The sequence below is a fragment of the Microbacterium sp. NPDC019599 genome, assembly GCF_040632175.1.
Lineage (GTDB): Bacteria > Actinomycetota > Actinomycetes > Actinomycetales > Microbacteriaceae > Microbacterium.
The window spans coordinates 184155-241825 of sequence record NZ_JBEYBL010000006.1 but is presented as its reverse complement, the minus strand read 5'-3'; the positions used below and the strand labels follow the sequence as shown (position 1 = coordinate 241825).

Here is a 57671-nt window from a genome sequence, read left to right as displayed (position 1 = left end):
ACGGGCGCGAATCGGCCCCCGGACTGGGATTCGTTGACCACACCAGCAACATCGGCCACACTGGTCCCATGGCGACGGCGCAAGCCCGACGCCCTCGCGCTCGCGCGGCGTCTCCGCTGGCTCTTCTGACGGCGATCCTGGTGGTGCTGGGATTCCTGGTCTCCGCGCCCGCCGCCGGTGCCGCTCCGGCCGCCGCCGAGACGGCTCAGGCGAACATCGTGGCGGCCGCGGACCTGTCGAAGTTCCAGGCGGGCAACATCGTCAGCGACGCCGTGTTCTTCGATCGGACGACGATGTCGGCCGCCGCCATCCAGACGTTCCTCGAATCCAAGGTGCCCGCCTGCCAGTCGGGCTACACGTGCCTGAAGGACTGGTACGACTCCTCCCGCACGACGACGGCCGACGCCATGTGCGGTGCCTACTCCGGCGGCAGCCGCGAGCGCGCCTCGACGATCATCTACAAGGTCGCGCAGGCGTGCGGCATCAATCCCCAGGTCATCATCGTGACGCTCCAGAAGGAGCAGGGGCTCGTGACCCACACATGGCCGTCGGAGTGGCGGTTCCGGATCGCGATGGGGCAGGGCTGTCCCGACACGGCGGCATGCGACACCCGCTACTACGGGTTCTTCAACCAGGTCTACGGGGCTGCGTGGCAGTTCAAGCGCTATGCCAACCCGCCGGGCACGTCGCAGTTCTTCACGTGGTACGCGCCCGGCAACACATGGAACATCCTCTACAACCCGAACCGGGACTGCGGGTCCTCGCCCGTCTTCGTGCAGAACCAGGCGACCGCCAACCTGTACTACTACACGCCGTACCAGCCGAACGCCGCCGCGCTGCGCGCCGGCTACGGCGAGGGCGACGGATGCTCGGCCTACGGCAACCGGAACTTCTACAACTACTTCACGGACTGGTTCGGATCGACCCTCGTGCCGGCGAATCCGTGCGCGGCGCCCAGCGCCATCCTGCCCGCCGTGAAGACCTACGTCGTCACGGCCGACATCCTCAACGCCAGGCTCGCGCCGTCCACGTCCTGCACGAAGAACGTCATGAAGCTGGCGCGGGGAACCGTGCTGCAGGCGACCGCCGGCTCGGGAGACTGGCTGCGGGTGAACACCGAGAGCGGATCCCGCTGGGTGGCCCGTGCGTACCTGCGCTACGCGACCGCCGAGGAGAGTCCGTGTGCGCTTCCCCCCAAGGCGGGGACCGCCCAGTACGCCTACGTGCTGACGGGGAATGCCACAGGGCGAATCGTGCCGGCCGGTGGGTGCGGCGTCGACAGCCGGCCCGTCGCCGCGGGCGCGATCGTGCAGGCCTTCCTCGTGAGTGCGGACAAGGCCTGGCTCAAGGTGCACCTGGGAGATGTGGACCGGTGGGTCGAGAGGGCTGAGCTCCGACGGGCCACCGACACCGAGACGCCGTGCGCTCAGCCGGGCGGCGTGATCGCGGCGAAGATGCTCTACACGATCCGCGGCGAGGGAACGAGCGGAAGGTCGGCGCCGAACACCTCGTGCGCGATCGGAAGAGTCAGCCTGTCCGGGGGCACGGTCGTGCAGGCCATCCTCGGCAATGCGACGCGCGACTGGCTGAAGGTGTCGACCGGGCGCGGCGAGGTCTGGGTGGACAGGAGCCACCTGACGCGCCTGGACCGCGACACGGACCCGTGCACGGTGCTCCCGACGACTCGGACGCCCGTCAGGAGCTACGTCGTGCAGGGCGGCCCCGCGACGGCGGCGATCGCCCCCACCACGTCGTGCGGGCAGTCCGCGGCGACCATCCCGAACGGCACGGTGGTGAAGCCGACGCAGGGCACGCAGGCGGGGGACTGGCTCCTGATCCCGACCGCCTCGGGTCCGCGCTGGATCGCCCGGATGGCGGTGCGCACGCTCGCCCTCGACGACGTGTGCGCGCACCAGCCCGTCGACGTCCTGCCGGCGAGGCTCACCTACGTCGTGCTCGCGGCATCCCTCGGCCGCATCGCGCCGAACGCCGGCTGCGAGACGGCAGCCGTCGAGATCGCAGCGGGAACGGTCGCGCCGGCTGTGTCCGGGACGGCCGCCGGCGACTGGCTGAAGCTGAAGCTTCCCGAGGGCGAGTACTGGGTCCGCCGCGCCGACGTCGCCCGAGCGCCCGGCACCTGACGGGGGGACGAGCCTCCCGAGCGGCCGTTCGAGCCTGGGAACCCGTCGAGAAGAGCCGTCGAGGCCGTCGAGTAGGATCTTCTGTGGCCCGCTGAGGGCACCATCTGGAGAGAGTGATGAGCTTTGTCGGCAGGAACCCGTCTCGACGTCTCTGACTTCGATGTACCCGGCCGCGGGCGCGGATTGCTGGATGTCTTCCAGTGGCGCTACCTTCTCCGCCTCCTGGTGAGGAAGGGCACGGCGACCCGGTATCGCAACTCGGTCCTCGGGTGGGTCTGGTCCTACGTCAAGCCGGCGTCGCAGTTCCTCATCTACTACTTCGTGATGGGGATCATCCTCCAGTTCCATCGCGACGTGCAGAACTTCGCGATCTACCTGTTCGCCGGCGTCGTCATCGTGAACCTCTTCAATGAGGCCTTCGGCAACGCGACGAACGCGATCGTCGACAACCGGGCGCTCGTCAAGAAGATCTACCTTCCGCGCGAGCTGTTCCCCATCGCGGCGATCATCGTCGCGTTCGTGCACTTCCTCCCGCAGCTCGTGATCCTGCTCCTCGTGTGCCTCCTGGTGGGCTGGGTGCCCACGCTCGCGGGCGTGGGCGGCGCGATCCTCGCCATCCTCCTCGTGGTCGCCTTCTCCCTCGGGCTGGGCCTCTTCTTCAGCGGACTGAACGTCCGCTTCCGCGACGCGCAGAACTTCGTCGATCTCATCAAGATGTTCTCGACGTGGACCTCGCCCGTCCTGTACACCTGGACGCTCGTGGCCGAGGCGCTGCACAACTACGAGTGGGCCTTCTTCCTCTACATGTCGAACCCGATCACGGTCGCCGTGGAGCTGTTCCACGTCGCCTTCTGGGAGGCCACGACCGACTCACCCTACGCGCTCCCCGACTGGTTCGGCCTCGCGTCGCTCGTGGCCGTCGGCGTCACGATCGTGACGCTGGTCGTCGGACAGTGGACCTTCCGTCACTTCGAACGCACCTTCGCCCAGGACCTCTGATGTCGCAGATCATCGTCGAGACCGCCACGTCCCCGTGCATCGTCGTCGACCACGTCTCCAAGCTCTTCCTCCGCCGCAACACGCACTCCTTCAAGGAGGCCTTCGTCGGCTGGATCAAGAAGAAGAAGGTCCGCGCCGACACCTTCACAGCCCTCGACGACATCTCCTTCCAGATCGGTCAGGGCGAATCGGTCGGCATCCTCGGCCTCAACGGCTCGGGCAAGTCGACGACCCTCAAGCTCATCTCCGGCGTCCTGGAGCCGGACTCGGGCGTCGTCCTCACGCGGGGCCGCGTCGCCGGCCTGATCGAGGTCGGCGCCGGCTTCCACCCGGACCTCTCCGGTCGCGAGAACGTGTACCTCAATGCGGCGATCCTCGGGATGGACCGCAAGCAGATCGACGCGCGCTTCGACGACATCGTCGCGTTCTCCGAGATCGGCGAGTTCATCGACCAGGAGGTCAAGCACTACTCCTCGGGCATGTTCATGCGGCTGGCCTTCTCCGTGGCCATCCACGTGGATGTCGACATCCTTCTCGTGGACGAGGTCCTCTCGGTCGGCGATGCCCCGTTCCGCGAGAAGTGCTATGCCAAGATCCGTGAGCTCACCGCCCGCGGCGTCACGATGGTCGTCGTCAGCCACGACGTGAAGATGATCAAGGAGCTCTGCGACCGCGGCATCGTCATCCGCAAGGGCAAGAAGGTCTTCGACGGGTCGATCGACGAGGCGGTCGATCAGATTGCCGGATGACCCTTCGGCTCTCATGACCTCGCTCTCGGTCGTGATCCCCACGCACAACGTGGGGCCCTGGATCGGCGAGACGCTCACGTCCGTGCTCGATCAGGACCTCCCGTCGATGGAGGTCATCGTCGTGGACGACGCCTCGACCGACGACACGACGGCGGTCGTCGAGCGGTTCGCCGAGGCAGACGCTCGCGTGCGGCTGTTCCGTGCGTCCGAGCGGGGCGGGGGATCGGCGCGCAATCGAGGTGTCGCCGAGGCGTCCGGCCGGTACCTCGTCTTCTGCGACGGCGACGACCTCATCCCGCCCGGAGCCTACGCGGCCTTCGTCCGCTCCCTCGACGAGTCGGGGTCGGACATCGTCTTCGGCGACTTCCTCAAGTTCTCGCCGACGGACACGTGGCGGCCCACCGCCAGCATGTCGGCGTACGGGCGGCCCGCGAGCGGCGTCTCGCTCGTCGACGAGCCGACGCTGATCCTGGCCCGTCCATGCTGGAACAAGGCGTTCCGGCGAGACTTCTGGCAGGCGAACGGGATCGAATACCCCGACGTCCCCCGCTCGAACGACATCGTCCCGATGGTGAAGGCGTACGCGAATGCGCGGTCCATCGACATCATCCCGGACGTCGTGTACCTGTATCGCGAGCGCCCCGGCGGGACGTCGATGACGGCGAAGGCCGACTCCGTCGACTCGATGGTCAGCTACCTCACGCAGGAGCTCGAGTGCGCGCGCATCGTCGCGGCGCTGGACGATCAGGCCGTCACGACCGCGTACCGGCGCCTGATCTGGGATCGCGACGGGTTCATCCACGTCGCCAAGTTCGCCAAGTTCGCGGCCGCGCGGGAGGGTGGGCACTCACGGGACGCGGAAGTCGCCGCCGCCGTCGAGGAGCTGCTCGAATTCGTCGGCCCGCCCCCGGCCGGCATCCCGGAGTTCAAAATGCTCACGCTGACCCTCGCCTCCCACGCGCAGTGGGTGGCGGCTCGGGTCGCGTCGAGCTGGGAGCTCGAGTACGACACGCCGGACTTCGAAGACCTCGCGGGTCTGCTGACGACGCTCTCCGAGATCGAGTACCCCGTGGCGGCAGGCGACCGCATCCCGTGGCTCGCGCTGCGGGCGCTGCAGTCGCATCTGCCCGACAGGACGGATGCCGGCGCCTGGGCGGACGCCGCGCGCGCGCTCGCCGCCTTCGCGGGGCCGGACGCGCTCTCGGCCATCTCCGAGATCGGCAGCGCCGGGACGCGCCCGGATGACGTCACCGCCCTGCGCACGAGCGCGGCGGCCATGATCCGCGAGCTGCGCGGGGGGACCACGTTCGTCGTCTCGGGCCAGTCCGTTCTCGGCGCCGACCGCTGTGCTCCGGTGTTGTGGCCCGTCGACGGGACCCGCGAGGCGATCGAGCCCGAGTCGGTCCGCTGGGAGCGCGAGGTCGTGGAGGGGCGCGAATCGGGCCGCTGGCTGTGGTTCGCCTCGTACCCCCGCAAGAGCCTGCCGACCCACGACCTGTTCCAGCCCGCCATGAGGCTCCGCGAGCCGCGCGTCGTGGTGACGGCGGATTCGCGCCCGCCGCTGCCGGAGTACTCGGTGCTCGACTCGTTCATCTACGAGCGGCACCGGGACGTCGTGGTGGTCTACCGCAGACGGGGCCGGTTCTTCCGCGCGGTGCGTCGCGCGTTCATCATCGCGGGATCTACCGCGAAGCGGGTGCTTCCGCGCGCGCGTCCGTGAGCTCGTCCAGGAGCTGGGCGTAGCCGCGCGAGACGCGCCACGGCGAGACGCTCTCGATGTACTCGGCGAAGGCCTCGCGACCGACGCCGGCGAAGAGCGACGAGTCGCTGAGCAGGCGCGTGAGCGAACCCTCCGGGTCGGCCGGGTCGAAGAAGGCCGTCCACGACTGGCCCTGGTACTGCTCGCGCAGATGAGGCTCGTCGGGGATGATGGCGGGCACCCCGAACGTCGCGGCGAGGTGGACGCTTCCGGAGTTGAGGATCTGCCGGTAGGGGAAGACCGCGAGGTCGGCGGCCGCGAACCATCTGGCGATGTCGCCGTCGGGCACGAAGTCGAGGAACATCACCGTGCGCACCGAGGTGGGCACGGCCGGCTCCAGCTCGGCCAGCGACGCCGGGGGTGTGTGGCCGGCGAGCAGCAGGGCGAGCGGACGGCCGTCGTCCCGTGAGGCGTGATCGACGGCCTGCATGAGGGTCGTGACCCCCTTGTACGGCCTGATCTGGCCGAGGAACAGGACGGCGACCTCATCCGGCTCGAGCCCGAAGGAGGCGCGGGCCTCGTCGCGCGTGATCCCCACGTCGTAGATGCCCTGGTAGCTGGGGTGGGGGATGCATCGCACCTTGTCCGCCGGGACGGTGCACACGTCCGCGATCACGCCAGGTGTGTCCTCCGTCATCACGTGCACGGCGTCGGCCGACTCGGCGAGCGCCCGGTAGACGCGCACCTCCTGCTCGCGATAGGTCAGCTCGTGCGGCAGCCGGTTGTGGACCGTCCAGATCACCCGGACGCCCTTCGCCCGAAGGCGCCGGAGCAGCCGCTCGAACCGCGCGACCCGGGAATCGGCGTCGCGCGCCGTGAGCGCCGACTGGGCGATGGGAGCCGTCCAGTGGACGTGCGCGACATCCCCCCTGCCGAGCCGCCCCGCCGAGCGCAGGAAGCCGTAGAAGTCGGTCTCCTGGACGAACTGGTAGCCCTGAGCGCGCGGCGCGAGGCTCAGGATGTTCAGGTAGGGATTCGATCGCCAGGCCGGGAACACGAGGACAGTCGATCCGGCTTTCACCAGAAGATCATAACGGGGCCGGTCGTGGCCCCCTTCCCGGTGATGGGCTCAGCCGCGGGACCGCCCGCGGGATCGTCTTTCCGGTGCGGCCTCGGGTTCGGAGTCCAGCCGGCGGATCACCTTGGCGGGCACCCCGCCCACGACCGCGTTCGGCGGGACATCGGCGACCACGACCGCGCCTGCGGCGACGACGGCACCGGGGCCGACCGTCACTCCGGCCAGGATCGTCGCCGCGGCCCCGATCCACACGCCGTCCCCGATCGTGATGGGGTCATGGCGCACTGTTCCCGCGCGACGTCGGGCGGGGCCGATCTCGTGGGTGTCGGTGATCAGCTTGACGAACGGGCCGATGTTGACCCGGTCGCCGATCGTCGTGTGCGGACGGATGTAGCAGTCGCGATTGATGAAGACGTCGTCTCCGATCGTGACGGGACCCATGATCTCGCCGCCGCGGAAGATCTTGGCGACCTCGCCGATGACGATGGGTCCGGCGTCGTTGTGCCAGAGCTTGACCGAGGGATCGACTTTCGCGCCGTGTCCGACCGTGAGCATGAGGGGAACCCTTCCTGTCCGTCCGGGTCCGGATCGTCGTGAGCGGCTCAGCCGCGCGGCGGGCGCAGCGAACGCAGCCGCCGCCACGCGCGTCGCGCGCCGGCGAAGAACGGATTGGTGGTCTCATCTCGCAGCCGCCCGACCTCGGAGCGGATGACGTCCTCGATCTGCTTCGCGCGCTTGTCGACGAAGTACGTGAGGTACAGCGCGAGGCCGTCGCCGTCGCGGGTGAGCGTGCTCCGGAAGGCCTCGTCGCGCACGAGCGCGTCGTGCAGGGCATGGTCCGAGCTCGCCTCTATGACGCTGTTGCCGTCCACGCCCGTCGACGAGGGGCGCTGATGCCAGAAGGCGAGCGGAGTGGGGCCGAGGTACTCGAGCGGTCCCTGCATGAGGATGCGCGTGTTGAAGAGCCAGTCCCCGACGACGGGGACGCGCTCGTCGTACGGGCCGACGACGTCGTGCGCGCGGCGGCGGTAGAGGAAGGCGATGGGCACGAACCTGTTGAACTGCAGCTGGTCCATGAGCAGCGGCGCGAGGGAGTCCGGGAGGAACCGCTCGTCGCTGAGCCGCTCGATGACGTTTCCCGTGCGGCGCTCCCAGATGATCTGGATCCGCGAGACGACGCCGAGTCGGTCGGGGTTGCGATCGAGGTAGTCGACTGCGGTGGCCAGGAACGCGGGGGCCCATGAGTCGTCGTCGTCGTGCAGGACGAGGTACTCGCCGCTCGCGGCCCGGACGCCCGCGTTGGCCGCCGGCCATCGGCCGGTGGGGGTGGCGTTGTCGATCACCGTCACGTGGGACGCGTCGATGCCGGATGCCGAGATCGCCTCGTCGACCGCGCTCCGGGCACCGCCGTCGTTGACGATGACGACCTCCCAGTCGCGGAAGGTCTGGGAGGCGATGCTCCGAAGCGCGCGCGTGAGGAAGAGGGGTCGATCCTTCGTTCGGGTGACGATCGAGACGCGAGGGGGCATGAGGGTGGCGACTCCGGGGCTGGTGGGGCTCCTGACGAGGGTACACGTCGTCCTCTGGGCGCGATCTGCTTGCTTACCATGGTGGGATGAGTGTCGACGTGCAGGGTGACGAGGTCGTGGCGCGTCGGTCCGACAAGCCGCGGCTGTTCCGCGGGCTTCCGGTCATCGTGTGGGCGCTGTGCGGTCTCATGCTCCTCTCGATGCTGAACTGGTCGTTCACGAGGGCTGTGTTCAGTGCGCAGGACGAGCGCGCCCACGTCGGTGCGGTCCTGTACCTCGAGGAGTTCCGCGAATGGCCGGGCTTCAAGGAGATGCCGCTCATGCTGAGCGTCATGCGAGCGGCCGAGCTGATGGGCATCGCCCCGTTCCTGGCCGATGACGCCGTCCCCCGCTCGGATCGGCCGTCGTTCGCGGAATTGACCGACCCGTCGAATCTCGTCAGCGGCAAGTCGCTGAACCAGATGTCGCAGCATCCTCCGCTCTATTACGCCGGGCTGGCCGCCGTGCACCGGCTCGTCGCTGACGCAGGCCTGGGCTTCGACCTCGAGATCTGGCTCTGGCGCGCGCTTTCGGCCCTCATCCTCTGCCCGCTTCCCCTTCTCGCCGCTGCGCTTGCGCGTCGCCTCGGCGCGGGGCGCCGCATGACCGTTCTCGCGGCGGCCACGATCGCCCTGCTGCCGTCCGTGCAGATCCTCGGCGGAGCGGTCAACAACGACAATCTGCTGATCGCAGCCTCGGGGTGGGTGCTGCTCGGAATGGGATGCGTGCTCACGGGCGACCTGCGCGTGCGGACCGCCGTCTGGATCGGCCTGGCGCTCGCCGTCGCCCTGCTCACGAAGGCGTTCGCGATCCCCATCGCGGTCGGAGTCGCAGCCGCGTACCTCGTCGTCGCGGTGCGCACGCGCGAGGTCCGGCGCTCGCTGCTCGCCGCCGCCGTTGTGGTCGCCGTCGCCGCGCTCGGCGGCTGGTGGTGGGTGCGCAATCTGCTCATCTACGGTGCGATCCAGCCCAACGGGCACTCCGCGCCCCTCGAGAGCGGACCTCTTCCGTTCGACGAGGCGTGGCCGATCTACTGGCAGACATTCGTGGAGAGGTTCTTCACCCGCTACTGGCTCGGCGCGAACGCCCCGCTGGTCGGTCCGATCGAGATCGCGGCGACCATCGTCCTGACGATCCTCGTCGTCGCAGGCTTGGTGACGATGGTCGTGCGTGCTCGCCTCACGCGGAGTCGGCTCGTGGACTTCGCGGTGCTCCTCGTGCCGATCGTGCTCGCCTCGGCGATCGTGGTCTATCAGAGTTACCGGTACACGGTCGTCACCGGGGTCGCGGCCGGCGTCCAGGGCCGCTACCTCTTCCCCGCGGCCCTTGCGGCCGGCGTGGTGTTCGCGGTCGCCGCGGATGCGGCGCTGAAGGACCGCGGGCAGCGGATCCTCCTGGCGATCGGCCTGGGTCTCGGACTCTTCGCGACGGTGTGGCGGGTCGGAGTCGCGACGCAGTCCTGGGAGCCCGACGCGTCGTCGCTGTGGGAGCACCTGAGCGCGCTGTACGCGTGGTCGCCGCTGCCGTATCCCATCTCGATCGCGATCCAGCTGGCGTGGCTGGCGACCTTCGTCCTCGTCGCGGTCCTCGGCATCCGCGAGGTGCGGCGTCCCGCCGAGTCGGCTCAGTCGTCCGGCAGCGCCGCGCTGATCTCGTCGGCGAGGTAGGGCGCAAGCGACTTGCTGAACGTCCCTGTGATGTGGTGCAGGTCGCGGTAGACCACGACGCCGCCCATGACCATGGGGCACACGTCGTCGGCGCAGTACGCGTCCCACAGGTCCGCGACCGGTGAGCCGGTCGCTTCGCCGGCCTGACGGATCGGGTCGTTCGCCGCGTGCGCCTCGTCCGCGTCGAACGCGCACGTCTCGAGGGTGAACGAGGCGGATGCCGCGAGGCAGTCGGCGGATGCCTGGGGCACCGGCGGATTGTCGGCCACGCCGATCACGGTGATGCCCTGCGCCTTCGCGGTCTCCCATGCCCGGGTCATCCGCGCGGCGACCTCGTCCTGCGCCGCGGCGTCGAAGTCCTCCCGGTTCCACGCCGTCACGACCACGGCGTCGTAGTCGCCGGAGAGCAGGATCTCCTCGACGGCGGCCCAGCGGTCGGCGCACTCCGATTCGGGTGATTCGACGGCCTGCCACACGCAGCCGCGTCCCACGATCGTGTCGATGGCCCACCCGCGGGATTCGGCCTCCTCGCGCAGCCCAGGGATCAGCATCGCGGCGTGCGAGTCGCCGGTGAGGGCGATGCGCACGGCGTCGGGATCCTCCGACCCGATCCGGCAGACCGAGGGGTCGCCCGTCAGCTCCTGGTCGTAGCAGGCGAATGCGCCCCCCGTGTCCTCGTAGAGGTTCGCGAGGGTGGGCACGACGTCCGCCGCGTCGACGGTGGCCTCCCTCGCGGCAGCGCAGCCCTCCTCGAGCAGGACGGCCGCGCCGCGGCACGCGGCGGGGTCGGTGAGCTGGCCCTCGACCTGGTCCTGCCGGGCCTCGCCCTTCTGCGCCGCGAGCGCGATGGGAGCGGCGGCCGCGGCGACGACGAGAGCCATGGCTGCGGCGGTGACCAGGCCGATGACGCGGGGGCGCACGTTGCGCGTGCGCGCGGAGAACCGGATCGGGTCCTCGATGAACCGCTTGGCCAGCGCAGCGGCCGCGATGGTGATCACGAGCAGCGCGACCCGCTCGGGGAAGCTCGCGACATGCCCGAGCATGAACGGGGCGATCACGATGAGGGGCCAGTGCCAGAGGTAGATCCCGTAGGACTGGTCGCCGAGCCACTGCACGGGCCGCCAGGCGACGAGCGCCCCGATCCACTTGACCGGGATGTCGGGCCCGCTCGCGATGACGGCGGCCGCGCCGAGCACGGGGAGCAGCGCGGCGACGCCCGGGAACGGGGTCGCGGGACCGTAGATCATGGCCGTCGCGGCCATGGCCGCCCATCCGGCGAGCCAGATCGCCATGCGCAGCCCCGGTCCGCGCTTCGCGGTGAACGGGACGAGGGCGACGAGCGCGCCGAGGCCGAACTCCCACACGCGGCTCTGCGTCGCGAAGTAGCCGAACGGCGCGTTGGTCGCCGTGAGGAACACGCTGGCACCGAAGCCCAGGACCGTGACGGCCGCGACGGCCCATACGAGCCTCCGGCGGCGTACGGCCGCGGCGGCCGTTCCGATCGTCGCGAGGATGATCAGGAGCGGCCAGAAGATGTAGAACTGCTCCTCGACCGACAGCGACCAGTAGTGCTGCGCGATGGGCGGAGCGTTCTCGGCGGCGAGGTAGTCGACCGCGTCGACGGCGAGAACCCAGTTCTCGACGTAGAGCGCGCTGCCGATGATGGAGCGCAGGTACTGGCTCTGCAGGGTCGCGGGCGCCCAGACGAGGGTCAGGACGATGCTCACGGCCAGCACGAGCAGGCTCGCGGGAAGCAGCCGTCGCGCTCGCGCCGCCCAGAACTCGCCGAGCTTCACACCGCCGGATTCGCGCCGGCGCACGAGCTGGGCGCTGATCAGGAAGCCCGAGATGACGAAGAAGACGTCGACGCCGATGTAGCCGCCCGGCACGGCGCCGGGCCAGAAGTGGAACAGCACGACCGCCATGACGGCGAAGGCGCGCAGCGCCTGGATGTCGGCGCGCACCAGGACGGCGTGGCCGGGCTTCCGGGTCGCTCGCGCGCCCGACGTCGCCGTCGAGACCACGCCGTCACGCGTGGCGGTCATGCCTCCGGAGCCTTCGCGGCCGTCAGGTACGCCTCGAGCGCCGCATCGCCGTCGGTCGGGACGAACCCGGTGGCGGCGAGCTTGGCGAGGTCCAGGATGCTGTTGCGGGGACGCGGCGCGACCGGGTTCTGGGCCGACGCGAAGTACTCGTCGGTGCTCACGGGCTTGACGCGCGCCGGATCGTTCCCCGTGAGCTCGAAGACCCGCCGGGCGACCTGCGCCCACGTGCCCGGGGCGCCTTCGCCCGTCACGTTGTACACGCCGTACTCGGCATCCGTCGTCAGCAGGTGGCGGACGGCGCGCGCGATGTCTGTCGTGAAGGTGAGGCGTCCCACCTGGTCGTCGACGACCGACGGATCGATCCCGCGTTCGGCGAGCGAGGCCATCGTGCGCACGAAGTTGCCGCCCTCGCCCACGACCCACGACGTGCGCAGGATGTAGTGCCGCGGGACGGTCGCGACGACAGCATCCGCCGCCGCCTTCGTCTGCCCGTACACGCCGAGGGGTGCGATGGGCGAGTCCTCCGTGTACGGGACGTCGGACGTGCCGTCGAAGACGTAGTCGCTCGAGACGTGCACGAGCGTGATGCCGTGCGCCTCGGCGATGCGCGCGAGCGCCGAGACGGCTGTGACGTTGGCCGCCCATGCGTCGCGGCGGCCTTCGGGGGTCTCGGCGCGGTCGACGGCCGTGTACGCGGCGGCGTTGACGATCGTGCCGTAGTCGCGCCAGCGGCGGGCGGTGGACAGGCCGGGAGCCGTCAGGTCGAGCTCGGTCCGCGTCGCGTACTCGACGTCGCCGGCTTCGCCGAACTCGCCGCGCAGCGCGCGGCCCAGCTGGCCCGCGGCGCCGACCACGAGGGTCTTGCGCGGCGCCATCGGCGTGACGTCGGCGAGGCGCGGATGCGCGAGGTCCTTCTCCGAGATCTCGACGTCGTCGAGAGCGATGGGCCATTCGATCGCCGCCGTCTCGTCGGCGAGGTTGAGGAAGGTGTACGAGGCGTTGGGCGACCAGTGGTCGTTGACGAGGTACACGTACGCCGTGTCGGGCTCGAGCGTCTGGTACGCGTTGCCGACGCCCCGAGGCACGAAGATCGCGCGCGACGGGTCGATCTCGGTCGTGAAGACCGCGCCGAACGTCGGGCCCTCGCGCAGGTCGACCCAGGCGCCGAAGATGCGGCCCGTCGCGACGGAGACCCACTTGTCCCACGGCTCGGCGTGGATGCCGCGCGTCGTGCCGACGGCGTCGTTGAAGGAGATGTTGTTCTGCACGGGCCCGAAGTCGGGGAGCCCTGCAGCGGTCATCTTCTCGCGCTGCCAGTTCTCCTTGAACCACCCGCGGCTGTCACCGTGGACGGGCAGTTCCCACACGACCAGACCGGGGATCGGCGTCGCCGTCGATGCGAGCGCCTTGCCGAATTCCGTCACTCACTGGCCCTTCGACGCGTAGAACGCCTCGGTGGCGTCCTTGGCCGGCGCCCACCACTGCTCGTGGGCGCGGTACCAGTCGATCGTGGCGGCGAGGCCCGCCTCGAAGTCCTCGTAGGTCGGCGTCCAGCCGAGCTCGGTGCGCAGCTTCGTCGAGTCGATCGCGTAGCGCAGGTCGTGGCCGGCCCGGTCGGTCACGTGGTCGTACGCGTCGGCGGGCTCGCCCATGAGCTCGAGGATGAGCTCGACGACGTCCTTGTTGTTCTTCTCGCCGTCGGCGCCGATGAGATAGGTCTCGCCGATCACGCCCCTGTCGAGGATCGTGAGGACCGCGGACGAGTGATCGTCCGCGTGGATCCAGTCGCGCACGTTCTCGCCCGCGCCGTAGAGCTTGGGACGGATGCCGCGGATGACGTTGGTGATCTGGCGCGGGATGAACTTCTCGACATGCTGGTACGGGCCGTAGTTGTTGGAGCAGTTCGAGATCGTCGCCTGGACGCCGAACGAGCGCACCCACGCCCGCACGAGCAGGTCGCTGCCCGCCTTCGTGGAGGAGTAGGGACTCGACGGGTTGTAGGGAGTCGACTCCGTGAAGCGCGCCGGGTCGTCGAGCTCGAGGTCGCCGTAGACCTCGTCGGTCGAGATGTGGTGGAAGCGCGTCCCGTGGCGACGCGCGGCCTCGAGCAGCGTGTAGGTGCCGATGATGTTGGTGTCGAGGAACGGGCGGGGGTCGTGCAGCGAGTTGTCGTTGTGCGACTCGGCCGCGTAGTGGACGACGGCATCCGCACCCTGGAAGAGCTGGTCGACGAGGGCGGCGTCCGCGATGTCGCCCTGGACGAACGAGAGTCGCTCCTCGGGCAGCCCGTCCAGCGACGCGCGGTTGCCCGCATATGTCAGCTTGTCGAGGACCGTGACGTGATGATCGGTGTTCCCGATCACGTGGTGGACGAAGTTGGAGCCGATGAAGCCGGCGCCGCCCGTGACGAGCAGGTGAGCCATCAGCGGCCCCTTTCCAGGATCTCGAGGAGGTATGTGCCGTACCCGGACTTGACGAGCTTCTCGGCGCGGGTGCGCAGCTCGTCATCGCTGAGGAACCCCTGGCGCCAGCCGACCTCCTCCGGCACGCCGATCCGCATGCCGGTGCGGCGCTCCATCGTCCGGACGTAGTCGGCCGCGTCGGTCATCTGGTCGAAGGTCCCCGTGTCGAGCCACGCCGTCCCGCGGGGCAGCACCTCGACCCGCAGCTTGCCCCGCTCGAGGTACGCGCGGTTGATGTCGGTGATCTCGTACTCGCCGCGGGGCGAGGGCTTGAGCGCCCGCGCGATCTCGACGACGTCGTTGTCGTAGAAGTACAGGCCCGGCACGGCGTAGTTGCTCTTGGGGGAGGCGGGCTTCTCCTCGAGCGAGACGGCACGCCCGGCCGGGTCGAACTCCACGACGCCGTAGGCCGACGGCTCGGCGACCCAGTATGCGAAGACGGCGCCGCCGTCGACGTCCGAGAAGCGCTTGAGCTGCGTGCCGAGCCCGGGGCCGTAGAGGAGGTTGTCGCCGAGGACGAGGGCGACCTTGTCGTCGCCGATGAAGTCGGCGCCGATCGTGAAGGCCTGCGCGAGCCCGTCCGGCGACGGCTGCTGCGCGAAGGTGAGGGTGATCCCGAACTGCGACCCGTCACCCAGGAGACGCTCGAAGAACGGTGCGTCGTGCGGCGTCGTGATGACGAGGATGTCGCGGATCCCGGCGAGCATCAGCGTCGACAGCGGATAGTAGACCATCGGCTTGTCGTAGACGGGGATGAGCTGCTTCGACACGCCGAGGGTGATCGGGTGCAGTCGAGTGCCCGAACCCCCGGCAAGGATGACGCCTTTCACACTGGATATGGTGTCACAGCCCACTGAGGGCCTTGTCAGGGATGGCCGGGGCCGGGCGACTACCCTGGTCGGGCGGCCCGGAGGAACGGAAACAGTGGGAATCATCGAACTCGGCGCGGCGGTGGTCACCCTGCTGGCCATCGCGGCTGTCATCGGCGTCCCCGCCGGATGGCTGATCGGCTTGCGCGGGCTGTGGCTCGCCGCCGCCGCACCGGCGTTCGCGGCGACGATCGTCGGAGTCGCGGCCGTCGTCGCGCCGTGGGTGGGCGTGAGCTGGTCCCTGCTTCCCGTCCTGGTCGTCGCGGCCGTCATCGCGGGCCTCATCGCCCTCGTCCGTCGGCTGCTCCCCGGCCGCCCGCCGCTCAGCGCGCCCGCGCGCGGTCACTCCGGCTGGTGGACCGCCGGAGTCCTCGTCGCCGTCGGCCTCGTCCTGACGTGGCAGGTCGCAGCGATGATCGGAAGCCCGGACGCGATCTCGCAGACGTTCGACAACGTGTTCCACCTCAACGCGGTCCGCTACATCCTCGACACCGGCACGGCCTCGCCGCTGCAGATCGGTCTCATGACCTCGCCCATCGCCGGGTTCTACCCCGCGGTGTGGCACGCCTTCGCGGCGCTGGCCGCACAGGTGACGGGGGCGAGCATCCCGGTCGCGGTCAACGCCCTCACGATCGTCGTCTCGGCCGTCTTCTGGCCTCTCGGCGCACTCCTGCTGGCGCGCGTCCTGGCCGGACGCGCGCTCGCCGTCACCGTCGTGGCGGGCGTCGTCGCGGCATCCGTCCCCGCCTTCCCGCTCCTGCCCGCCGACTACGGCGTGCTCTACCCCCTGCAGCTGGCCCTCGCGCTCGTGCCGGTGCCGCTCGCCGCGACGGCCGCGGCGCTGCGCATCGGCGACGAGAGCCGCAGGCGCCCGTTCGGCTGGTGGGTCCTGGTCCTGCTCGGCTCGATCGCCGGCGTGGCCCTCGCGCACCCGGGCGGCTTCGTCGCCTGGATCGCGCTCACCGTCCCGATGGTCGGCGTGGTCGTCGTGAGGTTGTGGCGTCGCTTCCCGCGGCCGCTGGCCCGGGTGGGCCTCGTCGGCGCGGTCGGCGTGTACCTCGTCGTCGGCATCCTGCTGCTGAAGGTCCTGCGCCCACCCCTCGAGGCGCGGCTCTGGCCGACCGTCATGGACCCCCTCGAGGCCGTGTGGCACGTCCTGACGGTGACGATCGGCTACCCCGTGCCCTCGCTCGTCGTCGCGGCGGCCATCGTGCTCGGACTCGTGTGGGCGGTGCGCGAGCGGACCGCCCAGGCCTTCGTCGCGGTCGGCATGTGGGCCGTCGGCGCCGTCCTCTTCATCGTCGTCACGGCCTCTCCGTGGATCGACCTCCGCGACGCCTTCACGGGCAGCTGGTACAACAACTGGCAGCGCCTCGCGTCGGTGTTCGCCGTGGCGCTGGTTCCCCTCGCGGCCCTCGGCGGCTCGCGCACGGCATCCTGGATCTCCGGTCGGATGCCGCGCACGCGGCTCGCCCGGACGCTCGGGGTCGTCGCGGCGATCGCCGTGGCAGTGCTCGCGATCGTGCCGGTCGTCCCGTCCGCCGTCGCGACGGCGCACCGCCAGTACATCGCCGACGACGAAGCGGTCCTGCTCAGCGCCGACGAGTTCGCGCTCCTCACGCGGCTGCCCGACCACGTGCCCGCCGACGCCGTCATCGCGGGCAACCCCTACACGGGCACGCCGCTCGCCTACGCGCTGAGCGGTCGCCACGTGCTCATGCCGCACATCCTGGCGTACGAGTCGGACGAGATGCGCGAGGTGAGTGCGGGCCTGCGCGACGCGGAGGAGGACCCTTCCGTGTGCGAGGCGCTCGACGCGCTCGGTGTGCGGTTCGTGCTGGATTTCGGCCCGCGCGAGGTGCACGGCCAGCACCACGACTATCCCGGCTACTCCGACCTGGCAGCCTCGGACGCCGTCCGGCTCGTCGACGAACAGGGCGACGCGAGGCTCTACGAGATCGTGGCGTGTCAATGACCGCCCGGGAAACGGCGCTCGCGCCGGTTGCTAGCATGAGGCACGCTATGGTGACGGCGGATCGGGTTCTCGTGATCGTCCCGGCGTGGAACGAGGAAGACGGCGTCGGCCACACCGTCGCCGAGATCCGCGGCGTCGACGATCGGTTCGACGTCGTCGTCGTCGACGACGGATCGCAGGATGCCACGGCCGCCCGCGCCCGCGAGGCCGGTGCCACCGTCATCCCGCTCCCGTTCAACATCGGCGTCGGCGGAGCGATGCGCACGGGGTTCACGTATGCGCAGCGGCACGGGTACCTGCAGGCGATCCAGGTCGACGCGGACGGCCAGCACAACCCCGAGGACATCGGGCGGGTCCTGGGCGGACTCGCGCATGCCGACATCTCGATCGGCGCCCGCTTCGGCGACGTCGGCGACTACGCCGTCCGCGGCCCCCGGCGCTGGGCGATGGTCGTGCTGGCGGGCGTCCTGTCGCGCGTCGCACGGACGCGGCTCACGGACGTCACGAGCGGGTTCCGCGCGGCGAACCGGCGCGCGATCGACCAGTACGTCCGCTACTACCCCGCCGAGTACCTCGGCGACACGATCGACTCGCTCGTGGCCGCCGTGCATTCGGGACTGACCGTCACGCAGGTCGACGTCGCCATGCGCCCTCGCGCGGCGGGCCGGCCCAGCCACAGCCCCGTCAAGGCGACGGTGTACCTGCTGCGCTCCCTGTTCGCCCTGGCGCTCGCGCTCCTGCGCCGCCCGAATCGCCTCCCGAGGATGGACACGTGACAGTCGCCGCCGGCATCGTCCTGGCCGTCGTCATCATCGTGGGCGTCGGCTGGATGCTCGTCATCCGCGCGCTCCGCGAGAAGTACGCGATCCTGTGGCTGCTCATCGGCCTGCTGATCCTGCTGCTGGGGCTGTTCCCCGGCGTGCTCGTCTCGGTGTCGCAGCTGCTGGGCGTGGCACTGCCCAGCAACCTCTTCTTCGCGCTCGCGATCATCCTGCTGCTGGGGGTCGCGCTGCACCTGTCCTGGGAGCTCTCGCAGGCCGAGGACGAGATCCGCCGCCTCGCCGAGGAGAGCGCGCTGCTGCGCGACGGGCACCGCACGCTCGAGGCGCGGCTGTCCGCGCTCGAGGAGGCGCTCCGCGCGGGGGGCGCGCAGGCGGGCACCGACGAGCCGTCCGCCGGCATGGCGACGGAGCCGGAAGAGTCGCCGGTCATCGCGGAGACCGGAGCCGACGAGCCGTCGGCACCGGCCGCTCCACGCGCCTCGGACGACTGAGCACGCGCCGCGCGGGGCGCTGAGGCGGCTGCGCGGCACTCCGAGGCCGCTCAGCCGCGCGCTGCGGGGTGCCCCGATACCCCGCGGCGGCCGTCGCGCCAGCCGCGCCACGCCGCGCCGAGCTCGGGCCTGCGCCGGCGCAGCACCCGGACGAGAGACTCCTCGGCGACGCGGCGGGCGGTCGCGAGCGCCGAGGCCGGTGCCGCGATGCCGGCGCGCGAGGAGAACAGCGCCATGTTCCGGATGCCGAGATACATGGGGTGTGCGCCGGGCTGCTGATACGCGATGACGTCCGGCGACACGGTGGTCGCGAACCCTGCACGACGCAGCCGCCACGACGTGTCGACATCCTCGAAGTACAGGAAGTAGCTCTCGTCCATCCCGCCGATCGCCTGCAGCGCGGCGACGTCGAACAGGACGATCGCGCCGTCCGCCCAGTCCACCGTGTACGGCTCCGTCGCCGACGCGGGCTCGACGGTGTTCCACGCGCGGCCCCACCGGGTGAGCCGACCGCCGGCGGAGAACACCTTGTCCGGCTGCTCGGCCCACCGCAGGAGCGGAGCCGACGCGCCGACCGTCGTGGCGCCGCCGAACGCGGAGAGGAGCCCTTCCGCGAGCTGCGGACCGAACTGGGCATCGTGCGTGAGCACGAGGAGGCGGGCAAGGCCGTGATCGGCGGCCGCCGCCAGGCCGATGTTCGCGGCGGCGGAGTATCCGGGGTTGTCGGGGCGGCGCACGACGCTCACGCGGTCGGCGAGGCCGCCCAGCGTCAGGGCGTCGACATCCAGGTCGCCGGCGTTGTCGACGATGACGACGAGCGCGGGCGGGACGGTCTGCTGCTGCAGTCGCTCGAGGACGCCGTCGAGCAGATCCGGCCGACGGTAGCTGATGATGACCGTGGCGTACTGTTCCATAGTGGCCGCTTCCGGGCGGTGCGCGGTGAGAGGAGATCGTGGATGAGTCGGAACCCCGATGGGGTCCCAGGCGGCCCGGGGATCGCGAGCATCACGAAGTATATCCCGCACGATTCCATCCCCCACGCGGGCGGCCAGTACCTCTGGCGGCACTGCCAGGCGCTGGCCCCCGAGTACCGGCTGACCCTCATCGCACCGGACACTCCGGACAACCGCGCCTCGCGTGATCGCCTCGATCTGCCCGCCGACGTCGAGCTCGTGGCCGGCTCGGGCGCCTTCCGCGGCGGCCGGCTCAAGCCTCTCGCCGACCTCGAGTCCGCCTGGGCGGGAAGCAGCGCGACGCGCAACGTGAGGCGCGCCTTCAGCCACGGCGACGCTCCGTGGAACGCCCTCGCCCGCGCCGACGTCATCGAGTTCCAGTGGTCCGAGATGATGTCGCTCGCACCCGTGGTCCGACGCCGCCTGCCCGGCATCCCGCTCGTCGGCATCGCGCACGACGTCATCACCCAGCGGTGGGAGCGCGCGGGGGAGGCCGCACGCTGGCCCCTGTCCGCCGCGTACGCGTGGGGCGCCCGGCGGAGCCGCCCGCGCGAGGCCGAGTCGTTCGCGCAGCTGGATCTCCTCCTGGCCTTCAGCGAGAAGGATGCCGCGCTCGCGCGCTCCCTCGCCCCCTCCACCCGTGTGGAGGTCGTGCACCCGGGCCTGGGCCCGGAACCCGGCACCCTGCCGCCCCGCGCGCCCGAGCCGGAGGCGCCGATCGTGCTCTTCACGGGCGCCCTCGGCCGCGGCGACAACCACGACGCCGCGATGTGGTTCCTCACGCGCGTGTGGCCGGCCGTCCTCGCCGAAGTGCCCGACGCGCGGTTCGTCGCGGCCGGGGCGGGCCCGCGGCCCGAGCTCGAGCGCCTCGTGGCGCAGACGCCGCGCGCGGAGCTCACGGGGTTCGTGGACTCCCTCGAGCCCTGGTACGCCCGGGCCTCGGTGTTCGTGGCGCCGCTGGCGACGGGAGCCGGCGTCAAGTTCAAGACGATCGACGCGATGCTGCGCGGCGTGCCCGTCGTCGCGACACCCGTCGGGGCGGAGGGCATCGACGCGCCCGAGCACTTCGCCGGCATCGAGACGGAGCCGGATGCCTTCGCCATTGCCGTCGTGCGGACGCTCCGCGACGACGCCGGGGTGGGCGAGCGGGCCGCGCGCTGGGCCGACGGGGTCTACGGAGCGGAGGCCTTCCGCACGCGTCTGCGCACGCTGTACGCCGGGCTGCGCGCGGATTCCCGCGGCGGAGCGTGAAGTAGGATCGAGGGTCGGGCTGCCGGAGCGCGCCCGGGAAGGTGTCGGATGAGCACGGTCGTCGCGGTGATCCCCGTCTTCCGGGCCCCCGCGGATCTGCTCCCGCGCGTCGTCGCCCTCGCCGAGCAGGTCAGCGCCGTCATCCTGGTCGACGACGGCACGGACTCCCTCGACGCCGGGGTGCAGCATCCCGGCGTCACCTACATCCCGCTCCCGGAGAACCGCGGCATCGCGTCCGCGCTCAACGTCGGGATCGAGCGCGCTCGCGCGCTGGGCGCGACCCACATCCTCACGCTGGACCAGGACTCCACGGCGCCCGCCGGATTCGTCCGGCGCATGCTCGACGCCATCGCGCGCGCCGAGGCGGAGGGCGTCGTCGTGGCTGCCGCGGTGCCGGGCATGGTCGGCGACCAGCCGGCGCTGCGCCTCCAGGATCCCCGGTTCGCATTCGATCCCATCCAGGCCGGTCAGCTCGTCCCCGTCGCGGCGTTCGACGACGTCGGCGCCTTCGCAGAGGACCTCTTCATCGATGCCGTCGACTCGGACTTCACCGTGCGCGCGGAGGAGCAGGGCCGCCGCTTCGTCGTGGCGGACGGCGAGCGGATCGACCACGGGCTCGGTGAGCTCGTCCCCGTCACGCTCTTCGGACGGCACCTCGCGATCGGCGGCAAGCCCCGTCACGTGCTGTACCACGCGCCGTTCCGCACCTACTACATGGTGCGCAACAGCGTCGTGCTCTCGAGGACCCACGGGCGCGCGCGTCGCGCGTGGATGCGCCGCCGCAACCGGATGATGATCGAGATGGTGGTGGGGTGCATCGCCCTGTCGCCCGATCGCGGCGCGCAGCTGCGCGCGACGTGGCTCGGTCTGCGTGACGGCCGGCGCGGGCGTCTGGGCAAGATCGCGGACGACACCCTGGCGCGCGTGCGGGGTCGCGGAGCCCGGGCGTGAAGAGGCTCGTCGGCCACGAGGTCGTGCGCCGCAGCGTGCTCTTCGCGATCTCGATCGTCGCCTCGACGATCGTCGGGTTCTTCTCGATCCCCGTGCTGGTCTCGTCGATCGGCGCGAGCGGCTGGGGACACCTGGCCGTCATGCAGTCGGTATGCCAGCTCTTCGCTGTGGTCGTCGCGTTCGGATGGGGCGCGATCGGCCCGAGCATGGTGTCGGCGGCGCCCGTCCAGACGCGCAAGCGCATGTACGTCGAGTCGCTGTACTTCCGCGGCGCTCTCGCGCTCGTCGCCCTGCCGCTGGCGTATCTCGTGTGCGGGCTGCTGACGGGCGAGACGCCCGCGGCGGTCGCGCTGGCCGTCGTCTCGTACGTCGTGCCCGGCCTCAGCGCCGCCTGGTACTTCGTCGGCACGAATCGGCCCGTCGCGATGTTCCTCTGCGACGCGATGCCCGTCATCCTCGGTCAGGTGGCGGGTCTCGTCGCGATCCTGTTCGTCCCCGACGTCACCGTCTACCTGGCGTGCACGGCGCTGTTCGGGGTGGGAGGCGCGGCGGCGTCGGCGATCTTCGTGCTGACCCGGCCGGAGGGACCCGCCGGGTCTCGCACGCGCATGCCCTGGCTCGAGATCGCCCGCGTGCAGGCGGCGGGCGTGTCGACCACGATCTCGGCGAGCATCTGGTCCGCGGCCCCGATCGTGCTCGTCCAGGCGCTCGCACCGGCCGCGCTCCCCGTCTACGCCATGGTCGACCGGCTCATGAAGTACGGCATCCTGGCGCTCGCACCCGTCCTCCAGGCGGTGCAGGGGTGGGTGCCGGAGCAGGGCCCGGAGCACGTGCCGCATCGCGCTCGAGTCGCCGTCCGCATCGGCTGGGGCATCGGCGCGCTGGGCGGCCTCGGGCTCGCCGGGCTCTCGACGCCGCTGTCCGCCGTGCTCACGCTCGGCGAGGCGACCGTCCCGTGGGGCGTCGCGGCGATCGCCGGTGCGGCGTTCCTCTTCGAGGCCGTCGCGCAGCTGACCGGTCTCGCGGTTCTCGTGCCGCTCGGCGGAGGCCGGCAGCTGGCGGTGTCGTCGGTCGCGACCGCAGTCGTGGGGGTGCCGCTCATCGCGCTGCTCGTCTGGTGGGCGGGTCTCGTCGGAGCCGTCGTCGGGATGCTTCTGGTCGCGCTCGGCGTCGCGCTGTACCGCGTCGCGCACGCGCGACGGCTCGCCGCCGCACTGTCCGCAGACGCGCAGGCCCCGGACGCGCCGGCCCAGGCCTGATCCTCCGGTCGAGGTCCGAGACCCACCGGTCGAGGCGGAGACGCCGCCCCGATCGGGCTCAGCCGAGGATGTGGGCGAAGGCCGCGCGACGTCCCGCGGCCGAGCCGTGGCGCAGGACGCGCGGCAGCTCGGTGGCCGCGTGCAGGCGTGAGAAGGGCCGCCAGCGCGCCGCGCGCGCCGTCGAGCGCCAGCCCGCGGCGGCAGACCGCGCGGCGATCTCGCCGTAGTACCGGCGCTCGTCGGAGAACCGGCGGCCGTCCAGCAGCGACGTCTGCGACGCGCTCGCGGAGTGCCTGCGGTACGAGAAGGCGAGCTCGGGGGTGAAGACGAGGGTGCCGCCGTCGAAGGCGATGTCCAGCAGGATCGCGAGATCCAGGATGATCGGCAGGTCGTCGCGGAAGTCGTGACGCTGGATCGTCGCGGTGCGGAACGCGAGCGACGGCCAGTAGAGCCAGTTGCCTCGCGTGAGGCTGGTCGCGAGCGCCTCGCCCCGCAGCACCGCGTCACCCGCGCGCGTCGAGGGTGCCAGCATCCGCTTCACCCGATCGGCGAGGGGCGCCGAGGGGCGCCCGTCGCTGTCGATCACCTGCACGCCGGGCTGGATGATGTCCGCCCCCGGATGAGCCGCGGCCGTGCGGTGCACGAGCTCGACGTATCGGGGATGCAGGAGGTCGTCGCACCCCAGGACGACGAGCCATTCGGAGCGGCCACGCGCGACGCACTCGCGGAAGCCCGCGACGATGCCCTCGTTGTGCTCGTGCCGCACGTAGGTCACGCGCGGATCGTCCATCGCCGCGAATCGGGCCGGGACGGTCTCGTCCGGGTACGCGTCGTCGATCACGGTGAGCGTCCAGTCGTCGTCCGTCTGGGCGAAGACCGAGTCGACCGTGTCGAACAGCAGACCGGGGTCTCCCCAGAACGGGATGAGGATGTCGACGGTCACGGGGTACGAGTCTAGTTTCGCGCCGGGCACCTGACCGCGGCGTTCAGGCGCGGGTGTTACGGTCGACAGGCGCCCTGGCGACCGGGGACGCCTTCCCCCCACCACACCCGAAAGGTGCCCATGGATCTCCTCGTCGTCGGCTCCGGCTTCTTCGGACTCACCATCGCGGAGCGGGCCGCGGCATCCGGTCGCAAGGTCACGGTCATCGACCGCCGTCAGCACATCGGCGGCAACGCGTACAGCGAGGACGAGCCGACGACCGGCATCGAGGTGCACAAGTACGGCGCGCACCTGTTCCACACGTCGAACCCGAGCGTGTGGGAGTACGTCAACCGCTTCACGACGTTCACGAGCTACGTGCACCGCGTCTACACGAACCACAAGGGCGTCGTGTACCCGCTGCCGATCAACCTCGGCACGATCAACCAGTTCTTCCAGGCCGCGTACTCCCCGGACGAGGCGCGCGCGCTCGTGCAGGAGCTCGCGGGCGAGTTCGACGCGAAGGATGCCGCGAACCTCGAGGAGAAGGGCATCGCGCTGATCGGCCGCCCGCTGTACGAGGCGTTCATCCGCGACTACACCGGCAAGCAGTGGCAGACCGATCCGAAGGACCTGCCCGCCGAGGTCATCAGCCGCCTTCCCGTCCGGTACAACTACGACAACCGGTACTTCAACGACACGTGGGAGGGTCTGCCGACCGACGGCTACACCGCTTGGCTCGAGCGCATGGCCGACCACGCCGACATCGAGGTCAAGCTCGACACCGACTTCTTCGACGAGTCGCAGCCGCTCAACAAGAAGGCGACGGTCGGGCAGCTGCCGATCGTGTACACGGGCCCCGTCGACCGGTACTTCGACTACGCCGAGGGCGCTCTCTCGTGGCGCACGATCGACCTCGAGCAGGAGGTCCTCCCCGTGGGCGACTTCCAGGGCACGTCGGTCATGAACTACGCCGACGCCGACGTCCCGTACACGCGCATCCACGAGTTCCGCCACTTCCACCCCGAGCGGGCCGACCGCTACCCGACGGACAAGACCGTCATCATGCGCGAGTTCTCGCGCTTCGCGGACCGCGACGACGAGCCGTACTACCCCGTCAACACGCCACAGGATCGCGACGGGCTCCTGGCCTACCGCGAGCTCGCGAAGGGCGAGGACGACGTGCTCTTCGGCGGGCGCCTCGGCACCTACCAGTACCTCGACATGCACATGGCGATCGGGTCGGCGCTGTCGATGTGGAACAACCAGCTGAGCGCGTCGAAGCTCGTCTGACGCCTCGACCATAGGATCATCTGCGTGACCACTGCCGCCGTCGGCGCGCCCGGATCGCCCCGGCGCTACCTGCACTCGCTGTGGCTCCTCTCCGCTCGCGACCTGCGGGTCCGCTACGCCACCAGCGCCCTCGGCTATCTGTGGTCGGTGCTCGATCCGCTCGTGATGAGCGCGATCTACTGGTTCGTCTTCACGCAGGTCTTCGATCGCACGGTCGGCCACGAGCCGTACATCGTGTTCCTCATCACGGCGCTGCTGCCGTGGGTGTGGTTCAACTCCGCCGTGTCGGACTTCACGAAGGCGTTCAGCAAGGATGCGCGGCTCGTGCGGTCCACCGCCATCCCGCGCTCCATCTGGGTCAACCGCATCGTCCTGAGCAAGGGCATCGAGTTCCTGTGCTCGCTGCCGGTGCTCGCGCTGTTCGCGATCGCGACGGGTGCCACCGTCGGCTGGGGGATCCTCCTGTTCCCGGTCGCGGTGGTTCTGCAGACGATGCTGCTGGTGGGTCTCGGGCTCCTCGTGGCGCCGCTCTGCGTCATCTACACCGACCTGGAGCGCACGACGCGGCTCATCCTCCGCGCGCTCTTCTACGCGTCGCCGGTCATCTACGGAGTCTCCGACCTGCCCGGGGTCTTCCAGGAGCTCGCCGCGTTCAACCCGCTGTCCGGGATCTTCACGATGTACCGCGCCGCGTTCTTCCCAGAGACATGGGACTCCTTCGTCGTGGTCGTTGGGGCGGTCCTGTGCGTCGCCGTCCTCGCCCTCGGGGCGTGGGTCTTCCGCCGACTCGAGCGCCCCGTGCTCAAGGAGCTGTGATGGCCGCCACCGAACACGCCATGGAGATCTCGGGTCTCGGCGTCCGGTTCCGCCGCAATCGGCGCGGCCGGCGCAGCTTCAAGGACCTCTTCGCCGGGTCGAAGCGGCGATCCCGCCCGGGGGAGTTCTGGGCGCTGCGCGACGTGTCGTTCACGGTGGCGCCCGGCGAGTCGATCGGCGTCGTCGGCCGCAACGGCCAGGGCAAGTCGACGCTGCTCAAGCTCGTCGCGGGCGTCCTGCTGTCCGACGAGGGGCGCGTCGACGTGAACGGCGGCGTGGCGCCGCTCATCGAGATCACGGGCGGCTTCGTCGGGGACCTGACCGTTCGCGAGAACGTCCGCCTCACTGCGGGACTGCACGGGATGTCGCGCGCATCGATCGCCGCGCGCTACGACTCGATCATCGACTTCGCCGAGCTCGCCGACTTCCAGGACACGCCTTACAAGCACCTGTCGAACGGCATGAAGGTGCGGCTGGCCTTCTCCGTCGTCTCGCAGCTCGAGGAGCCGATCCTCCTCGTCGACGAGGTGCTGGCGGTCGGCGACAAGGCGTTCCGCGAGAAGTGCTACCGGCGGATCGATGAGCTCCTGGCCTCCGGGCGCACGCTCTTCTTCGTCTCGCACAGCGAGCGGGACCTCCTCCGGTTCTGCGAGCGCGGGCTCTACCTCGACAAGGGCCGGCTCGTGATGGATGCCCCGATCGGCGAGGTCATCGAGCGCTACAACGCGGACTACCCGGTCGGCTGACAGCGCGCTCGGCGGCTGTTCAGGAGCACCTCGGTTAGGATTGCCAGCGCGGCGAGCATGTCTCCCAGCGGCCGCGCTCTCCCGCCACCGTGCTCATAGCTTCGCGAAAGCCGCCATCCACCATGCGCATCTTCATCCAGATCCCGTGCCTCAACGAGGAGACGACGCTTCCACTGGTGCTCGCCGGCATCCCGAAGCAGATCGACGGTGTCGACGAGATCCACGTCCTCGTGATCGACGACGGCTCCACGGACCGGACCGTCGAGGTCGCGCGCGAGCTCGGCGTCGAGCACTTCGTCTTCCACACCCGCAACATGGGGCTCGCGAGGTCCTTCCGCGACGGAGTCGACTATGCGCTCCAGCACGGCGCCGACATCGTCGTCAACACCGACGGCGACAACCAGTATCCGCAGGAGCGGATCGCGGACCTCGTCCAGCCGATCCTGAGGGGTGAGGCGGACATCGTCATCGGCGATCGCCAGACCAAGACGATCGAGCATTTCTCGCCCTTCAAGAAGCTCATGCAGGGCGTCGGCAGCGCTGTGGTCAACTTCGCCGCCGAGACCGACCTTCCCGACGCGGCCAGCGGATTCCGCGCGTACTCCCACGAGTCCCTCATCCGGCTCAACGTCGTGACGCAGTTCAGCTACTGCATGGAGACGATCATCCAGGCGGGACACAAGCGCCTGCGGATCGCGAGCGTTCCCGTCAAGACCAACCCCAAGACGCGCGAGTCGCGGCTGTTCAAGAACATCTTCCAGCACATGGGCCGCTCCAGCCAGGCGATCATGCGCAGCTACGTCATGTTCAAGCCCCACGTGGTGTTCCTCACGCTCGCGGTGCTGTTCCTGATCGGGGCCGCCATCCCGTTCGGCAGGTTCCTGACGCTCACGTGGCTCGGCATCGCCGGCGACCACATCCAGTCCCTCATCTTCGGCTCCGCGATGCTCGTCGGGGCGCTTCTCAGCGTCGCGCTCCTCGTGATCTCCGACATGCTGAGCACGAACCGGACGCTCATGGAGGACGCCCTCGAGCGCATCAAGCTCATCCAGTACGCGCCCGACCGCACCTACGATCCGCGTCGGGCCGAGCCGGCCGACGCCGCCCGGCATCCTTCGCTCCTCGTCAGCATCGAGGAAGCGGAGGAGAGGACGACGGCACGAAGCGCCGCTCGATCGTCACGATGACCACCACCGCGGTGCGGCCGGGCGGCGAGGCCGCACCGGCGAGCACGCCCGCGCGGGAGCGCTCCGGGTCGGCCCTTCGGACCGAGATCCAGGCCCTGCGCGCCATCGCGGTGCTCGGCGTCATCATCTTCCACCTCTGGCCGAATCGGATGACGGGCGGCTACATCGGCGTCGACGTCTTCTTCGTGATCTCGGGATACCTCATCACGTCGCACCTGTTCCGCGAGGTCGAAGCCAGAGGCCGCATCAAGGTCTCCCAGTTCTACGCCCGCCGCATCCGCCGGCTCCTCCCGGCGGCGATGCTGGTGCTCGCCTCGACGGCCCTCGCCGTCGTCGCCTTCGTCCCGGCCCAGCGGATTCCGGCCTTCCTCTACGAGGTCGCCGCGAGCGCGCTCTATGTCGAGAACTGGGTCCTCGCGGCCAACTCGGTCGATTACTTCGCCGCTGACGGACCGGAATCGCCCGTTCAGCACTACTGGTCGCTGTCGGTGGAGGAGCAGTTCTACCTGGTCTGGCCGCTGCTGGTCATCCTGCTGGCGCTCCTGGCGGCAGCGCGAAACTGGTCGCCTCGCGCCTCGATCTTCGTCGGACTGACCGGCGTCTTCGCCGCGAGCCTCGCCTTCTCGGCGTTCGCGACCGCCGCTTCGCCGCAGGCCGCGTACTTCAGCACGCTGACGCACGCGTGGGAGTTCGCGGCGGGGGGCATGCTCGCCCTCGCATCGCCGTGGATCGCGCGGACTGCGTGGGACCGGATGCCGGGAGCCCGGGCCGGCGCACTCTGGGCCGGAATCGTCATCGTCATCGGGACGATGTTCGTGTTCGATGCGCATACGGCCGTCCCGGGGCTCATCGCCCTGGTCCCCGTCGCAGGGACGATCGCCGTCATCGCCGCGGGGACCTCACCGGTGCCGTGGTCGCCCTCTCGTCTCCTTTCGATCAGGCCGGTGCAGTTCGTCGGCGACACGTCGTACGCCGCCTACCTCTGGCACTGGCCGATCATCGTCCTCCTGCCGTACGTGCTGACCCGCCCGCTGTCGACGCTCGACAAGATCCTCATCCTGCTCGCGACATTCGGCCTCGCGTGGCTGACCCGAGCTCTCATCGAGCGGCCCGTCATCAACGGCGGCTTCTGGCGGCGGCGGCGCATCAGCTACGGCTTCGCGGTCCTGTCGGCGGCCATCGTGCTCGCCCTGTGCGTCGTGCCCTCGGTCGCGATCGCGAACGAGTCGGCTGCGACGCAGCAGCGGGTGACGGCATCCCTCGGTCAGACCGAGTCGTGCGTCGGTGCGGAGGCGATGACGCACCTCGCCGACTGCGCCTACGGCCTCGAGCTCGACCCCGACCTCGCCGTCAGCGCGGTGGACTACGAGACCCTGGCGAGCGACGTGGTGACCTCCGCCGGAGGCGAGGCGGACTGCTCCGATGGCGCGTACGAATCCCGGATCTGCACCTACTCGCCGCCGCACGACAGCGGCGGGCCGACCGTGGTCCTCGTCGGCGATTCGCACGCCGAGCACCTCCTGCCGGCGCTGGCACATCAGGCGACGATCCGGGACTGGAACGTGCGGGTCGTCACGAAGCGTTCGTGCCCGTTCGTCGAGGCCGACTGGCGGGCGACCGGCGGCGCCGCGTACAAGCAGAACGACGCCGACTGCGTCGCCTGGCGGGCCGACATCGTCGATCAGGTCGCGTCCGACGATCAGATCGATCTCGTCCTGACGACGACGTACGCCCACCGCGTCGGCATGAATGCGGATGCCGCCGCACAGGCGGAGTTCTCCGACGCCCTCGCCCGCACCTGGACGGCGCTGGACGATGCCGGCAAGCCGGTGGTGGTCGTCGCCGACACGCCGGTCGCGAAAGGCAATCGGATGAGCGAGTGCCTGGCGGATGCCCCTTCCCCATTGGAGTGCTCTCTCAGCCGCGCAGAGGCGCTTCCGCCGGATCCGCTCGCGGCGTCGGTCGCCGAGGCATCAGGCGGCACGACGCTCCTGGATCTCACCGGCGCCTTCTGCGACGCGGAGCGCTGCTTCGCCGCCATCGGCGGGATGCCGGTGTATCAGGACAGCCACCACCTCACGCCGGCGTTCTCACTGAGCCTGTCGTCGCGATTCACGGCCGCGATAGAGGCCGCGATCGCGCGATAGAGCCGGGCGGCGAGCGCGCCGGTCCGCGCTGCCGAAACGGGTAGAGTCGTTCGGATGGAAAGCACCGCGGTCACGCCGGAACTGATCATCCGGGCGGCCCTGGAATGCGCGTTCCTGCTGGCCCTCTTCGCGGGACTGCTGTTCTTCACAGACCTCCGCAAGCGGCTCTACGGTCTGGGCGCCGCGGCACTGGTCGTCCTGTATGTGGCGGTGGGGGCGTGGTTCACCGTGCAGATGGTCGACCGCTGGCAGTACGACTACCCCCAGAAGACCTCGTTCATCCCGCTCACGCGATTCGCGATGTACCAGGCTCAGCTCAAGGACTCCGTCGAGGAGACGTACTCCTGGCAGGCCACCCTCGCGGACGGGACGATGCGCGAGATCAACATCGCGAAGGAGTTCGAGGCGATCGGCCTGCCGCCGCTCTCGACACGGATGCGGGTGCTCCTCAACTGGATGGAAGAGCCCGCCGACAGCGAGCATCATGCGCAGGCGGAAGAGGAGCTGGCGCTCTACGCGACGGCTCTCCTGAGGGCACTCGAGCAGGACGGCGTGGACGTGGGCGAGATCGGCTTCTATCGGGTGACCGGCACTCCGGGCGACGTCTCCTCCGAGCCGCTGGTCACGTGGGACGTCTCGGAGCTGGAAGGCTGATGATGATCCGCGTCCGCCTCCACGAGAACGTCACCGCCGAGTCGCTCGGACTCGCCCGCATCCTCGTCTTCGCCATCTGGATCGGCTATGTCCTCGTCGATCCCGTCCAGCGGCTGACCCTCCTGCCGACCGAGCTGTTCCACTCGTACGGCGTGTTCCGGCTGCTCCCGGACGAGTTCTGGGCTGCCGTTCTCACGCCGGCCGGGCTGCTGGGGCTGACGACGGTGTGTCTCGTCCTCTTCGTCTGGGCGGGCCTGGGATTCCGCGGCGCCCGCGCCGTGACGGCTGCCGCCGTGATCGCGGCACTGGTCTATCTGCAGGTCAAGAAGGGCTTCGGCGGTCACTTCGACCACCGGGAGCTCACGCTCGTCTACGTCACCGCGGCCCTGCTGCTCACCCCTGCCTGGGACGCCTTCGCGGTCAGCCGGTCCCGTCGCGCCGGTGCGCGCAGGCCCGACGTGTACCGCTCGTCGCTCATCGTGCTCTCGTTCGTCGTGATCCTGCAGTACGTCTTCATCGGCACGGCCCGGCTGTTCATCGGCGGGCCGGGCGTGTTCATGAACGGCACCCTGCAGAACTGGGTCGAGAACCGGAATCTGCGGCCGAACCCGTTCGGATTCGACCTGGGCACGTACTTCCTCGACCCGTTCTGGGCGATCCCCCTGGACCTGCTCTTCCTCGGCGGCACGATCCTCGAGATCACGGCGATCCTCCTGCTCTTCCTGCCGCCGGGGTGGCTCAAGGTCCTCTTCCTGGTCGGGTTCACGGCGTTCCACTCGTCGATCTTCCTGCTCATGAACGTCGCGTTCCCGGAGAACATCGTGCTGCTGCTGCTGTTCTTCGACCTCGCGTGGCCGCTGCGACGGATGCGCGCAGGTCACGACACCGCCGGTGCAGCGATCGTCGATCCCGGCAATCCGGCCGCTGCCGCATTCGTCGCCGAGGTCCGAGCCGAGACGGTCGGGGTGTCGTACCGCGACGCGGCCGGAACCTCCGGTGGGCTCGAGTTCATCGCGGCGGATGCCGAGGCCTCCGCTTCCTCGGGCGCGCCGCAGTCGGCGACCGGTGAGCGTGCCCGCACCGAGATCCTCTACCGCCGGCCCGGCTGGCTGGGCGTCGCATGGACGCGGGACCACGTCCTGCGTCGGTCGGGACCGATCCGATCGGACCGCACCGGGTTCGGGCGCTGGCTGCTCGGTCCCGTCGTCGACGAATCGGGGTCGAGCCGTCACTGAGGGCGGCTCATCCGGGCGGAAGGCGCTGATCGCCTGGTCCCTGCCCGACGGCGCTGATCGCCTGATCCCTGCCCGACGGCGTCCTCGTCCGCGCGGAAGGCGCTGGTCGTTCCTAGTCCGCGGCGACGCTGTCGTCCGCGCCGATCGCGCCGCCGTCCGCCGCGTCATCGACGCCGAGTGGCGGCACGGCGAGCCCGAACTCGTGGCGGAGCGCCGACCTCGCGGCGTGGTAGCCGGCCATCCCGTGCACGCCCGTGCCGGGCGGCGTGGAGGAGGAGCACAGGTAGACGCCCTTGATCGGCGTCCGCCAGGGGTCGGGCGAGAGGACAGGGCGCCGCAGGAGCTGCGGCAGCGTGACCGCGCCCGCCGAGATGTCGCCGCCGATGTAGTTCGGGTTGTAGTCGGCCAGCTCCGCTGCGCTCACTGCCTGCGAGGCCAGAACCGTATCGCGGAAGCCCGGCGCGAAGCGCTCGATCTGGCGTGCGACCGACTCGGTCGGGTCGACGGTCGATCCGCTCGGGACATGGGTGTAGGCCCAGAGCACATGACGTCCGCTCGGAGCTCGGGTCGGATCGACGATGGTCGGCTGCGAGGCGAGCACATAGGGCGACTCGGCGTGCCGCCCAGCCGCGACGGCCCTCTCGCCTGCGGCGAGCTCGGCGCGGTCGCCGCCCAGGTGGAACGTCGCCGCCTTCCGCACCTCCGGGTGGGTCCAGGGCACGGGATCGGAGAGGGCGAAGTCCACTTTGGCCACGGCATTGCCGTACCGGAAGCGGCCCAGCGCTCGGCGATACCCCGCCGGAAGCCGGCTTCCGGCCATCCGGAGGAGGCTGCGGGGGGTGATGTCGAGCACGTAGGCTCGCGCCGAGGGCAGAGCGGAGAGGTCGTCGATCTCGGCGTCCGTCGTGATCGTGCCGCCGTGGGCGAGGATGTCGTCCGCCATGGCGTCGACGATCGCCTGGCTGCCGCCGACAGGGATGGGCCACCCCCGCGCGTGGGCGTGCGCGCCGAGGACGAGACCCACGCCGGCCGTGGCCATGCTCGGCATCCGTCCGATCGAATGCGCGTTCACGCCCGTGAGCATGGCGCGGGCCACGTCCCCCCGAAGCCGCAGCGCCCATGCCGGGGTGCCCTGCTCCAGCGCGCGAAGCCCGAAGCGCACGACCGTGGCCGGATGGCGCGGGATGCGCATGAGCGTGGAGCCCGTGAAGTCGGTGACCTCGTCGATCCGCTCCGCGAGGGGCGCGAACAGGCCGCGCCAGCGGGAGCCGTCGGCGCCCAGCGCCTCTGCCGTCCGGTCGATGTCCCGGTACGCGATCCCGGCCCGCCCACCGTCCAGCGGATGGGCATACGAGATCTCCGGGGTCACGAACTCGATGCGTCGGTCGAGCTCGAACGCTCGGAAGAAGGGCGAACCTGCGGCCATCGGATGCACGGCCGAGCAGATGTCGTGGTGGTACCCGACGAGGGTGGCCTGCGCCGTGCGCGCCCCGCCGCCGATCGTCGGCGCCTTCTCGAAGACGTGCACGGACAGACCCGCGCGCGCGAGCATGACGGCTGCGGCCAGCCCGTTCGGACCCGCCCCGACGACGACGGCATCGACCGAGGTCATCGGGTGTGGCGACGGCACGCTTGCTCGGGGAGGGATCGCGGCCGCACCGCGCTCGTCGTACGCATCCTCTCAATCTAGCCGCAGGGCGCCGGCAGCCGCGCGGGCCGCCCGGCGGCCTCCGGGCCGGCATGCGCTAAGCTGTCGCGGGCGTCTCGCCCGGTTCCCCCAGACGCTCTCTCCCCACCACTTCCGCCCCTTGGAGGGGCGACTCGTGCATGATCCCAGCAACCCTGCCCTCGAACCCCAGGAGTCCAGATCGACCCGCGAAGACGACGGCAGGGCGCGCCCGATGAGCGCTGACGATCAGCAGCCGGATCCGGACGGTCCGTTCGAGGATCCTGCCGCCGAGGGAGTCCCTGCGGCGGCCCCGGACGCCCGCACGCTCGCGCGCCGTCGGCGCAAGCGCATCCTGCGCTGGGTCGCGACGATCGTCGTGGTCGGCGTCGTCGGGTACTTCTTCGCCGTCTCGCTCGCCGCGAACTGGCAGGAGGTCGTCGCGCAGGACATCTCGTTCGATCCGCTGTGGATTCTCACGACGCTGCTCTTCATCGCCGCCGTGCCGATCAGCGGGCTCCTCTGGGGTCGCATCGTCCGGGTGCTCGAGCCCGAGGTGCACGTCGCCGCACGCGAGTCGATCGCCGTGCAGTGCGCATCGTGGATCCTGAAGTACGTGCCGGGGCAGGTCGGCTCGGTCGTGAACAAGACGATCTGGGCGGGCAAGAAGGGGATCAGCCGCACCCTCGTCGTCATCAGCTTCGTCTACGAGAACGTCTTCATGCAGCTGGCGTCGCTCGTGCCGAGCGGCATCATCCTGCTCATCAGCCTCGGGCCGGAGATCTTCGGGCAGAACGCGACGCTGCTCCTGCTGCCCATGCTGGCGATCGTGCCCTTCGCCCTCATCTCCTGGAAGCCGTTCTTCCATCGCATCCTCGACGCGCCCGCGAGACGGCTGCTCAAGCGGCCTGTGCCGGCCGAGTACTTCCTGAGCACGGGCCAGACCCTCCGCTCCTCGGGCGAGTTCGTGCTCCCTCGAGCGATCAACGGCATCGGGTTCGTCCTCCTCGCCGGCACCATCGTCCCCCTCACCCCGGCCGAATGGCTGCCGTTCGCCGCCGCCTACGTGCTCGCCGGGGCCATCGGAGTCCTCGCGGTGTTCGTGCCCAGCGGGCTGGGTGTGCGCGAGGCGGTCATCGTCCTGATCCTGAGCCAGTACATCCCCGTGCCGCAGGCGATCGTCATCAGCCTCATCGCGCGACTGCTGGCCACCATCGGCGATGGAGGGGTCGCGCTCATCTACCTCGGCCTGCGCCGCACCATCCCCAAGGAGCTCCGTCCATGACCCGCATCACGATCATCGGCTCCGCCCTGTCGGGCAACAAAGGGGCGTCGGCGATGCTCGAGGCGGCCATGCAGACGCTCGGCGAGCGCCTCGACGACCCGCAGTTCACGCTGCTGAGCATGTACCCGGTCGAGGATGCCGCGCAGAACGTCTACCCGAACCTCGAGATCGTCCCCGCTGCGCCGCGTCAGCTCGGCGTGACGATCAACTCGCTCGCGCTCGCGTACCGCATCCTCCCGTTCCTGCGGAAGACGCTCCGGTCGCGGTCGCGGGCCATCCGTGCCCTCGCCGAGTCCGATGTGCTGCTCGACCAGGGCGGCATCACCTTCACAGACGGACGCGAGAAGTTCCTGCTGTACAACGTCGCGTCGATCCTCCCCGCGCTGAACACCCGCACGCCCGTCTTCAAGTGCGCGCAGGCAGTGGGCCCCTTCCAGAACCCGATCAACAGGTGGGCGTCCAAGACCTACCTGCCGAAGGCGCGCACGATCGTCACCCGGGGCCGGATCACGCACGAGTTCGCGGAGGGGCTGGGGCTCACGAACCTCGTCGCGGGAGCCGACTACGCATTCTCGCTCGAGCTCGACGGCACCGAGCACGACGCCGTCGCGGAACATGTCCACATGGAGTTCTTCGACGGCGACGTCGTCGGCGTCTGCCCCAGTGTCGTCCTGCGGAAGAAGGTCGACGCCCGAGGCGGGGACTACGCGGGGCAGATCGTCTCGTTCATCGAGTCCGTCCGCGCGCAGGGCAAGCGGGTGCTGCTCGTCCCCCACAGCGTCCGCACCGGGACCGACAAGACGCACAACAACGATCTGCCGCTCTGCCGCGAGATCAGCGCACGGCTGCGCCCCGGAGACGACGTGCTCTTCATCGATCGAGAACTCACGTCTCAGCAGCTGAGGTATGTCATCGGGCGGTGCTCGCTGTTCGTGGCCAGCCGGTTCCATGCGATGGTCTCGTCGCTCGCGATGGCCGTGCCGACCCTCGTTATCGGCTGGAGCCACAAGTACCGCGAGGTCCTGGAGATGTTCGAGCTCGAGGAGTGGGCGTTCGGGCACGACCAGCTGACGCCCGAGCACCTCGCCGACCGGTTCGCCGCGCTGGATGCGGCGCGAGACGACGTCAAGGCCAAACTGGATGCCCACCTCCCAGAGGTGAAGGCGCGCTCGATCATGCAGGCCGATCTCATCGCGCAGATCGCGCGCGCCGAAGCCTGATCCCATGGCGGCCGGCCACCGAGACCGCGCACAGGGGCATGGCGCCCTCCGAGCGCGGATCGTCGCGCGTGGCGGATACGCCGCGGTGCTCGTCGCCGTCGCGGCGGTGCTGACGTTCTGGTCGATCATCACGCCGCTGCTGTCCGGGGTGGACGAGCCGGCGCACTTCAACTCCGTGCTGCGACTCATGCAGGGCGGTGGCTGGCCGGCCCCGCAGACGGCACCCTTCATCGAGGGCACACTCGTCGCCATGCAGGAGGCCGGGAATCCCCTCGAGGGGCTCGAACCGCTCGATCCGCTGCCGGAGCCCGAGAATCGGTCGAGGATCGTCGGCCTCACAGCGGCGGGACTCGACGGCGTGCAGGACATCGACTGGATGACCCAGCACCCCCCGACGTACTACGCCGCCGTCGCCGCGGCCCTCACCGCGCTCGGGGGCGGTGAGTGGCGCTGGGACCAGCTCGTGCTCGGCGCCAGGCTCGTCTCCGTCGCGATGGTCGTCGGTGGCATGGCTTTCGTGCTGGCGACGATCCGACGTGTCACCGCTTCGAGCGCCGCGACGATCGTGGGCGGTCTCGCCGTGATGGCCGTTCCTCAGTTCTTCAACGTGCTGAGCCATGTCACCAGCGACGCGCTCACCATGCTGGCTGCCAGCGGACTGATGTTCTTCCTCGCCCGTGCGCTCACCCGCGAGCCCGCCCGCAACCAGGGTCTGGTGCTCGATGCGGTCGGTGCGGGGCTCTTCCTCGGGCTCGGCCTCGTCACCAAGGGGACGCTTCTCACTGCGATACCCGCGGTTCTCATCGTCTTCGTCGTTGCGGGGATCGGGCAGCCTGCGCCGTGGTGGCGCCGACTCCTTCCGGCTGCGACGGCGATGTCGATCGCGCTCGTCCTCGGCGGCTGGTGGTGGGTGCGCAACCTTCTGGTCCACGGCGAACTCCAATCGAGCAATTCCGGCACCGGCCGCGAAGACGAGGCGTTCGACGGCTACCGGACGACGGACTTCGTGCAGCGGGTGTTCTGGCGGCTCGTCCGCAGCTACTGGGGTTCGATCAACGAATCCCTCGCGCTGCCGACCTGGCTCCTCGTCACGCTGACAGGGCTCGTGGTCGCGGCGCTCGTCTTCGTCCTGATCCGATCGCAGCACCGCCTCCTGGTGGCCCTTCTCCTGCTGCTGCCGCTCATGACCGCGGGCCTCCTCATCTTCCACGCGTGGGAGGTCTTCTGGAACACGGGCCGGATCGTGGGGATCCAGGGCCGATACTTCTTCCCGTCGATCACCATGTACTCGCTCGTGATGGCTCTGGCGTGGCAGCTGCTCTTCGAAGGTCGCCGCTCGACCGCTGCGCGCGTGGCTTCGACGTCTCTCGTGGGGGCGCTCTTCGTACTCGTCGGCGCCTACGGCGCGGTCTTCGCGTATCGCGCTCGCTGGAGCGGCGAGCCGGGCGGGTGGTCCCGGATGGCCGCGGCATCGGGAGTGGACCCGGTGATCGCGGGGGTCATCGTCGCCGTGGCCGTTCTAGCGCTCGCCGGAGCGATCGTCTGTGCTGCGATCGCGGTTCGTGCTCGACCGGCGCCTGCGCCGTCGTGGAGCGTGGGCGGGCAGTCCGGTCTCGGTGGGTCGCGGGGCCGGCCGAGTGGCGCAAAGTAATCTTCTCTGGTGTCGAACTACCTCGCCGTCGTGGTCTCCGCACGCCACGAGAAACGGCTCCGCGCGTGGCTGGACCGCCGGTCCGAGCCGGACGAGGTGTGGTCGGTTCCGCTCCGGGCCCGCCGCACGCTCTACATCGTCAGCGCCGGGGTGCAGGACTCGCTCGTCGACGCCGGATTCTTCCGCGGGCACCTCGTCTCGCACGAGCACGAGGTGATGGTGTTCGGTGCCGCAGGCTGGCGGGCCGCGCCGCCCGCGGTGAAGCGCGATGGCTCTGAGGCCGTGGGGGAGTTCCTCCGCTTCTCCTGGACGCGCGATCGGGTCGACGTCTCGCGCGACTTCTTCGGCAACGCCCGTCTCCTGCACACGGAGGGCCCGGGCTTCGCCGCGTTCTCGGACTCGATGCTCGTCCTCGCGTCGCTGCGCCGCGCCTTGGGTGCGCCCGTCACCGCGTCCGAAGAGGTGCTCACCGCGCGTGCCGCGCCGAGCCAGATCGCGGGCCAGCAGATCTCACCCGAGACCATGATCGACGAGATCGCCTTCGCGCCGCCGTGGGCCCGGATCGGCGTGGACGTGCCCCGGCTGCACGTGGACGTCGCCGCCTCCACCGCGACTCGGATGCTGGGCGGGGGGCGTCCGCTCGACGAGCGCGAAGTGCTGCGCAGAACCGCCTCGGCGATGACGCGCACGGTGTCCACTCTCAGCGTGATCCCCGGCTGGGCACCGGTGCTTCACCTGTCGGGCGGGCTGGATTCCCGAGCGGTGTTCGCCTCGATGGTGGAGAGCGGGAACCTCCGAGACTTCGCCTACATCAACCGGACGCGCTTCGGCGATGTCACCGACCGGGACAACACCGTGGCGCGCGCTCTCGCCGCCGGCTACGGGCTTCCCGCCTCTGATGTCGACGACGACGCGGCGTGGCGGGAACCCCGACCGGTCGATGGCCTCCGGCTGTGGGGAGCCAGCCTGGCCGGCGTGTATGACGGACTCGGACCGCTGGGGCCGCGTCGCCGGCGCAGTCGCGAGTTCGAGCTGTTCGGGCTCGGTGCGGGAGCACACAAGGGGGGCTGGGGCTGGTGCGATTTCGGCACCCTCGCCGAGCGCGCATCCCACCCGGGCACAATTCGCGATGCGCTCGTCGCGCAACTCGACCTCTCCGCCGAGGGTCTGGGCGTCGAACCGTCCGCGCCGAATGCCAGCGAGCTGTACTACTTCGGCTACCGCAACGGCATCCACTCGGGCGCCGAGCACATCGGCCTGCACATGACCGGCGTCGCGCCACTGCAGAACGTCGAGTTCGCGCGCCTCGGCCACTCGCAGACCCCGGACGGCTCCTTCTATGGAGTCCGGGACGGCATCCTCTCCCTGACGGCGCTTCTCAGTCCCGAGGCGGCCGTGTTCGAGTACGACCGCCCTCGCCACGATTGGACGCTCTCGCGCGCGGGGGAGCGTCAGAGCGAGCTGGGCGGACCGCTGACGGACGGCGAACGGAAGCCGTACACCGTCTGCGGATCGCCCGATGCCGTGCCCCAGGGGCCGACCCGGCTCGCCTTGCGCCTCGCCGAGGCCGCGGGCATGCCCGACTCAGCCGACTGCGAGTCCGCGCTCGCGTACTCGGAGTCCAACCTCGAGCTGCTCTCCGGCGACCTGGCCGGCGTCTATCGCGACGTGCTCGCCAACGCGCGCTGGCGCCTGGGCCGGAGCGGGAACGACATCTTCGGCGCCGAGCTGCCCCTCGCGCGCACGATGATGCTCGGCATCCTGCGCCCTGTCGCCTGAGGCGGGCTCAGACCGTCTCGAGCGCCGGCATCGGCTGCCACGACCGGTCGCGCGCGATCGTGCGCCCGTCGCGCAGGCCGCGGAACAGGTTCGAGGTGCCCCGGACGGTGCGCTCGACGAAGAACAGGCGGATGAGCTCCTTGCCGAACGTGAGCGCCGTGCCGAGCCCGAAGAGGAGCGGGCTGTAGACGTCGAGCGCCCGGTAGTACCGCTTGATGATCGCGCGGTTGCGCATGATGTAGTACCGGTACGCGTTGCTCGACGCGTTCATGTGGCGCACGCCCATGTCCCACTGCTTGATCTCGCGCGTGCGGCGCAGCACGAACTCGTCCACGATGACCGAGCGCGTCTTCCTCGAGGCGAGCCAGCCGTAGACCTGGTCGTCCCAGTAGATGAAGAAGCGCGGGTCGGGCAGGCCGACCTGCGTCACGATGTCTCGGTGGATGAACATGCCCTCGAAGCATCCCGAGTTCATCGGCTTGAACCCCGACTCGTCGAAGCTCGCAGGGGCGAAGGGGATCGGGATGCCCATGCGCTCGGCGATGCGGTACTGCCAGTAGAACTCGCTGCCGTCGTAGTCGTAGCGCCGGCCCTGGATGCTCTTGAAGCGGGGCGCCCACTTGCCCATCTTGGCGAGGCCGTCGGGGAGGACCTCGACGTCGTCGTCCATGAGCCACATCCACGTCGAGCCGAGCTCGTAGGCGACGCGCATTCCCTCGCTGAAGCCGCCCGAGCCGCCGGTGTTGGTGTCGAGACGGCGATACACGAGCTCCGTGCCCAGGCGCGCGCGGAACGACTCGACGACCTCGGTCGTGTCGTCGACGGAGGCGTTGTCGATGATCACGACGTGACCCGGCTTGGGGTCCATCACGACGATGCTCTCCAGCAGCCGCGTCAGCAGCCCGGAACGGTTGAACGTGACGACCGCGATCGTCGCGGATGCCGGGTCGAACGCGGCCGCGTCGGATGCCATGTCGCTCATCGGGTCGCTCCGAAGGTCTTCTGCCACGCCTCGAGCGACGTGAGCTCGGGCATGGCCTCGCGGTAGCGCTTCGCGAGCGCCGGCCATTCGCGCCGGAGTCGGCGGTGCAGGCGGAAGCTGTCCAGCAGCATGCGGCGGTACCGGGCGCGATCGCGCGTGTAGATGTTCTTGCCCGAGCCGTCCGCGGCGCTCACGAGCGCGCTGTCGAACAGCGGGAGGCGCCACCAGTACGCGTCGCCCTTGCCGAACTCCACCTCGGGCTGCGTGAGGTTCTCGGGCCGCGGGGCGTGCAGCCAGTGGGACACGAGGGTGGATGCCGTGAACCACCGCAGCCGCATGCCCGTGGGGCTGTCGTACTCGTGCGAGCGCCGGTGCTTGAAGACCTGCCGGCCGCGGCGGGAGCGCAGCGGGACGCCGGAGTCCTTGTGGACGACCGTCTCGGGGAACTCGGCCGCGAGCGCCCGCGCGGAAGGCATCGCCGTCGCGAGGTTCCCGCGCATGTGCTCGGGGCCGGACAGTATGTCGCGGAGCGCCCGGTGGCGGAGGGCGACGGGGTAGTACTGCATCATCATCAGATGCTTGAGGTCCATGCGCCGGCTGTGCCGAAGGAGCGTGCCGCCGTTGGGGGCGCCCGAGTGGAGCAGCCCGCCGACGATGCGGTTGCGCGCGTGGAAGTAGGCCTGCCAGTCGATCGTGTCGTCCTTGCCCACCCATGAGACGTGCCACAGGGCGACGCCGGGCATCGAGACCGTCGGAACCCCGGCCTCGCGGGCGCGCAGGCAGAACTCCGCGTCGTCCCACTTGATGAAGGCGGGGAGGGGAAGGCCGACCTGCTTGATCGTCTCGACCGGGATGAGGCACATCCACCAGCCGTTGTAGTCGGCATCCAGCCGCATGTGGAGCATGGGCGTCTGGCGGAGGTTGGACGCGCTGAAGTCGTGCGGCAGCTTCTCCTGGTAGACGGTGCGCCACATGAAGGGCTGTTCGTCGACGACCTCCGCCCACGCGTGGAGCTTGGGGCGGTCGAGGAGGTCGAACATGTGCGCGCCGACGATCGTCGGGACGGCGCAGTAGCGTCCGAAGACGACCGAGCGCCGGACCGACTCGGGCTCGAGCCGGACATCGTCGTCGAGCAGCTGGACGAACTCCGCCTCGCCGCGCTCGAGCGTCTCGGCCATCGCGCGGGCGAACCCGCCCGAGCCGCCCAGGTTGGGCTGCGTGATGATCTGCAGCGTCTCACCGAGGGACGCCGCGACCTCGGCGTACTCGGGCTGGGCCTCGACGCGACGATCGCCCTGATCGATGATGTAGATCCGGTCGATGAACTCCAGCACCTCGGGCTCGGCCGCGAGGCTCATGAGGGTCCAGATGCAGTAGTCCGGCTTGTTGAACGTCGTCGTGCCGATCGAGGCCTTGCCCGTGCGCACCGGCTCCTGCTCGGTCGTCCACTCGGCGCCCTCGAAGGTCGCGTTCTTCTCGTCTGCGACGACGTCGAACCAGATCCAGCCCCCGTCGCTGAACTGATCGAGCACGAGGTCGAACGTCGTGGTCGACTCGCCGTCGACCTCACAGGTCTCGACGCGCTGGCGCACGCCGGAGCCGTTCGAGCGGTAGACGAGGATCGTCGCCGGGCCGGACATGCGCACGGTCAGCTGCACGTCGCGCACCGACGTCCAGTGCTGCCAGTACGAGGCGGGGAATGCGTTGAAGTAGGTGCCGAACGAGACGCGGCGGCCCGCGACGATCCGGGCGCGGCGGCGGTCGAGGATGTTGCCGAGGTGCGCGCGGTTGGAGACGCGGACGGGCTCCTCGTCGATCACCGACCAGATCTCGGGGTCGACGTAGAGGGGGAGGAGATCGGGGTCTCGATCGTGGGGGAAGACGACGTTCTGGAGGACGTGGGGCACGTGGGTTCTCCGAATGGGGGCAGCGGGCGCCGAGGCGTCGGGGCCGAGAAGGGATCCTACCGTGACGAGCTTCGAGCGACCTGGCCGGTCGGTCAGGGACCGGGGTTCACGTGCGGCAGCTCGGGGTCGTCCTCCGGGAGCTCCATCCGCTCGCGCCAGGACCGCGACTGCCCCGCGCGGACGGCGCACAGCACGAGCAGGAGCCAGCCGAACCCCCACAGCGTGAAGCTCTCGAACATCGAGTCGACCAGCAGTGCGACCAGGATCAGGGGCGTCCACGCGTAGATGATCGACCGCCGCTCGCTCGCCACGAGCCACGATCGCACGAAGGCGAACCCCGCGAGGGCGAGGAAGAGCACGAGGCCGATCCAGCCCAGCTGCAGGAGGACGTCGAAGTACGCGTTCAGCGCCGAGGCGTGCGTCTCGCCGGCGCGGAAGTTGATGACGATGAAGGGCACCTCGCTGGGCGTCCACGGGCCGAACCAGCCCCAGCCCTGCACGGGGTGCACTCGGACATACGTGAGGATGTTCGCCCACAGTCCCGCGCGCGTCGAGAAGTCGCTGCCCGCGCCGAGCCACGCGATGATGGGATGCCGCGCCGCATAGCCCGCGATGAGGCCGACGACGAGCACGGCGCCGAGGACCCACTGCAGCGGCGTGCGCTGATGGGGGCTGGCCCGCCGCACGATCGCGAGGGCGCCGGCCGCGACGGCGACGGCGGTCGCGAGCACGACGACCGTGGGCGAGTCCGACAGCACGGCCAGGACTCCGCCGAGCACGACCGAGAAGAGCGACACTCCGGGGCGCACGGACTGCGTGCGGTATTCGACCAGGAACGTGATGAGGGCGAGGACTGCGGCGAATCCGAGCAGATTGCGTGTGCCGAAGATCCCCTGGACGGGGCCGAACTGCGCGATGTTCCCCTGGATGCCGAGGAAGCGCAGGGGAAGGTCGAGCAGGATGCCGGACAGCACCTCGAGCGCGAGCGAGACCGACAGCAGCACGCGCATGACATCGCCGAGCGCCCGGACGGTCTGCAGCGTGTCGCGGACGTGCCCGATCGTGACGGCCAGGAGGGCGAGCCCCGCGAGGGCGACCCAGCTCCAGAGGCTCCGCGTCGCATCCGTGCTCCAGAAGACGCTCGCACCGGCCCAGCCGACGAAGAGCACGAGCGTCGTGGGGACGAGCCGGACGAGCGAGATCTCGCGGCGGCGGGCGGCCAGCATCCCGATCGCGACGACGCACAGTCCCGCGACGATCGTCGCGTACGTGACCCGGCCCGCGGTGCGCTCGATCGCGACGGCGCTGAACACGGTGCCGAAGACCGTGAGCGTGAAGGCCCGCGCGAGCGCGGCGGAGGCGAGCAGCCCGCCGAGACCGCGCGACGCGACCGGCTCGGTCACGTCGCCTGCTTGGTGAGCTCCCCGCGTTCGATCGCGAGGGTCTGCTCGGCGGGACCGACGCCGATGTGGGGCGACTGCTTGATCTTGAAGCTGAACATGACGACGAACATCCAGCCCCACAGCAGCAGGGGCCCCGACTCGGAAACGCCCTGGACGAGGAGGATCGCGCCGACGAGCGACGGGAGCAGCGACATCGCCGAGTAGGGGCGGTCGGCCTTCAGGTCCCACCGCGGCCGGTCGACCGCGAAGAACCACGCGCGCCACACGAACGCGAGGTAGGTGAGCGAGATGAGGACGAGGCCGATGATGCCGAGCTGGAAGTAGACGTCGACCCACATGCTGTGCGCCTGCATGACGGACACGCCGTGGTCGATGATCCAGCCGTCGAATGCCGGGTCGCTCGGGTTCCACGGGGTCGCGTAGCCCCAGCCCGTCCAGGGCCGCTCGTTCGCCTTCTCGAGCACGACCTCCCAGATCCCCTCACGGCCCGTGAGGTCGGAGTCGCGACCCACGGCGCTGAAGATCCAGTCGCGCAGGAGCCACAGCGCCGCCGCGCCACCGAGGCCGATGACGGCGTACCCGATGTAGTACGGCGTGCGCTGCCCCGGCCCCTTCGTGCGCCGCATGAGGAGGATCGTGATGAGCACGACGCCGACCGCCGCCGCGGCGATGTAGGTCGTCGCTGAGCCGGCGCGCACGAGCAGATAGGCCGCGAGTCCGATCCAGATGTACATCAGGATGCGGCGCGGCCCTCCGGACGCGATCCGGATGGCGAACACGATGATCGCGAGGAGGCACAGGGGGCCGAGCAGGTTGGCGTTGCCGAGGATGCCCTGCAGGCGCCCGCCCTCGAAGAGGTTGTTGCGCGACCAGTATTCGATGGGGTCGACGTCGCGGTCGGGCTTCGGCTGGAACCCCGGCATGACGGCGTGCCCGATGAAGACCGAGACGAACACCTCGAACGCGAGCGAGAGCGCGAGCACCCACTTGAGTGCCGAGGCGATGGCGCGCACGAGCTCGCGCCAGGTCAGGACGCTGCCGACGAAGAGCGCCTGCAGCGTCGTGATCGCCAGGAGCAGGAGCGTGAGCGCGGTCGTCTGGGGCCACGCCGTCCAGAAGATCGAGAGCCCCGCCCACAGCGCATACGCGAGCGCGAACTCCGGCAGGCGCCGCCATTGGACGTGGGGGCGGATGACGAACCACAGCCCGAGCGAGACGACTCCGCTGCCGATCGCGACGAACGCGGCGCCGCCTTCGTCGAACGCATGGACCAGCGCCGTGCCGGCGAGGGCCTGGAAGAGGACGAAGATGCACCACGCGCGCATCATCAGATGACCCGTCGTCTCGCGGACGGGTGCTGCCGGCGGCGCCGACGCAGGGTGCTTCGAATGGACCGCCATCGTTCCATCAGGGTACCGCGAGGCGTCTTCCCGGCCGGGAGCGAGGGGCCTCGCGGCCATGAATAGGCTGGAGCCATGCTGGTGCCTCTCGTGAACGAGCCGCGCGACTACGCCTGGGGGTCCACGACCCTCATCGCCGAGCTGGAGGGGCGTGCGCCGAACGGCCGCCCCGAAGCCGAGGTCTGGTACGGCGACCACCCGGGCGATCCCGCCGTCGTGCCGGACGGCCGCGGGCTCGGCGAGTGGCTCGGAGAGGAGGGCGTCGCGACGGGTGCGCCGCGGCGGCTGCCCTACCTGCTGAAGGTGCTGGCCGCGGCATCCCCCCTCTCGATCCAGGCGCACCCGTCCAAGCGCCAGGCGGAGGAAGGGTTCGCGCGCGAGGAGGCCGCCGGGATCCCGCGGGACGCCGCCGAGCGCACCTACCGCGACGACAACCACAAGCCGGAGCTCATCGTCGCCGTCAGCGAGACGTTCACCGCTCTGGCGGGCCTGCGCGACATCGACGCGACGCGGCGCCTGCTGGCGGAGCTGGGCGACGCCGCCGAGCCGCTCGCTGCACGCCTGGCGGGGTCGGTCCCCACGCCCCCTCCACCCGGCGCCGACGCGCCGGGCGGAGCCTCCGGGCGCGTGGGCCCGGCCGCGGAATCCCTCCGCGACACGATCGCGTGGCTGCTCTCCGGCACCGCGCACGCCGAGGTCGAGGCCGTCGTGGCCGCGGCCGCCACGGCCGCGAGCGAGGAGTTCGCTGCGGACCTCGCGCTGTCGCGGCACCTGAACGACGCGTATCCCGGAGACCCCGGCGTCGTCGTCGCGCTGCTGATGAACCTCGTCGAGCTGCGCCGCGGCGAGGCGATCTTCGTGCCCGCCGGCGTCCTGCACGCCTACATCGCAGGCCTGGGCGTCGAGCTCATGGCCGCGAGCGACAACGTGCTGCGCGGCGGCCTCACGCCCAAGCACATCGACGTCGCGGAGCTCCTCTCCGTCCTCGATCCCACGCCCGGGCCGCCGCCCGTCCTCCGGCCCACGCGCAATGCCACCGGCCTCGAGCGCTTCGCCCCCGCGGGCATCGCCGACTTCGCGCTGCTGCACACGCGGGTGGGTGCGGATGCCGAGACCGAGGTCGCGCTGGACGGAGTGGCCGTCGCGATCGTGACGTCCGGGGAGGTCGAGGTCGAGGGGGCCGTCACCGGGATCCGCGAGACGCTCATCCCGGGCCGGGGCCTGCTCGTGACGCCGGACGAGGGATCGATCCGCGCGCGCGGGACGGGCGAGCTGTTCGTCGCGACGCCGGGGCGCTGAACGGGTCCGCGGGAGCGGGTCCCCACTGGGCCCGGACCGGATGCCGCCCGCATCCGCGCCATGCGTTATCCGGGCGTGACACGCCGTCGGCGCGTCGCAAACCCTCAAGGGTTGGGTGAGGCTTTAAAGTTCGCGACTTGACCGCAGCGAATTACACGGGTGTAATTGCTCGTACACGCGGACCAGCGTGTGGGGGGCTCACAGGTGGGAGAACGAGATGGCGGGCTCACAGTACCGTTCCGGCGTTCCCGACAATTGGTTCGTCGATCCGGTCAATCTCGGTGTTCCGGGGGTGCGGCGGCCCGTTGAGGGCGACGAGGAGAATCCTCTCGGGTGGCAGACCGACGCGCTGTGCGCGCAGACGGATCCGGAGGCGTTCTTCCCGGAGAAGGGCGGCTCGACGCGCGACGCCAAGCGCATCTGCACGTCGTGCGATGTGCGTGACGAATGCCTCGAGTACGCGCTCCAGAACGACGAGCGCTTCGGGATCTGGGGCGGTCTGAGCGAGCGCGAGCGTCGCAAGCTCAAGCGCCGCGCGAGCTGAGCGGGAGCCTTCCGCGATCCACGGCACGCGGCGCGTGCGCCCCTGTCGACGGATGACGCGCGCCTAGGCTGACGACGTCATGCCGGGCCGAATTCACGCGATCCTCGTCGTGCGCCCAGATGGGCGCACGCCCGCTGCGTACCACCTCCGCCGGACGCTCGCAGCCCTCGCGGCCCAGACCCGGGCGGTCGACGAGCTCACGATCGTCGTCTGCGGCGAGGACGAGATCGTCGCCGAGGCCGCGGCATCCGCTCCTGCCGAGTCCGTCATCACGGCGCCGGCGCGCACGCGGTTCGCGGAGGCGACCGCGATCGGGACGCGGCGTGTCTCGGGCGACGCGGTCTGGCTGCTCGCGCAGGACACGACGCCGGAGCCCGACGCGCTCGCGCGGCTGGCGGGAGCCCTCGAGCTCGCGCCGTCCGTCGCCTACGTCGCGCCCAAGCTCGTCCGCGCCGACGACCGGTCCTCGATCGTGTCGCTCGGCATCACCACGACGCGCTTCGGACGGGCCGTGGGGCTCGCGGACGGTGAGCTCGATCAGGGACAGCACGACATCCGCGAAGACGTCTTGGGCGCCGACGTGCGCGGCATCCTCGTCCGTGCCGAGGCATGGGAGATGCTCGGCGGTCTCGACCGCGCACTCCGCGGCGCAGACGAGGGGCTCGACCTCGGGGTCCGGGCGCGTCTGGCGGGATCACGCGTCGCGCTCGTGCCGACGGCGCTCGTCGCGGTGTCGGGGGACGGAGTCGCCGGGCCCGCTTCGGGCGTCACGCGGGCGCGGCGCATGCAGGTCGCGATCGCGGCGCGCACCGCCCAGCTGCACCGCCGCCTCGCCTACGCGCACCCCGTCGCGCTGCCCTTCCAGTGGCTCGCGCTCGTGCCGCTCGCGATCTGGCGCACCCTCGCGCTCCTCGTCGGCAAGCAGCCCGGCCTCATCGGGCCCGCTTGGGCCGCGACGGCGCTCGCCCTCGTCCGCGTGGGCGCGATCGCGCGCTCGCGATCGCGGATACGCCGCACCCGCACGACGTCGTGGGCGCAGCTCGCGCCGCTGCGCGTCACGCGCTCCGAGCTGCGCGAGCGGCTCGAGGACGGCCACGAGCAGCTCGGCGAGGTGAGGCGCCGCGAGCTGCGGTTCTTCGCCGGGGGCGGCGCGTGGCTCGTGCTCGCGGCGCTCGTCGCCTCGGTCGCCGCGTTCCCGGCGCTCCTGGCCTGGAACGTGCTGGGCGGGGGAGCGCTGCAGCCGCTGCGGGCGACGGTCGCCCAGCTGTGGGAGGACACGCTGTACGGCACTCGGCCGCTGGGCCTCGACGTGATCGGCCCCGCCGACCCCTTCGCCGCCGTCGTCGCCCTGATCGGCTCGGCCTGGCCTGCCGAGCCGTCCCGCGCGCTCGTCGTGCTGTGGGTGGTCGCGCTCCCGCTCGCGGCGCTCGGCGGCTGGTTCGCCGCGACGCGGGTGACCGAGCGCCCCGTGCTGCGGATCGCGGGCGGCGCGGTGTGGGCGCTGGCTCCCACGTTCCTCACGGCGCTCGTGATCGGCCGCCCCACCGCCGTCGTCGCGCACCTGCTGCTGCCCTGGCTGCTCTACGCCGGCGCCGCGGCGCACCGCTCGTGGGTCGCGGCGGGAGCGGCATCCGTCCTCTTCGCGGGTGTCGTCGCCTGCGCACCGTCGCTCGCCCCCGCGCTCGTCGTGCTGTGGGCCGTCTCGCTCGTCATCACGATCGCCCGGCGCGCCGGCCGCGGCGCCGCGCAGCTCGTGTGGGTGGTCGTGCCGGCGGCGGCCCTCGCGGCGCCGCTCGTCTGGTACCAGGCCGTCGAAGGCACCCTGTGGGGGCTCGCGGCCGACCCCGGCGTGCCGTGGGCGGGACCCCAGGTCGCGCCCGACGTGGCAGGCCGGGCGCTGCTCGCCGCGGGCTTCCCGACGTCGGACCCGGGCGGCTGGCAGGGCTTCCTCGGCCCCGACGCCCCGACCTGGTGGGTGCCGCTCCTCGCGGCCCCGCTCGCGGTCCTCGCACTCGTGGCGGCCGTCACGCAGCGATGGGCGGCCGGAGTCGTCCTGCTCATCGTCACGGCCTCCGGCGTCGCGACGGCCTTCGCGGCGGCGGCGATCGGGGTGGCCTTCGCCGAATCCGCGACCGTGTCGGTGTGGCCCGGCTCAGGCCTCAGCCTCGCGTGGCTCGGAGCGCTCGGCGGCGCCCTCGTGGCGCTGGACTCGGGACTCGCGCCCCGGATGGCGGGCGTCCGCGCCCTCGTCGCGGTCGTGGTCGTCGCCGCCGTCGCGGTCCTCGCCGTGCCGGCGCTCACGGCCTCGGCACGCGGTGCGACCTTCCTCGCGAATGGGCCCGACAGCACGCTGCCCGCCTACGTCGCGGCCGAGGGGCGTGACGATCCCGACGTCGGAACCCTGGTGCTCACGCCGCAGAACGCGGGCGGCGTCGCCGCGGGCGTCGTGTGGGGCGGGAGCGAGACGCTCGGCGGGCAGTCGACGATCGTCGCGACCGAGACCCAGGCGACACCGGCGGATCGCACCCTCGCCGACATCACCGCCGACCTCGTGACGGGATCGGCGGAGGATGCTGTCGCCGACGTCGCGGCCGAGGGCATCGGGTTCGTCCTCCTCGCGCCCGCCGCGGCGCCCGAGTCCGCAGCGGCCCGCACCTTCCGACTCTCCGCGCAGACGGCGCTGGACCAGAGGGACGGCCTGGACGCCGTGGGAGACACCCCGAAGGGCACGCTCTGGCGGGTGACGGCGACGCTCGCGTCGCGCGCCCAGGCCTCCGATCCCGGACTCACACGCGGCATCGCGATCGGCCAGCTCATCGCGCTGGGCGTCGCGCTCCTGCTCGCCGTCCCCACCGCGTCCGCACGCCGCGCCGCGCAGCGCACGCCGCGCGTCATCGGCCACTACTGGCAGGAGGGGCGATGAGCGATCGGCGCACGTTCCGCTGGGCCACGACAGGAGCCAGGATGCTGGCCGGCACCCTCGTCGCGGCGGGCTTCGCCGTCGCGGTCGTGACGGGTGTCGTCGTGCCGTGGCCCACCCTCGCGCGCGAGCCCGTCGAGCTCGTCGCGACCCCCGCGCCCGACGCGACGGTCCTCACGTGCTCGGGATCGCTCCTGGCACTCGGGCGCGATGCCGCCGTGGCCGAGAGCATCTCGGTCGCCGCCGGACAGACCATCACGTCGGCGGTGCGCGACCCGTCGCAGCCGCTCGCCGAGTCGCAGCTCGTGCCGTCCACGGCGGGCTCGGTGGTCACCGTGCTCACGGTCGAGCCGCAGGGGCGTTCGCGGACGGATGCCGCGGCCACGGGCTCCGCGTCGGTCGCGGACGACGACCTCGCCGGGTACGCGGCCACGCCGTGCCGCCAGCCGCTCATGGAGTCGTGGGTCGTCGGCGGATCCACGACGACCGGGGCGGCCGACATCCTGCTCCTCGGCAACCCGGGCGACGTCGCCGCGACGGTGCAGCTGACGGTGTACGGGACGGCCGGTCCCGCCGTGCCGCCCGGCGGCGAGGTGGTCGTGGCGCCAGGCAGCCAGCAGGCGATCCCGATCGCGGGCCTCGCCCTCGGGGAGGAGAGCCCCGTCATCCGCGTCTCGGCGACCGGGGCTCCCGTGACGGCGGCGCTGCAGGCGAGCATCCAGCGGACGCTCGAGCCGGGCGGCGTCGATGTCGTCGGCGCGATCGAGGCGCCGCAGCCGCACCTGGTGATCCCGGGGCTCTCGGTCGTCGAGACCGATGGCCCGCAGATCGACGCCGCGACGGTCCTGCGCCTGCTCTCACCGTCCGCCGACACGACCGCCTCCGTCAGCGTGCTGCCGACGGGCGCCGCACTCGAATCCGTCGAGCCGCAGTCCGTCGCGCTCACCGCGGGTCTGCCGCTCGATCTCGACCTCGGCGGGCTCGATCCGCGCGAGTACACCGTCGTGGTCGACGCCGAGGCGCCGCTCGTGGGCGCCGCCTGGCAGACGACGGGGTTCGGCGAGGGCGCGGACTTCGCCTGGTACACGCCCGCCCCGGACATCGCCGTCCCGAGCCTCTTCGCGACTCCGCCGGGGCCGTCCGCAGCGCTGTCGGTCGTCAACCCGACGGACTCGGACGTCGACGTCACGGTCGACGCGATCGACGGATCGAGCTCGACGAGGGTCACGATCGCCGCGGGCCGGACGGCCCGCTTCGGCCTGCGTCCGCAGACGGTCTACGCGCTGGACACGGCGGGCGGCACAGTGCAGGCGGGCGTCTCGCTCACGGGCGAAGGCGCGCTGGCGGGGTTCCCCGTGTGGTCGGCCGACACGGCCGCCGAGCCGATCCTCGTCTACCCGTAGTCGCGCGGGGCCTATCGGGTTTCGAAACGCCCGCCCTTCGGGCGGGCTGCTCGACCTTGCCCCAGCTCGCGTCAACGCGTGCTTCGCTCGCCGGGCCCACGGCGCGACGGGCCCCGCGCGTCGCGAACCGACGTGTGGGGTAGCGCTGGGGATGACCCGACCCGCGGCAACGTCAGAAGTACCGGAATCGCTCCGGCCCGAGGTCCCACGGGTCGCGGTCGAGGTACTCGGCGGCGGCGCGGAAGACGCAGCCCTCGATCATCATGCGGCGGTGCAGGTCGTCGTTGCGATGCAGGTGGCTGAGCCGTTCGATCGGCAGGCGGTACAGGATGATGCGCTTCTCGTCCGAGAGGACGTGCCAGCGCGGGATCCCGTCCTGATCGGTCGAGGCGGGCATGTCGGCGATCTCGAAGCTGACGTCGCGCAACTCCTCCCACGCCGACCGGAGGAACTCGGCTGCGGTGCCCACGGCGAGGTCGAAGCGGTCGACGCGCGTGTCGAGCGGAGGCAGCGGAGGGCGCACGACGGGGCTGCGTCCCTCCCGGCCGTGGCGGCCGTGGCGCGCGGGGCGCCGAGCCTTCCGGGCAGCATCCCTCGTTCTGCGCCACGCCATGCAGCAATCCTAGGCGGGCGGCCGGGCACCCGGCCGGCGCGTGTCGAGAACGCGCGGACGACCGCCGAGCGCCGCGAGCGGGCGTCGTTCGCACCGTCTCGACCGGGCCTCGCGCGACCGGGCGGCGCGGCATCCCGCTGCGTGGGGATGCCGCCGATAAGGTCGGGGCGATGCGCGAGAGACTCTGCTCCAAGGTGGGATGCGCCCGCGAGGCGGTGTCGACCCTCACGTACGACTACGGCGACCAGATGGCCGCGCTCGGACCCCTCGGCCGCGACGGCGATCCGCACGCCCACGACCTGTGCGCCATCCACACGGACCGCCTGTCGGTGCCCAAGGGCTGGGTCGTCGTGCGGCACGAGACCCTGCGCGTCTGACCCCGCGGTCCGTCAGCCCCGGCATGGGAGAATGGGCGGATGCCGACCTCATCGCCCGTCGCCACGCCCACGGTCCCGCAGCCCGCTGAAGGGGCCTCGACCCCTGAGCCCGTCTCAGCGTTCGACGTCGCCGACCTCTCACTGGCCGAAGCGGGGAGGCACCAGATCCGGCTCGCCGAGAACGAGATGCCGGGCCTCATGGCCCTGCGCGAGGAGTTCGGGCCGGCGCAGCCTCTCGCCGGCGCGCGCATCGCGGGATCGCTGCACATGACGGTGCAGACGGCGGTCCTCATCGAGACGCTCGTCGCCCTCGGCGCGCAGGTGCGGTGGGCCAGCTGCAACATCTTCTCGACGCAGGACGAGGCCGCCGCGGCGATCGCCGTGGGCCCGACCGGGACGGTCGACGCGCCTGCGGGCGTGCCCGTCTTCGCGTGGAAGGGTGAGACCCTCGAGGACTACTGGCGCTGCACCGACCGCATCTTCGACTGGTCGGCGGAGGGCTTCGACGGCCCCAACCTGATCCTCGACGACGGCGGCGACGCGACCCTCCTCGTCCACAAGGGCGTCGAGTTCGAGAAGGCCGGCGCCGTCCCGGACCCCTCGGCAGGCTCGGGCACCGGTTCGGAGGTCTCCCACGAGTACGGCATCATCCTCGACACGCTGCGTGCGAGCCTCGAGCGTGATCCGCAGCGCTTCACCCGTCTCGCCGAGGGTCTCATCGGCGTCACGGAGGAGACGACGACCGGCGTCCACCGCCTGTACGAACTCGCGGCATCCGGAGAGCTCCTCTTCCCCGCGATCAACGTCAACGACTCCGTCACGAAGTCGAAGTTCGACAACACGTACGGGATCCGCCACTCGCTGCCCGACGGCATCAACCGCGCGACCGACGTGCTGATCGGCGGGAAGGTCGCGTTCGTCGCCGGCTACGGCGACGTCGGCAAGGGCTCGGCGGAGGCCCTGCGCGGCCAGGGCGCGCGCGTCATCATCGGCGAGATCGACCCCATCTGCGCGCTGCAGGCCGCGATGGACGGCTTCCAGGTCGCGACGCTCGAGTCGGTCATCGACCAGGTCGACATCGTCATCACAGGCACCGGAAACACGCGGGTCGTGACGCCCGAGCACCTCCTCGGGCTCAAGCACCTCGCGATCGTCGGCAACGTCGGTCACTTCGACGACGAGATCGACATGGCGGGTCTCGCCGCGATCCCGGGCGTGGAGAAGATCGAGATCAAGCCTCAGGTGCACGAGTGGCGCCTGCCGAACGGACGCAGCGTCCTCGTCCTGAGCGAGGGACGCCTCATGAACCTCGGCAACGCGACGGGCCACCCCTCGTTCGTCATGAGCGCGTCGTTCTCGAACCAGGTCCTCGCCCAGCTCGAGCTGTACACGAAGCGCGAGGAGTACCCGATCGGCGTGTACACGCTGCCCAAGACCCTCGACGAGAAGGTCGCCCGCCTGCACCTCGCGGCACTCGGCGTCCAGCTCACGGTCCTGACCGACGAGCAGTCGGCCTATCTCGGCATCCCGGTCGACGGCCCCTACAAGCTGGACCACTACCGCTACTGACCTGCCGTCGCGCGAGACTTCACGTTCGGGGCCCGGCACGCCGTGGCGGAGCCCCGTTCGTGAGGTCTCGCGCGCAGGGGCTCAGCGCGACGGGAAGCCCCGGGGATCCCCGGACCCGCCGGCGGTGAGCGCCGCCACGCGCTGCGTCTCGAGCCACAGCGCGCGCAGTTCGCGGTCGCGGCGGACCGCGACGACGCCGCGCAGGAACGTCTCGGGGTCGACGGCGGGCACGGGCGCGACGTAGCTCCGCGCCTCGGAGGCGAGGGATGCCGCCACCCGCGCGCGTGCCGCGGGCTCCATGCTCTCGGCGTGCGACACGAACTGCGCCGTCCGGCGCGCGAGCCGGTCGGGCAGCCGCGCGACGTCGGCGAGCGTCGCCCAGTGCACCAGAGCGTGCGGGACGCCCGGCGCAGAGGGCGGCAGCGACGGCGTGCGCGTGCGCTCGGCGTACGTGCCGGCCATGAGGTCGCCGAGGCGCTGCGAGCGCGGCGTGAAGGCACCGACGATCGCCGCGACGGCGCCCGCCGTGAACCAGATCTCGAAGAGGCCGACGAGGGCCCGGATGAACGCCTGGCGGAATCCCGATGCGCCGCCGTCGAGGCGGACGACGCGGCCGCCCACCGCGAGCTTGCCGAGGCTGCGCCCGCCCGTCGCGGTCTCGACGACGGTGGGCAGCACGATGGTCACGAGGACGAGGCCCGCGATCAGCAGGATGGGGAAGACGGCGTCGTCGACGATGCTCGATCCGATGAGCCACGAGATCGTGAGCCCCAGGAGCAAGAGCAGCGCAAGGGCCAGGACGACGTCTATCAGGCATCCGAGAGCGCGCAGGAAGAACCCGATCGGCTGGACGTCGAGAGCGACCGCCTCGCCCGTGAGGATCTCGTCCTGCCGCACGTCCACGACGATGGGAGGCGAGGCCTGGGGCATGGGTACAGTAAACACCAATGGACCTCGACGCCCTCACGACCGCCCGGCGCGCGGAGTGGGCCCGGCTCGACGAGCTGAGCCGCTCACGGTCGCTCACGGGGCCGGAGGTGGACGAGCTCGTCACGCGCTATCGCGCGGCCTCGGCAGACCTCGCCGACATCAAGACGTCCGCGGGTCGGACGGCCCATGGGGACCACGTCTCGACGATGCTCGCGCGGGCGAGGCTCCGCCTCACGGGAGGACCGGAGAACGTTCTGCGGCAGATCCCGCGGTTCTTCGCGCTTCAGCTGCCCGCCGCGCTGTACCGCGTGCGCTGGACGACGCTCGTCATCGCCGTCGCGTTCGTCTTCGTCGCCACCGTCGTCGCGCTGTGGATCTCGGGCGACCCTGCGCTCGTGGCCACGCTGGGCAGCGACGCGCAGCTGTCGTATTACGCCGAGAACGAGTTCACCGGCTACTACAGCGAGAACCCCGCCGCCGTGTTCGCAGGGACGGTCTGGACCAACAACGCGTTCATCGCGGCCCAGTGCGTCCTGTTCGGCATCACGGGGATCTGGCCGCTCCAGGTGCTCGTGCAGAACGCCGTGGGCGTCGGGACGGCGGCCGCCGTCATGATCGCGTACGACCGCGGCGACGTCTTCCTGCTGTTCATCCTCCCGCACGGCCTTCTCGAGCTCACGAGCATCTTCGTCGCGGGCGCCGCGGGCCTGCACATCTTCTGGGCCTGGGTGGCACCGGGGAGGCGCTCCCGAGGCGAGTCGCTCGCCGCGGCGGGCCGCTCGCTCGCGACGATCGCGATCGGGCTCATCCTGTCGCTCGCCCTCTCCGGGCTCATCGAGGGGTTCGTGACCGCCCAGCCCTGGCCGTGGCCCGTCAAGATCGGGATCGGGGCGGCCGCTCTCGCGGCGTTCCTCGTCTACATGCTCGTCGTCGGACGCCGGGCGTACCGGCTGGGCGAGACGGGCGACCTGACCGAGTTCGAGACGGGGACGCCGACGCTCGTCGCGGGGTGAGGCGCAGCATCCGTGTTTTGAGTCATTCAAAACAGCGGTAGAGTCGGAGACGTGACCTCCCTCGAGACTCCCGTGCTGGATGCCGCCGCGCGCATCCGCGCGTCGGGGCTGCGGGTCACCGAATCGCGGCGGGCCGTCGTGGACGCGCTCGGCGAGCGTCCGCACGCGAGCGCCGACGAGATCTTCGCGATCGTCGCGCGCTCCGTGCCCGGCACGAGCCTGCAGTCGGTCTACAACGCGCTGAGCGACTTCGCCGACGCGGGCCTCGTCCGCCGCATCGAGCCGGCCGGCCGTCCGGGCCTCTTCGAGCTGCGCGTCGCCGACAACCACCACCACCTCGTGTGCTCCAGGTGCGGCGCCGTGGAGGACGTCGACTGCGTCGTGGGCGCACCGCCGTGCCTGACCCCCGCTGACGCGCACGGGTACGCCGTGCAGGTGGCCGAAGTCACGTTCTGGGGCATCTGCCCGTCGTGCGCGGCATCGGGATCCTGAGTCTTCCCCTCTGTCCTCGTTCGTCTCCTAGAAAGGAATCCCCATGACCGATCACGACGACCTCGCCACGGGAATCGGCGGTGAGACGGAAGTCGACCAGTCCGTCACCGTGACGGACGAGCCCCAGGCGCCCGGCGGATGCCCTGTCGTCCACACGGCTCAGCCGCACCCGACCGCGGGCTCGGCGAACCGCGTGTGGTGGCCCAACCAGCTCAACCTCAAGGTGCTCGCCAAGAACCCCGCCGTCGCGAACCCGCTCGGCGAGGAGTTCGACTACAAGACCGCCTTCGAAAGCCTGGACCTCGCCGCCGTCAAGCAGGACATCGAGGCCGCCCTCACGACCTCGCAGGACTGGTGGCCCGCCGACTTCGGCCACTACGGCCCGCTCGTCATCCGCATGGCGTGGCACTCGGCCGGCACGTACCGCGTGACGGACGGCCGCGGCGGCGGCGGTGCGGGGCAGCAGCGCTTCGCGCCCCTGAACAGCTGGCCCGACAACGTCAACCTCGACAAGGCGCGCCGCCTCCTCTGGCCCGTCAAGAAGAAGTACGGCCAGTCGATCTCGTGGGCCGACCTCATGATCCTCGCCGGCAACGTCGCGCTCGAGTCGATGGGCTTCCAGACCTTCGGCTTCGCGGGCGGCCGCCCGGACGTGTGGGAGCCGGACGACGACGTGTACTGGGGTCCTGAGACGACGTGGCTCGGCGACGAGCGCTACTCGGGCGAGCGCGACCTCGAGAAGCCGCTCGCGGCGGTCCAGATGGGCCTCATCTACGTCAACCCCGAGGGACCCAACGGCAACCCGGACCCGCTGCTGGCGGCCCGCGACATCCGCGAGACCTTCTCGCGCATGGCGATGAACGACGAGGAGACCGTCGCGCTCATCGCGGGCGGCCACACGTTCGGGAAGACCCACGGGGCGGCCTCCGACTCGCACGTCGGCGACAACCCCGAGGCGGCCACGCTCGAGCAGCAGGGCCTCGGCTGGGCGAACTCGCATGGCACGGGCAGGGGCGACGACACGATCACGTCAGGCCTCGAGGTGACGTGGACGTACCACCCCACGCGCTGGGACAACGAGTTCTTCCACATCCTGTTCGCGTACGAGTGGGAGCTCTTCCAGAGCCCCGCCGGAGCCAACCAGTGGCGTCCCAAGAACGGCGGCGGCGCCGACATGGTCCCGCTCGCGCACTCCGACGGCCGCCGTGAGCCGCGCATGCTCACGACCGACCTCGCGCTGCGCTTCGACCCCGCCTACGGCCCGATCTCGAAGAAGTTC

General features: G+C 70.8%; 47 protein-coding genes (1 of these 47 only partly in view). 31 read left to right on the top strand and 16 right to left on the bottom strand.

The genetic code is table 11. The features are described from left to right. Nucleotides 1-68 precede the first annotated feature (68 nt). The 4 genes from ABZ477_RS12740 (at nt 69) to ABZ477_RS12725 (ending at nt 5609) form a co-directional block, all read left to right on the top strand. On the top strand, nt 69-2141 hold the full coding sequence (locus ABZ477_RS12740; RefSeq protein WP_360133332.1) for a hypothetical protein: 2073 nt from the start codon (nt 69-71) through the stop codon (nt 2139-2141). Between the two features lie 123 nt (nt 2142-2264). After that, nucleotides 2265-3140 carry an ABC transporter permease gene (locus ABZ477_RS12735; protein WP_360133329.1) on the top strand — a complete coding sequence of 292 codons (876 nt, stop codon included), beginning with the start codon at nt 2265-2267 and terminating at the stop codon, nt 3138-3140. Further along, complete coding sequence (locus tag ABZ477_RS12730) at nt 3140-3889, top strand: ABC transporter ATP-binding protein (RefSeq protein WP_360133326.1); 750 nt, start codon at nt 3140-3142, stop codon at nt 3887-3889. The genes ABZ477_RS12735 and ABZ477_RS12730 overlap by 1 nt, the downstream gene beginning before the upstream one ends. A gap of 13 nt (nt 3890-3902) precedes the next feature. Then, entirely contained in the window at nt 3903-5609 is a 1707-nt protein-coding gene (locus tag ABZ477_RS12725; RefSeq protein WP_360133323.1) for a glycosyltransferase family 2 protein, read from the top strand. On the opposite strand, the gene ABZ477_RS12720 is transcribed toward ABZ477_RS12725, so the two are convergent. Genes ABZ477_RS12720 through ABZ477_RS12710 form a run of 3 tightly spaced genes read right to left on the bottom strand, consistent with a single transcriptional unit; the run spans nt 5572 to nt 8195 of the window. Next, nucleotides 5572-6669: a glycosyltransferase family 4 protein gene (locus ABZ477_RS12720; RefSeq protein ID WP_360133320.1), complete on the bottom strand. Its 1098-nt coding sequence runs from the start codon at nt 6667-6669 to the stop codon at nt 5572-5574. The two genes, ABZ477_RS12725 and ABZ477_RS12720, sit on opposite strands and share 38 nt — an antisense overlap. A 48-nt stretch (nt 6670-6717) precedes the next feature. Continuing rightward, nucleotides 6718-7221, bottom strand: coding sequence for a DapH/DapD/GlmU-related protein (locus ABZ477_RS12715; protein ID WP_360133317.1), 504 nt, complete (start codon nt 7219-7221; stop codon nt 6718-6720). Between the two features lie 47 nt (nt 7222-7268). Further along, complete coding sequence (locus tag ABZ477_RS12710) at nt 7269-8195, bottom strand: glycosyltransferase (protein ID WP_360133314.1); 927 nt, start codon at nt 8193-8195, stop codon at nt 7269-7271. An 86-nt stretch (nt 8196-8281) separates the two neighbouring features. Here ABZ477_RS12710 and ABZ477_RS12705 point away from each other — a divergent pair, with 86 nt between their 5' ends. Then, a complete protein-coding gene (locus ABZ477_RS12705; protein ID WP_360133310.1) occupies nt 8282-9901 on the top strand; it encodes a DUF2142 domain-containing protein in 1620 nt (539 codons plus the stop codon). On the opposite strand, the gene ABZ477_RS12700 is transcribed toward ABZ477_RS12705, so the two are convergent. The 4 genes from ABZ477_RS12700 to rfbA are packed head-to-tail and all read right to left on the bottom strand — an operon-like array spanning nt 9859 to nt 15238. Continuing rightward, nucleotides 9859-11946 (bottom strand): acyltransferase family protein, encoded by a 2088-nt coding sequence (locus ABZ477_RS12700; protein ID WP_360133308.1) that lies wholly within the window; start codon nt 11944-11946, stop codon nt 9859-9861. The genes ABZ477_RS12705 and ABZ477_RS12700 overlap by 43 nt on opposite strands. Further along, the gene (locus tag ABZ477_RS12695) at nt 11943-13370 is read right to left on the bottom strand and encodes a bifunctional dTDP-4-dehydrorhamnose 3,5-epimerase family protein/NAD(P)-dependent oxidoreductase (RefSeq protein WP_360133306.1); all 1428 of its coding nucleotides are present in this window, start codon (nt 13368-13370) and stop codon (nt 11943-11945) included. The genes ABZ477_RS12700 and ABZ477_RS12695 overlap by 4 nt, the downstream gene beginning before the upstream one ends. Further along, nucleotides 13371-14369: a dTDP-glucose 4,6-dehydratase gene (gene rfbB, locus ABZ477_RS12690; protein WP_360133303.1), complete on the bottom strand. Its 999-nt coding sequence runs from the start codon at nt 14367-14369 to the stop codon at nt 13371-13373. It abuts the gene before it with no gap. After that, complete coding sequence (gene rfbA, locus ABZ477_RS12685) at nt 14369-15238, bottom strand: glucose-1-phosphate thymidylyltransferase RfbA (RefSeq protein WP_360133300.1); 870 nt, start codon at nt 15236-15238, stop codon at nt 14369-14371. The genes rfbB and rfbA overlap by 1 nt, the downstream gene beginning before the upstream one ends. Nucleotides 15239-15332: 94 nt before the next feature. Here rfbA and ABZ477_RS12680 point away from each other — a divergent pair, with 94 nt between their 5' ends. The 3 genes from ABZ477_RS12680 to ABZ477_RS12670 are packed head-to-tail and all read left to right on the top strand — an operon-like array spanning nt 15333 to nt 18525. Continuing rightward, nucleotides 15333-17252 carry a DUF6541 family protein gene (locus ABZ477_RS12680; protein WP_360133297.1) on the top strand — a complete coding sequence of 640 codons (1920 nt, stop codon included), beginning with the start codon at nt 15333-15335 and terminating at the stop codon, nt 17250-17252. Nucleotides 17253-17299: 47 nt separating this feature from the next. Next, nucleotides 17300-18028 carry a glycosyltransferase family 2 protein gene (locus ABZ477_RS12675; protein ID WP_360133294.1) on the top strand — a complete coding sequence of 243 codons (729 nt, stop codon included), beginning with the start codon at nt 17300-17302 and terminating at the stop codon, nt 18026-18028. Beyond that, the gene (locus ABZ477_RS12670; RefSeq protein ID WP_360133291.1) at nt 18025-18525 is read left to right on the top strand and encodes a DUF2304 domain-containing protein; all 501 of its coding nucleotides are present in this window, start codon (nt 18025-18027) and stop codon (nt 18523-18525) included. Before ABZ477_RS12675 ends, ABZ477_RS12670 begins: the two co-directional genes overlap by 4 nt. A gap of 50 nt (nt 18526-18575) precedes the next feature. Here the strand turns inward: ABZ477_RS12670 and ABZ477_RS12665 are convergent, their stop codons facing one another. Beyond that, on the bottom strand, nt 18576-19439 hold the full coding sequence (locus ABZ477_RS12665; RefSeq protein WP_360133288.1) for a glycosyltransferase family 2 protein: 864 nt from the start codon (nt 19437-19439) through the stop codon (nt 18576-18578). Nucleotides 19440-19481: 42 nt separating this feature from the next. Between ABZ477_RS12665 and ABZ477_RS12660 the strand changes: the two genes are divergently transcribed. The 3 genes from ABZ477_RS12660 to ABZ477_RS12650 are packed head-to-tail and all read left to right on the top strand — an operon-like array spanning nt 19482 to nt 22939. Further along, nucleotides 19482-20729: a glycosyltransferase gene (locus ABZ477_RS12660; RefSeq protein ID WP_360133285.1), complete on the top strand. Its 1248-nt coding sequence runs from the start codon at nt 19482-19484 to the stop codon at nt 20727-20729. 48 nt (nt 20730-20777) lie between these two features. Then, nucleotides 20778-21680, top strand: a complete 903-nt coding sequence (locus ABZ477_RS12655; protein WP_360133282.1) for a glycosyltransferase — start codon at nt 20778-20780, stop codon at nt 21678-21680. After that, a complete protein-coding gene (locus ABZ477_RS12650) occupies nt 21677-22939 on the top strand; it encodes a hypothetical protein (RefSeq protein WP_360133279.1) in 1263 nt (420 codons plus the stop codon). The genes ABZ477_RS12655 and ABZ477_RS12650 overlap by 4 nt, the downstream gene beginning before the upstream one ends. 58 nt (nt 22940-22997) lie before the next feature. On the opposite strand, the gene ABZ477_RS12645 is transcribed toward ABZ477_RS12650, so the two are convergent. Continuing rightward, nucleotides 22998-23882 (bottom strand): glycosyltransferase, encoded by an 885-nt coding sequence (locus ABZ477_RS12645; protein WP_360133276.1) that lies wholly within the window; start codon nt 23880-23882, stop codon nt 22998-23000. Between the two features lie 120 nt (nt 23883-24002). Here ABZ477_RS12645 and glf point away from each other — a divergent pair, with 120 nt between their 5' ends. The 7 genes from glf to ABZ477_RS12610 all read left to right on the top strand — a co-directional run bounded on the left by glf (nt 24003) and on the right by ABZ477_RS12610 (nt 31939). Beyond that, the gene (gene glf / locus ABZ477_RS12640) at nt 24003-25154 is read left to right on the top strand and encodes a UDP-galactopyranose mutase (RefSeq protein WP_360133273.1); all 1152 of its coding nucleotides are present in this window, start codon (nt 24003-24005) and stop codon (nt 25152-25154) included. A gap of 24 nt (nt 25155-25178) precedes the next feature. Beyond that, nucleotides 25179-25970 carry an ABC transporter permease gene (locus ABZ477_RS12635; RefSeq protein WP_360133270.1) on the top strand — a complete coding sequence of 264 codons (792 nt, stop codon included), beginning with the start codon at nt 25179-25181 and terminating at the stop codon, nt 25968-25970. Continuing rightward, the gene (locus ABZ477_RS12630; RefSeq protein WP_360133267.1) at nt 25970-26716 is read left to right on the top strand and encodes an ABC transporter ATP-binding protein; all 747 of its coding nucleotides are present in this window, start codon (nt 25970-25972) and stop codon (nt 26714-26716) included. Before ABZ477_RS12635 ends, ABZ477_RS12630 begins: the two co-directional genes overlap by 1 nt. 122 nt (nt 26717-26838) lie before the next feature. After that, complete coding sequence (locus ABZ477_RS12625; RefSeq protein ID WP_360133264.1) at nt 26839-27903, top strand: glycosyltransferase family 2 protein; 1065 nt, start codon at nt 26839-26841, stop codon at nt 27901-27903. Further along, on the top strand, nt 27900-30050 hold the full coding sequence (locus ABZ477_RS12620) for an acyltransferase family protein (RefSeq protein WP_360133261.1): 2151 nt from the start codon (nt 27900-27902) through the stop codon (nt 30048-30050). Before ABZ477_RS12625 ends, ABZ477_RS12620 begins: the two co-directional genes overlap by 4 nt. Before the next feature lie 54 nt (nt 30051-30104). Then, nucleotides 30105-30704, top strand: coding sequence for a hypothetical protein (locus ABZ477_RS12615; protein WP_360133258.1), 600 nt, complete (start codon nt 30105-30107; stop codon nt 30702-30704). A 2-nt stretch (nt 30705-30706) separates the two neighbouring features. After that, a complete protein-coding gene (locus tag ABZ477_RS12610) occupies nt 30707-31939 on the top strand; it encodes a hypothetical protein (RefSeq protein WP_360133254.1) in 1233 nt (410 codons plus the stop codon). Nucleotides 31940-32051: 112 nt separating this feature from the next. Here the strand turns inward: ABZ477_RS12610 and ABZ477_RS12605 are convergent, their stop codons facing one another. Continuing rightward, nucleotides 32052-33551, bottom strand: a complete 1500-nt coding sequence (locus ABZ477_RS12605; protein WP_360133251.1) for an NAD(P)/FAD-dependent oxidoreductase — start codon at nt 33549-33551, stop codon at nt 32052-32054. A 289-nt stretch (nt 33552-33840) separates the two neighbouring features. Between ABZ477_RS12605 and ABZ477_RS12600 the strand changes: the two genes are divergently transcribed. From ABZ477_RS12600 to ABZ477_RS12585, 4 genes are read left to right on the top strand one after another with little or no spacing between them, the layout of a single operon-like run. Next, on the top strand, nt 33841-34890 hold the full coding sequence (locus ABZ477_RS12600) for a lysylphosphatidylglycerol synthase domain-containing protein (RefSeq protein WP_360133248.1): 1050 nt from the start codon (nt 33841-33843) through the stop codon (nt 34888-34890). After that, complete coding sequence (locus ABZ477_RS12595) at nt 34887-36110, top strand: polysaccharide pyruvyl transferase family protein (RefSeq protein ID WP_360133245.1); 1224 nt, start codon at nt 34887-34889, stop codon at nt 36108-36110. Before ABZ477_RS12600 ends, ABZ477_RS12595 begins: the two co-directional genes overlap by 4 nt. A gap of 4 nt (nt 36111-36114) precedes the next feature. After that, entirely contained in the window at nt 36115-37761 is a 1647-nt protein-coding gene (locus ABZ477_RS12590; RefSeq protein ID WP_360133242.1) for a DUF2142 domain-containing protein, read from the top strand. Between the two features lie 9 nt (nt 37762-37770). Then, complete coding sequence (locus tag ABZ477_RS12585; RefSeq protein WP_360133239.1) at nt 37771-39540, top strand: hypothetical protein; 1770 nt, start codon at nt 37771-37773, stop codon at nt 39538-39540. A gap of 7 nt (nt 39541-39547) precedes the next feature. On the opposite strand, the gene ABZ477_RS12580 is transcribed toward ABZ477_RS12585, so the two are convergent. The 4 genes from ABZ477_RS12580 to ABZ477_RS12565 form a co-directional block, all read right to left on the bottom strand. Further along, nucleotides 39548-40513: a glycosyltransferase gene (locus ABZ477_RS12580; protein ID WP_360133435.1), complete on the bottom strand. Its 966-nt coding sequence runs from the start codon at nt 40511-40513 to the stop codon at nt 39548-39550. A 5-nt stretch (nt 40514-40518) separates the two neighbouring features. Beyond that, on the bottom strand, nt 40519-42429 hold the full coding sequence (locus ABZ477_RS12575; RefSeq protein ID WP_360133236.1) for a glycosyltransferase: 1911 nt from the start codon (nt 42427-42429) through the stop codon (nt 40519-40521). A gap of 92 nt (nt 42430-42521) precedes the next feature. Beyond that, the gene (locus ABZ477_RS12570) at nt 42522-43832 is read right to left on the bottom strand and encodes an O-antigen ligase family protein (RefSeq protein ID WP_360133233.1); all 1311 of its coding nucleotides are present in this window, start codon (nt 43830-43832) and stop codon (nt 42522-42524) included. Then, on the bottom strand, nt 43829-45232 hold the full coding sequence (locus tag ABZ477_RS12565) for an O-antigen ligase family protein (RefSeq protein WP_360133230.1): 1404 nt from the start codon (nt 45230-45232) through the stop codon (nt 43829-43831). The genes ABZ477_RS12570 and ABZ477_RS12565 overlap by 4 nt, the downstream gene beginning before the upstream one ends. Before the next feature lie 75 nt (nt 45233-45307). Here ABZ477_RS12565 and manA point away from each other — a divergent pair, with 75 nt between their 5' ends. From manA to ABZ477_RS12545, 4 genes are all read left to right on the top strand, one after another. Beyond that, the gene (gene manA / locus ABZ477_RS12560) at nt 45308-46531 is read left to right on the top strand and encodes a mannose-6-phosphate isomerase, class I (protein WP_360133227.1); all 1224 of its coding nucleotides are present in this window, start codon (nt 45308-45310) and stop codon (nt 46529-46531) included. Nucleotides 46532-46748: 217 nt separating this feature from the next. Next, on the top strand, nt 46749-47075 hold the full coding sequence (locus ABZ477_RS12555; RefSeq protein ID WP_360133224.1) for a WhiB family transcriptional regulator: 327 nt from the start codon (nt 46749-46751) through the stop codon (nt 47073-47075). A gap of 79 nt (nt 47076-47154) precedes the next feature. Continuing rightward, nucleotides 47155-49998: a glycosyltransferase gene (locus tag ABZ477_RS12550; RefSeq protein ID WP_360133221.1), complete on the top strand. Its 2844-nt coding sequence runs from the start codon at nt 47155-47157 to the stop codon at nt 49996-49998. Next, complete coding sequence (locus tag ABZ477_RS12545) at nt 49995-51398, top strand: DUF5719 family protein (RefSeq protein WP_360133218.1); 1404 nt, start codon at nt 49995-49997, stop codon at nt 51396-51398. The genes ABZ477_RS12550 and ABZ477_RS12545 overlap by 4 nt, the downstream gene beginning before the upstream one ends. 172 nt (nt 51399-51570) lie before the next feature. On the opposite strand, the gene ABZ477_RS12540 is transcribed toward ABZ477_RS12545, so the two are convergent. Beyond that, nucleotides 51571-52011: a metallopeptidase family protein gene (locus tag ABZ477_RS12540; protein ID WP_360133215.1), complete on the bottom strand. Its 441-nt coding sequence runs from the start codon at nt 52009-52011 to the stop codon at nt 51571-51573. 170 nt (nt 52012-52181) lie between these two features. Between ABZ477_RS12540 and ABZ477_RS12535 the strand changes: the two genes are divergently transcribed. Both ABZ477_RS12535 and ahcY read left to right on the top strand, forming a co-directional pair. Further along, nucleotides 52182-52388, top strand: a complete 207-nt coding sequence (locus ABZ477_RS12535) for a DUF3499 family protein (RefSeq protein ID WP_360133212.1) — start codon at nt 52182-52184, stop codon at nt 52386-52388. Between the two features lie 39 nt (nt 52389-52427). Further along, nucleotides 52428-53957, top strand: a complete 1530-nt coding sequence (ahcY, locus tag ABZ477_RS12530; protein ID WP_360133209.1) for an adenosylhomocysteinase — start codon at nt 52428-52430, stop codon at nt 53955-53957. 81 nt (nt 53958-54038) lie between these two features. Here ahcY and ABZ477_RS12525 read toward each other — a convergent pair whose 3' ends face one another. Then, nucleotides 54039-54887 carry an RDD family protein gene (locus ABZ477_RS12525; RefSeq protein ID WP_360133205.1) on the bottom strand — a complete coding sequence of 283 codons (849 nt, stop codon included), beginning with the start codon at nt 54885-54887 and terminating at the stop codon, nt 54039-54041. Nucleotides 54888-54904: 17 nt separating this feature from the next. Between ABZ477_RS12525 and ABZ477_RS12520 the strand changes: the two genes are divergently transcribed. The 3 genes in view from ABZ477_RS12520 to katG are tightly spaced (at most 51 nt apart) and all read left to right on the top strand, a layout consistent with a single transcriptional unit that may run on beyond the window. Further along, the gene (locus tag ABZ477_RS12520) at nt 54905-55900 is read left to right on the top strand and encodes a stage II sporulation protein M (protein ID WP_360133202.1); all 996 of its coding nucleotides are present in this window, start codon (nt 54905-54907) and stop codon (nt 55898-55900) included. Nucleotides 55901-55951: 51 nt separating this feature from the next. Further along, a complete protein-coding gene (locus ABZ477_RS12515) occupies nt 55952-56392 on the top strand; it encodes a Fur family transcriptional regulator (RefSeq protein WP_360133199.1) in 441 nt (146 codons plus the stop codon). A 43-nt stretch (nt 56393-56435) separates the two neighbouring features. Continuing rightward, on the top strand, nt 56436-57671 hold the 5' portion of the coding sequence (katG, locus tag ABZ477_RS12510) for a catalase/peroxidase HPI (RefSeq protein WP_360133196.1). 1032 nt of this gene lie beyond the right edge of the window; the window shows 1236 of its 2268 coding nt (coding positions 1-1236); its start codon is at nt 56436-56438; its stop codon lies off the right edge, out of view.

Bases quoted from the DNA above. Each gene is read 5' to 3' on its own strand.
- ABZ477_RS12740 (WP_360133332.1), top strand. From the start codon at position 69: ATGGCGACGGCGCAAGCCCGACGCCCTCGCGCTCGCGCGGCGTCTCCG.
- ABZ477_RS12730 (WP_360133326.1), top strand. From the start codon at position 3,140: ATGTCGCAGATCATCGTCGAGACCGCCACGTCCCCGTGCATCGTCGTC.
- ABZ477_RS12725 (WP_360133323.1), top strand. From the start codon at position 3,903: ATGACCTCGCTCTCGGTCGTGATCCCCACGCACAACGTGGGGCCCTGG.
- ABZ477_RS12715 (WP_360133317.1), bottom strand. From the start codon at position 7,221: ATGCTCACGGTCGGACACGGCGCGAAAGTCGATCCCTCGGTCAAGCTC.
- ABZ477_RS12710 (WP_360133314.1), bottom strand. From the start codon at position 8,195: ATGCCCCCTCGCGTCTCGATCGTCACCCGAACGAAGGATCGACCCCTC.
- ABZ477_RS12705 (WP_360133310.1), top strand. From the start codon at position 8,282: ATGAGTGTCGACGTGCAGGGTGACGAGGTCGTGGCGCGTCGGTCCGAC.
- ABZ477_RS12700 (WP_360133308.1), bottom strand. From the start codon at position 11,946: ATGACCGCCACGCGTGACGGCGTGGTCTCGACGGCGACGTCGGGCGCG.
- rfbB (WP_360133303.1), bottom strand. From the start codon at position 14,369: ATGGCTCACCTGCTCGTCACGGGCGGCGCCGGCTTCATCGGCTCCAAC.
- ABZ477_RS12675 (WP_360133294.1), top strand. From the start codon at position 17,300: ATGGTGACGGCGGATCGGGTTCTCGTGATCGTCCCGGCGTGGAACGAG.
- ABZ477_RS12665 (WP_360133288.1), bottom strand. From the start codon at position 19,439: ATGGAACAGTACGCCACGGTCATCATCAGCTACCGTCGGCCGGATCTG.
- ABZ477_RS12660 (WP_360133285.1), top strand. From the start codon at position 19,482: ATGAGTCGGAACCCCGATGGGGTCCCAGGCGGCCCGGGGATCGCGAGC.
- ABZ477_RS12655 (WP_360133282.1), top strand. From the start codon at position 20,778: ATGAGCACGGTCGTCGCGGTGATCCCCGTCTTCCGGGCCCCCGCGGAT.
- glf (WP_360133273.1), top strand. From the start codon at position 24,003: ATGGATCTCCTCGTCGTCGGCTCCGGCTTCTTCGGACTCACCATCGCG.
- ABZ477_RS12630 (WP_360133267.1), top strand. From the start codon at position 25,970: ATGGCCGCCACCGAACACGCCATGGAGATCTCGGGTCTCGGCGTCCGG.
- ABZ477_RS12625 (WP_360133264.1), top strand. From the start codon at position 26,839: ATGCGCATCTTCATCCAGATCCCGTGCCTCAACGAGGAGACGACGCTT.
- ABZ477_RS12620 (WP_360133261.1), top strand. From the start codon at position 27,900: ATGACCACCACCGCGGTGCGGCCGGGCGGCGAGGCCGCACCGGCGAGC.
- ABZ477_RS12615 (WP_360133258.1), top strand. From the start codon at position 30,105: ATGGAAAGCACCGCGGTCACGCCGGAACTGATCATCCGGGCGGCCCTG.
- ABZ477_RS12610 (WP_360133254.1), top strand. From the start codon at position 30,707: ATGATCCGCGTCCGCCTCCACGAGAACGTCACCGCCGAGTCGCTCGGA.
- ABZ477_RS12605 (WP_360133251.1), bottom strand. From the start codon at position 33,551: ATGACCTCGGTCGATGCCGTCGTCGTCGGGGCGGGTCCGAACGGGCTG.
- ABZ477_RS12600 (WP_360133248.1), top strand. From the start codon at position 33,841: ATGAGCGCTGACGATCAGCAGCCGGATCCGGACGGTCCGTTCGAGGAT.
- ABZ477_RS12595 (WP_360133245.1), top strand. From the start codon at position 34,887: ATGACCCGCATCACGATCATCGGCTCCGCCCTGTCGGGCAACAAAGGG.
- ABZ477_RS12590 (WP_360133242.1), top strand. From the start codon at position 36,115: ATGGCGGCCGGCCACCGAGACCGCGCACAGGGGCATGGCGCCCTCCGA.
- ABZ477_RS12580 (WP_360133435.1), bottom strand. From the start codon at position 40,513: ATGGCATCCGACGCGGCCGCGTTCGACCCGGCATCCGCGACGATCGCG.
- ABZ477_RS12565 (WP_360133230.1), bottom strand. From the start codon at position 45,232: ATGGCGGTCCATTCGAAGCACCCTGCGTCGGCGCCGCCGGCAGCACCC.
- manA (WP_360133227.1), top strand. From the start codon at position 45,308: ATGCTGGTGCCTCTCGTGAACGAGCCGCGCGACTACGCCTGGGGGTCC.
- ABZ477_RS12555 (WP_360133224.1), top strand. From the start codon at position 46,749: ATGGCGGGCTCACAGTACCGTTCCGGCGTTCCCGACAATTGGTTCGTC.
- ABZ477_RS12550 (WP_360133221.1), top strand. From the start codon at position 47,155: ATGCCGGGCCGAATTCACGCGATCCTCGTCGTGCGCCCAGATGGGCGC.
- ABZ477_RS12545 (WP_360133218.1), top strand. From the start codon at position 49,995: ATGAGCGATCGGCGCACGTTCCGCTGGGCCACGACAGGAGCCAGGATG.
- ABZ477_RS12540 (WP_360133215.1), bottom strand. From the start codon at position 52,011: ATGGCGTGGCGCAGAACGAGGGATGCTGCCCGGAAGGCTCGGCGCCCC.
- ABZ477_RS12535 (WP_360133212.1), top strand. From the start codon at position 52,182: ATGCGCGAGAGACTCTGCTCCAAGGTGGGATGCGCCCGCGAGGCGGTG.
- ahcY (WP_360133209.1), top strand. From the start codon at position 52,428: ATGCCGACCTCATCGCCCGTCGCCACGCCCACGGTCCCGCAGCCCGCT.
- ABZ477_RS12525 (WP_360133205.1), bottom strand. From the start codon at position 54,887: ATGCCCCAGGCCTCGCCTCCCATCGTCGTGGACGTGCGGCAGGACGAG.
- ABZ477_RS12520 (WP_360133202.1), top strand. From the start codon at position 54,905: ATGGACCTCGACGCCCTCACGACCGCCCGGCGCGCGGAGTGGGCCCGG.